Source organism: Legionella donaldsonii, assembly GCF_900452385.1.
Lineage (GTDB): Bacteria > Pseudomonadota > Gammaproteobacteria > Legionellales > Legionellaceae > Tatlockia > Tatlockia donaldsonii.
Map to the genome: position 1 here is coordinate 913,530 of NZ_UGOA01000001.1, position 56,702 is coordinate 970,231.

Sequence of the window (56,702 nt, forward strand, 5' to 3'; positions counted from 1 at the left end):
TGTGTTATGGGGGAAAGAACATCTCCTGGATGATATGGTGCCTTATCAAGGTGGCGGCGAGATGATTAACTACGTTACTCTTGAAGCAACCGAATACGCTGCCCTGCCTCACAAGTTTGAAGCAGGTACTCCCAATATAGCGGGGGTAATTGGCTTAGGTGCTGCTATGGATTATCTATGGTCTTTGGATATGGAGGCCGTTGCCGCTTACGAAGCCCACTTGCTTGATTATGCCACCTTGGCTGTGCAGTCGGTGAAGGGGTTTAATATTATTGGTACAGCGAAACAAAAAGTACCGGTTATTTCTTTTGTCCATGGAAAAATTCATGCGCATGATATTGGCACAATATTAGATAGTGCTGGCATTGCTATTCGTAGTGGCCATCACTGTGCGATGCCATTAATGAGTTTTTTTGATGTGGCTGCAACAAGCCGAATTTCCTTATCTTTCTATAATACGAAGGAAGAAATTGATCGTTGTATTCGAGCCTTGCATAAGGTGAAAGAGGTATTTGCATGAGTATGGAATTGCGGGAGCTTTATCAGGAAATTATTATTGATCATAATCGCAATCCGCGTAATCACCATCCTATGCCTGATGCAACGACCCAAGCGAATGGGTTTAACCCTCTTTGTGGTGATAAATTGACTGTTTATCTGAAACTTGAGGCTGGGATTATCGTTGATGTAAGTTTTGTTGGTTGCGGTTGTGCAATTTCACAGGCCTCTGCCTCGCTAATGACAGAAGCCCTGGTTGGTAAAACAGTTGAAGAAGCGCATCAATTGTTTGAGCGTTTTCATACGATGGTAACCAAAGATGATGATAACCAATTACTCTCTTTAGACAAGCTTGCTGTGCTGGCTGGTGTAAGGGCTTATCCTGCACGGGTTAAATGTGCCACCCTGGCCTGGCATACTCTGGAAGCTGCACTCTCGAAGAGTTCAGAAACTGTTTCTACGGAGTAATTGTCATGTTTGGATTTAAAAAAAAGCAGGATCATGACCTTTTAAAAGAACAGATCATCACAGCGCTTAGAAACGTCTTTGATCCGGAAATACCAGTTAATATTTATGATTTGGGTTTGATTTATGATGTTGCTATTAATGAAGAACAGCATGTTCACATCCAGATGACTTTAACTACGCCTGGTTGTCCGGTAGCACAAACGTTTCCCGGTACTGTTGAACAAGCGGTTAATCAAGTTGAAGGAGTCAGTGATTGCACCGTTGAATTGGTTTGGGACCCGCCGTGGACGCAAGAACGAATGACCGAAGCAGCGCGTCTTGAATTAGGGATTTTTTATTAATGGATAAGGAAGTACTCTGGAAGCCTTCTGCGTCTATAGAATTTTTGCAGCAGCGAGCAAGAATCCTTAGCCAAATTCGTGAGTTTTTCAATCAACGCGGTTATTTGGAAGTCGAGACGCCAATTATGGCGCGTTTCGGTATCACTGATGTTTATTTAGCAAATATCAAAGCAATTTTTCGTGAACAAAGTTATTGCCTGCAAACGTCACCGGAATACCACATGAAGCGTTTATTGGCTGCGGGCAGTGGACCTATTTTTCAATTAGCACGAGTTTTTCGTGACGATGAATTGGGTCGTTGGCATAACCCAGAATTTACCATGCTTGAATGGTATCAATTGGATATTGATCATCATGCTTTGATGGATGAAATGGATGCTTTGTTACAATTGATCTTGAATTGCCAACCCATGTTGAGAAAAACCTATCAACAGGTTTTTCTTGAGCATTGTGATTTTGATCCTCATACAGCAACAATTCCCCAGTTACAAAAGATTGTCCACCGATTTGAACTGGATAACGTGCTCACAGCCAATGAACAAGATCCGGATCAATATTTGTTTTTATTAATGAGTCACGTGGTTGAACCTGCACTGGGCAAAGAACCTTTGCCTGTGGCTGTTTATAATTTCCCACCCTCACAAGCCGCTTTGGCGAAGATCAATCAAGGGGTTGCTGAGCGCTTTGAAATTTACTTTAAAGGCGTTGAACTGGCGAATGGTTTCCATGAACTCACTGATGCCAAGGCTCAGGCATTACGTTTTAAACAGGATCTGGCTATTCGTGCACGGCAAGGTCTATCTCAGCCTCAACCCGATGAATATTTGTTGCAAGCATTGGAACATGGTTTACCACCCTGCAGTGGCGTTGCTCTGGGCATTGATAGACTTCTAGCTTTGGCCTGTAACCAATCAGCGATTGCAAACATCTTGGCTTTTGATTTTAGCCGGGCTTAAGTTTAATTGAGCGTGCTCATTACCTCCGACTTCTCTACCTAAAAACCCTATAACCACTTCCTGGGATTGGCTTAAAACGCTCTTGAAAAACAAGAAAAAGAGAAAAATAATTACGCCTTGGTTGCTCAGAGGGATTTTTTAGCCTTGCGAGGATCCGAATGATCCAGCAAATACTGCAACGATGACGAATTTTGGCTCTAGTCTTGTGATTTCTGGCAATAAAATTAGCCTCGCTAGAACGCGCTGTGTCCGCATTTTTATTCCATAGCGCTTATTTTTATTATTCTGTTTAAGGCCACTTTGTGGCCTTATCTATTGGATACAGCGTTGTAAATCTGGTTTGGTAATTAGCTGAACATCTGAGGTGACCTAGGGTTAAAGAAGGATTTGACCTCCTATACACAATCTTATCCACAGAATTTGTGGATAAGACTTGTGAAGCCCTATACATACCTATTGATATTTTGGATTAGGGCTAAGATTAGCCTTGGTGAAGAGGGCTCTTTCTTTGAAGAGCCCTGGGCTTGAAAACATCTATAGATGTAAAAAAAAGTATCATTTTAGGAGGAGGAATTTTATTGGGTTATAATTTTGTAGCTTTCTTTATCAGAATAATAACTCGTTTTCTCATCGGAGACTTTAATGCCTAACAATACTGGTTCGGACCACTTGGAAATTTTAGTGGATACTGATTGCTCTCACGATGATATTAAATGGCTTAAAAATGCTTTAAACGAATATAATGCAGAAGCATTGCCAGGTAATAATCACCATTTTACGGTGATTAACAGGGATTCTAAAGCTAATATTATTGCTGGCGCTTTTATCTGGACTCATGGCGATACCATGTATTTGGATACGCTCTATGTCGATAAAAAACATAGGAAACAGGGATTTGGCTCACTCATTCTGCATGCGGCTGAATCAAAGGGTCTTGTCCTAAATTGTACGCGATGTATTACCGATACCCTTGGTTTCCAGGCGCAGCCCTTTTATGAAAAATTAGGCTATAAAGTCATTGCCGAAGTACCGGATTATATTCAAGGCCATGCACGTATCTATTTAGAAAAATCCCTGCGGTAAACCTTATACGCACTATTATGGGGCTGGATTTAGTTGGCGCCAAAGTTTATAAACTTCAATTCCCTCCGGATCAGGGTGGTAAGTCATTGGTAAATTGCGCGCTTGCCAGGGTTTGCCAAATTCAGCATAAAAATTATCCAAAGTAAAATATTTCCGATGATCAACATAATAATGGGAATAATCATCGCGTGTAGTAATAAAGGTCACTTTAAGTGGGCTACAATAATACATTGCTGCAAGACACATGGGGCAGGGGTGAGCAAGAATATAAAACTCACAATCAGTCAGATGCTCCGTACCTAACTTTGTACAAGCTTCACGGATAGCAACAATTTCTGCATGGGCAGTCGGATCCTTGGTTTGTGCAACTTGGTTTGTTGCTTGAGCAATGACATGGCCCTGTTGGACTATGAGGCAGGCAAAGGGTCGGCCGCCATGTTTTACATTTTCTTTTGCCAGAGCAATAGTCTGTTTAATAAAATTAGTCATGGTGCTCTCCCGTCCTAGATAGTAGATAGGTAAACAGTCCCTACCCAAATTCCTTCGTTAAAGCGTCAATCAGATGTGGATAGTGAAATTGATAGCCATTTTCCAGTAAACGTTTGGGCATGACTCGTTGTCCTTGGAGCAATAAACAGTCTCCCATTTCACCAAACAGCATACGTATAATAAATGCCGGGATTTTAAATAATAACGGACGATGCATGGCTTTGGCCAGTGTACGAGCAAATTCTGCCTGGCTTACCGGATAGGGTGATGTGAGATTAAAGGCACCGGTTAATTCAGGGTTATCCAATAAGAATAAAAAAGCGTCGACAAGATCCTGGCTATGTACCCAGGAAATGACTTGTCTGCCATCACCTACTATCGAGCCTAAGCCAAAATAAAAACTGGGGGCTAGTTTTTTTAACATACCCTGACCTTTTTTAAGCACAACACCAAAACGGGTAATCGTTGTTTGCATGCCATGCTCAATTGCTGGTTGCAAGGCTTGCTGCCAGCGTAGCCCTATCTCGTTAAGGAAATCCCGCGGGTGGTTAAAATCAAGGATGCTGTTTTCGTCAAAAGCGTCCGGAGCCCCATTCTCCTGCAGGCCATAAATACCGACTGCATTTGCGCAGTAAAATCGAGGTCTTGCCTGTTGCTTGATGGCCCAATCGATCAAAGCAGTACTTGTGTTGACACGCGATTCAATAAGTTGTTTTTTGACTTCTGTAGTCCAGCGGGATGCGCCGATGTTGTAACCACAAAGATTGATGAGTACATCATAGGCCTGGGCATCCAGTTCATGTAGAGTATCCCAAGTACAACTGGTGACCGTGTTGGAAAAGCACTGTTGTAAGGTTGCTCTGTTTCGCCCTAACACAGTAAGATTATGCTCGGCTAATGCTTTTACTAATTCCTGGCCAATAAAGCCAGACGCGCCAGCAATTAAGATCTTCATGAAAAATTACCTTCCTCTTTAAGACTATTAATGACTGCCTCTGATAATGAAGTGAGCTTTAATGTTTCCTTTAAGGTAGCGCGTAAAGCATCAATGCTCAAGCGTTTGGAGGCGAGCATAAACTCTCTTTTCATTGGGCTTGCTAATGCCCAGATTTGTTCCCACGGTTCATAAGGTGCTGCTTCTAATCCAAGTGCTTGTGCAACTTGTTGTTGTAAAGTCCCCAACAGGTCTGGTTTACCATCAGCGATATTATAAATGCCGCTTAACTCAATTTTTTCGGCAAACTGATAAGCAATCTCACTGAGATCATGCACGTAGATATGATTGGTGTAAGGGGCTTCACGAGGCGCAAGAAGCGGTTTTTGAGCCATGGCGGCTTGCAGTGGCAAGCGATTGGGTCCATAAATACCCGCCACACGAAACAGAACGCAAGGAATTTGCTGTTGCTTACAAAAGGTGAGCCATTGCTGTTCGGCATTTAAGCGACGATGTTGTCTGGGATGATCCAAATTGCAGCTTGACTGTTCGTTAACCCAGTTTCCCTGGTGATTACCATAAACACCACTGGAACCAAAATAGATAATCTTGGCAGGTTGTATGGAACTTAGGCTAAGAAAGGTCTGCAGAATGTTATCCTGTTCACCTTCACTGGCGGGTGGAATTAAATAATAAAGGACGGTGTTTTTTTCTTGCCATAGAAAAGGTTTATTAATGTCGTGAGTAATGTGTTGTAAACCTGGCAAATTCATTGATTCGTCAAGATGACGTGATATAGCCGTCACCGTTTGTTGCCGGTTTAATAAATATTGTGCCAAATGATAGCCACAATAACCGTAGCCGATAATCAGGTGGTGCATGAATGCTCCTATAAATTATTCCTAAAGCGGCACAAACTTTGATAGTCGCAATTCTGGCAAACTGAACCGTTATTGGGCCTGGGAGGACAATGGCCTTGGCTGAACTCACCGGCTAAATCATTCAATTGACTTTGCCAGTGTTGGCGATAATCAACCCAGTTTTCGTCTTTTTTTAAAGCTATTATGCCGGGAATAGGATACGTTTCTGCACTTAATCCTTTACAGGTTAACTGACCAGCTTTTAACTCGGCAAACAACAGTGCATTAATTGTTTCATCTAATAAAGCATAGAGTAAGAGTTGAGGCTCCTGTGGGCGATCTTCTTTCCATGGCAGGCTTTGCGGCAAACTACTTTTATAATCGATCACCCATTTTTTATTCTCTGCAACGTTATCTAAACGGTCAACCCGTACATAAAAATCAATTCCAGCCAGATTAATGGTAAACGTTTGTTCTAAAGCATCTACGCTAAATGGTGGTCGTTGCCGTTCCCATGTCAGGCAGGCATGGACTAATCGTTTAAGCCTTACTAGTTCAACGTCCTTTATCAGAGTAGAGAAAGAGGATGGTCTTTGTTTTACCAAAGGTTCTATGGCGGAGGTAATGGCGTTCACGATAAGTTCGTTTAACTGCCCTTCATCAAGAGATAAAAGATTTTCTTGAGTTTGCAACGTTTGCCATAATAGCTCCATGATCTTATGAATTAACTGACCACGCTCCATCGCGTCTGGACCCGTTGACATTTCCGCGGCTGCTCTTACATGGAGACGATGGGCGGCAAAGGCTCTAAACGGGCATTTGGCCTGATTTGCCAAGATAGCAGTTCCGCCACGAATGTTTTCATTGTCGATCAGTGGCAGGTAGTAGGTTTCATTGAAACTTGTTAGATGCGATTGTTGAGCGACTGTTTCAATAAGTGGCGCATAGTAGGTTTCTAAATCGACAAGCAAGGGACTTGGCATATTTGGCTGATCCTTGCTTAAGCGAGAATAGCTAAATACGGTATGTGCGCTACTGTTTTTTAATCTTGCTAAGGTTTTTTGTGCCAATTGCAGTTCACGTAGCGGGTCTGCGTGTGGCATGGAATAAGCACGCTGCAAGGAAATAGGTATAAAGGCTGATAGTCTTGCTTTTTGTGGTAAACATTGATCAGTAAGACCTGTGACCCAAAGGCTTTCAAACAGACAACCTGATGCCTCTAATAAACCAAGAACCTGAATAACCGCTTTTGCTTTTTTGGGTTGAAAGATGGTTGATTTCAATAGTTCGTTTAAAGTCAGGAGAGCCTGCTCTTTGTTCATACTTGGTGTAATTAGTGCCAATTGTTTAAATTCGTCAAATACGATTAAAAAGCGCTGATAACATTGATACGTTGCTGAGTCGAGAGGATATTCACCAGGAAATCCCATTGCTGCGAGCCGTGTCTTAAATGCGTTTGCCCAAGTTTGTGGGGACGCTTGTTCAGGATAGGCCGTTATATTTTCCAGGACTTTAGCAAGTTTAGGCGCGGTATAATGCCAGTCTTTAATCAATGTGCTAGAGGCAATATTGAGTTCTCGTAATGAAGAACTGTCTTCCATACATTGTGCCCTTGCTAACATTTCTGTTTGTGAGTAGGCAAGGTAAGGCGAGTGTAAGAGCAAGCGTGCTTGCTGGGCTGTTATTGTTTTTCCATCGAGATGCAGCCAGCATAAAGCGTGTGCGACTAAAGGGTAATCAGCCAAGGCTTGACCTAAAGACAGGTTGAATTGTTCTACGGGAAACTGCTGTTGTAAAAGACGTTGTAAGCCCTGCGATTGAATTTGTAAATCAGGGACAACGACTGCAATATGCGTTTCTCCTTGGGCTAGGCGTCCTTTTATCCAATGGATAAGTTGTTGCTGTTCATCGTCGTCATTTTGTGCGATACATTGGTAACCGATAGCTGACTGGGGGGCCAAATCGTAATGATAGATTTGACAACCTTGAGCATTAAATAGTTTTTGCAATGCTTTTTGTTGGGGGGTGTAATCATCAAAACAAGCCCAGATTAAGGGTTGCGCATCTAATATGTTCTGTTGCCTACTTAGATAAGTCGCTAATTCGTCTTCTGTTATTGCATCCAGTTTGTCGAGTTCTTGTTGAAGTTGCAGCGCCCATTGCTGAAACTGGCGAGTTTGTGCCGTGTAAGAAAAGGCTGGGTGATGAAAATCGAGTTGCCATAAATGACAACGGGTCCATGCTTCTTCAACGGCGTTTAATAATCCCTCGTTAACAGGTAGTGATGTGTGATTACTAAGTATTTGGCGCCATAAATGACGAAGTTGCTGTGTGGTTAATACGATAGGGTAATTAGTGTGCGGGTTTTTATGCCTTATTTTTTTGAAAGTATCTAATAAAAATGCCCGGTATGGAAAACATCGGGGTTTATCTTGAATGGAAAGAGGGACGGCAGCAAAAAAATCATTTAACAGTTCGGTGCTTAAGCGATTATTAGGAGTAATAACAATAGCCCCTTCTCGCATAAGGGTTAATAACTGTGTTTTATTATTCATCAGATTTAGTGGAATCAGTTTTGCTTTGTTTATTTTCTAGTTGCCGCTTTTCATCCACAGCGAGGAGGCCTGGGAAAAAGTGCTTATTAAAATAAATGGCTACCAAGCCTGTAAGAGGGATGAGCCATAGACCAATCGTTAATGTTAAGGATAATAACACTACACCATACACAACAAAATAGTCTTGCCAGTGGTGGAAACGAGCAAAAAAACTGGGGTTGCTTAAGTAAGAATGAGTCAATACGCCTAAACTACCTAAAATAAGTGATAGGCAGGCTAATAAAATACCAATAAAAAAAGGACGTAACCAGTGGCCTTTTTTTGCTAAAACCTCCCCAAATATCCCTCCAGCAAAAGCACCGGTAATTGCGGCGATCAATAGCGAGGGTAATAGAGGCAGTGACAAACTGTCTTTTAGTGATAATAAGGTGTATTTAGTAAACAGCATAAATAGCACAGCAAAAATAGCAAAGAAAATAGCCCCAGCAAATTTGGGGCTTAATGGATTTTGGTCGTCAGCTTTCAAGGTCATAGCACCCGCCATTTAGTGAGTTATTATTTTATCATTCTTAGTCTGCTTCACTGCTTCTGCTTTTTGTTGTAAAGAGACAGGCGTTGTTTGCCGCTGATTTTTTGAATGTAGTATGTCGTAAACTAAATGTCCACGTAAATACATCGCTGCAAATCCCGCCGCAATAGCCAACCAGAGTCCTGCCAGTATAAAGCTGTATAGTAAGACAAATAAATACATAACAGCCAAATTACTGAAGGTTGAGCCCTCAAAAGAATGGCTATAGGAGCCCCTGAGAAGATAAATGAATCCCAAATCATAAAAAGGCAGAGCCACAATAACCATTAAAAACCCCCATAAAAAAGTTTTACGGCGATAAGGTTGAGGACAATGAACAATACGTTCTCCAAAAAGGGCTCCAAAACAGGCTGCTACAATAACGGCTAGAAGAATCGCCTGAAAAGTTGGTAACAGTCGTTCTAATCCTATCGAATAAAAGAATAAATCAATGATTACAGTCGCGATAACGGCTAACAAAGCGAAATAAACAGCCGAGAGTAAACGGGGATTTGAAATAGTAAGTGCTTCATCTTCATGACTCATGATTGTACTCCTGAATAAAGCGGTTGCTTATTACAACCATGCTGTTAAAGGCATATTTAATTTTCCTTTAAGTTAATTTTAGACCATAATGACGTCCTTTTGATCCTGCTTCAGCCCCCTAATTGAAGACAATTGATCTTTATTGACTGTGCAGAGATACTTGGGAAACACCAAGGATGATTCCACGCCCGAGATCAACAATGAGACGCCTATTTCATTTAACCAAACTCATTAAACGCCTACGGTTTTTATTTCTTTTTTTTGTATTATTGCTTTTTTGTTTTTCTAAAGCATTGGAGTCACAGTTCGAGCTATCAAGAGTGACTGATTTATTTTTTCTGATTCTGATTATCTGTAGTTTGGTATTAATCGGAGAACGGGGGAATAAGCTATTGTTATTGATTCTTGGTATCGCTTGTATTGAGCTATTGCTTATTGTTATTAGTCTATGGTTGGCTCAATCGTGGGTAGGAGTAATCAAGGCATTTTTTGCTACTTGCTATTTTTCTTTGATGACTGCTGGTTGTTTACATTATACCTTGGCGGATAAAACAATTAGTGTAACCACGTTATTTGGTTCTCTATCCGCTTATCTTTTTATTGGACTGGCCTATGCCTATCTTGATCTGTTTGTTTATATGCTGGATCCTGGCGCGTTTTTGGGTTTAGTTGATAGGACTGAGAATACGATGATTTATTATTCTTTTGTAACCCTCACTACGTTGGGATTTGGCGACATCGTTCCTAAAAGTCCAATTGCCCAAACCTTATCCTGGTTTGAGTCATTTACAGGTCAGGCCTATCTTGCTGTCCTTATGGGACAGTTAGTCGGCCGTTACGTGGCAGACCGGTTATTGCATACACAGAATTTCAAAACTAAAATTCAGAATTAAATAAGTGCATCTGAATGGACTTCCCACAAATCCCTAGGTATTAATGGGCACGCCCTGGTCTGAGGATTTTGATAAGTCAGCTGCTTTATCGTTTTCGTGTAATTCAAGCCACATTGCGTTTAATACCGCGAAGGTACAAGCCAAGCCTGTACCCAAAATCCAAGAAAAATACCACATGATTAATAACTCCTAATAGGCTGTTTCGTGATTGGCCTTAATCGTTTCAACGGTTACTTTACCACGCAACACACGGTAAACCCAGGCGGTGTAGATTAAGATAATAGGCAAGAAAATTGCTGTTGCTATCAACATAATAAAAAGGGTTAACTGGCTAGAGGAACTGTCCCAGACAATTAAACTTTGTTCCGGATTAGAGGAAGAGGGCAGAATGAATGGGAACATACTAACCCCGACAGTTGCAATGATGCCAATAATAGAAACAGCACTAAAAATAAAAGCCAGGCGGGCTTTTGCTGCAACTAATATGGCTAAAAGAGCACCGGCAATACCGAGTATCGGTACAAGCAAGGTAACAGGCATGTCCTGAAAATTAGAGAACCAGGCTCCTGCATGGCGAGCAGCGTTTTTATAGAGCGGGTTAGATGGGCCATCGTGCAAGGGTGAGTTAGTTAAAATATAACCATCAATGCCATAGTAAACCCACAAGCCCCCACAGATAAATAGAACGATGGTTAATGCAGCGCAAATCTTCCCTGCAGTTTTTGCGCGTTGCTGGAGATCTCCTTCTGTTTTGACATGAATGAAAAAAGCGCCATGCATTGCAAGCATGGATACAGAAAGTAAACCGCACAATAAAGCAAATGGATTCAGTAAAGCAACGAATGTCCCTGTATAGAAAGGACGTAAACTGTCATCAAAATGAAAAGGTACGCCTTGTAAGACATTACCAACAGCGACTCCAAAGATTAATGAAGGAACAAATCCACCTGTAAACAAGGCCCAATCCCAACAAGAACGCCATCCAGGATGGGACATTTTGGAGCGATACTTAAAGCCTACTGGGCGCAAAATCAGAGCAAGCAAGATAAGTAACATTGCCAGATAAAAGCCTGAGAAAGAAATGGCGTAGAGCATGGGCCATGCTGCAAAGATTGCACCACCACCCAAGATAAACCAAACCTGGTTCCCTTCCCAGGTTGGCGCAATGCTATTAATAAGAATTCGTCTTTCCCAATCATTTCTAGAAAGGCAGGGTAACCACATGGCAACACCGAGGTCAAAGCCGTCCATTATGGCGAAACCAATCAGCAGAACACCTAATAGAACCCACCATATAACACGTAATGTTTCGTAATCTAAGGGCATTATGCTTCTCCAGTTTGATGTTGCATGCCATCGGGGCCGAGACGGATGTATTTCACCATTAAATAGACTTCAACTATGGCGAGGGCGGTGTAGAACAGGATAAAACCCGCGAGTGAAGTTAACAACTGCGATGAATGAAGAGAAGAAGTACCCATAAATGTTGGTAAAATACCTTGTACCACCCAAGGTTGGCGTCCATATTCTGCTACTACCCAACCAAGTTCCGCAGCAATCCATGGTAAAGGCAATGACCAGAACGCGATGTGTAAATACCAGCGTGTCGTGTGAAGTCTGCGTCTAACAATGAGATAGAAACCAACAGCAAATAAGAGAATAAAGAAAATTCCGCAAGCAACCATGATACGGAAGGAGAAAAATAGAGGGATAACGTGTGGTTTCAAATCCTGAGCTGCCTGTGCAATTTGTTCTTCACTGGCGTCAGTAACGGTTTCCGTATATTTCTTAAGTAACAAGCCGTATCCCAGGTAGTTACCATGTTGCTCAAACGCAATTTTTGCTGCTTCATCATTGCGGTTTTTCTGCAAACGGGTTAAAGCGTCATAGGCCAGGATCCCTTCACGAATTTGTTGTTTTCCTTGTTCAATGAGATCGTAAATACCTTCCATTGGTTCATTAAATGAACGGGTAGCAATAATTCCCAATACATAGGGAATCTCAATGGCGTAATCGGTTTTCATCTCTTTTTCGTTTGGAATACCAATAAAGGTTAAACCGGCAGGCGCTTTTTCAGTGTGCCACATTGCTTCTATGGCGGCTAATTTCATTTTTTGGTTTGAGTTTGAGAGATACCCACTTTCATCACCTAACACGACTACTGATAAAGCGGAGGCTAAGCCAAAAGAAACAGCAACCGTCATAGAACGTTTGGCTAATTCTTTGTTGCGGCCGCGCAAGAGAAAATAGGCGCTAACTGCCAGGACAAAGATAGCTCCAGTCACATAACCAGCACTTATGGTATGAACAAATTTTGCTTGCGCAACGGGATTGAACATAACTTCAGCAAAGTCAGTGACTTCCATACGCATCGTTTGATAATCAAATTTTGCACCAACAGGATTTTGCATCCAGCCGTTAGCAATCAAGATCCATAATGCCGATAAATTGGTACCTAGCGCAAGTAACCAGGTACAACACATGTGTTGGAATTTACTTAATCTATCCCAGCCAAAGAAGAATAGACCTACAAAAGTCGCTTCTAAAAAGAAAGCCATCAGTCCTTCAATAGCTAATGGCGCACCAAAGATATCACCAACATAATGTGAGTAGTAAGCCCAATTTGTTCCAAATTGGAATTCCATGGTTAAACCGGTTGCTACCCCCAAGACGAAATTAATGCCAAATAAGATACCCCAATAACGTACCATTTGACGCCAAATCTCTCGGCCAGTCATCACATAAACTGTTTCCATAATGGCTAATAATAAAGACAGGCCCAAAGTTAATGGAACAAAGAGAAAATGGTAAAGTGCAGTAAGGGCGAATTGTAGACGAGAGAGATCAACTATTTCACTACCAGGAATCATCAGCATCACCTCAAAAGTTGGAGGTTTATAAGGCTAAAAAGAAATGTGGCGTTAATTCACGATTTCGTTTTAGCGATAAGTGCCGTATCGGATGGCAAACTAGTGCCCAATAACCATTGCTGTGTATTTTTTGAAGACTTTTCTACATCTTTGAAACAAACCCACCATAGCGCAATGAGTAACAAAAGTTTGACTGAGAGAGTTAGTAAAATGTCACGAGTCAAGGGCTTCATAGCTTGCTGTCCAGTAAAACACGCGCCTATACTTTAACGCAATCTGCATCATTAATAAACCATGAAAGAGGACTATTTGGTGGTTTATCTTGAAAAAAATGGGTGTCATTGATAATTGATTATTCCAAGATCCCTGATCGTCGCAACCACCAACCAAGATGTCCCAATTGCTCGCTACTTACGTTCCGGTATCACTATTTAATGGCATGTCTTTTAAAGAACCAAAAATGAGGATGAGCGCGAGCATAACTACTTCGTTTATTGATGATTTGCTCTATGTCTTATTTTAGTTTGATCGATTTCTTGGTATGCGAACCCAATTAAAGCAGATTAATTAGATAGGTTTAAAAACTTGCTGTGGAAGTGGGCTGAAAGTCTTCTGCCAAAAATTTAAAACTCGCAGTCAGTCTAAAGAATACATTGTAGGTGCACCTACGAATTTAAATAGCTATAAATTAGAAAATTAACGATCGCAGTTAAAACAGCTGCGATAAGGCAAATACTCAGATAGAACCTGGTAAAAGTAGGGGGATAATAAGCCATACGTTTATAAGTTGTCAGATCCTCAATAGATAACAACAAGCTAGAAAGACTAACTATTAACAAACTCCAAATAAAAAAACCAGAAATTAGAGTAAACGTACTGCAAATTGCACCGACGCACCAATAATGTGCAAAGCGCCTTAAAACAAGGGAAATAGCAGTATTATCAAGCTTCATAACTCTCCTTTTATTCCTAGGATTAATAGGGTAATGAGGAATAAGGCAATTGCAATGGTAAATCCCCAACTGAGCAAATAAGCGTACATTGGACCAAAAGAAGGTAAAAATACTCTGGATTGTTTGGCTAGAATCACGTCATTTAGTGCTAAAACAAAGCTCATAATAATTACCGTAGGGAGAATAAAATAAATAAAAATAGGTAGGTAAGTAACACATCCTGCTAGAGTTGTGACAAAAAAATAGCGAAAAAAGCGTTTAATACCGTACCATATATAATTAATTTCGAGCTCTCCATTAAAAAATGATTGATTAGAGCCTAAATAATATAGCTGTTTGTAGGGATAAATAACAATTAATAAAGGGCGTATGAGGTGGTGTTTGCTACCGGATGGTATTCCTTGTTTTATGGAGTCAGGAAAGTGAAAAAGCAATAACATGGTGATAAATCAAAAGAGAAGGAATTGTGTACTCAAGGGCACGCAAGCTTGCAATTATTTTTCGTTCGTTACACAGCTTCCATAAGCGCCGCTACTCCCATGCCACCTGCTGTACAGACAGAGATTAAACCTCGACCACTACCTCGTTGATGCAGTAATTTGGCAAGATTAGCGACAATACGTGCTCCTGTAGCGGCAAAAGGGTGTCCCAAGGCAACACTCCCTCCTTTAATATTCATTTTTGTTTTATCAATGGACCCCAGTGCCTGGTTTTGATTGAGCACTTTCTTACAATATTCATCCGATTCCCAGGCTTTGAGGGTGCAGAGAACCTGGCCGGCAAACGCTTCATGAATTTCATAAAAATCGAAGTCCTGTAAGGTCAACTTATTACGCTTTAATAATTCACTCACGGCCTTGGTTGGAGCCATAAGTAACCCTTCTCCGCCAACAAAATCAACCGCAGCAACCTGAGCATCCACAAAACGAGCAAGCATTGGATGATTAAATTTTTTGGCAATATCCTCGCATAATAAATACACGGCGGCTGAACCATCGGTTAGAGGGGTGCTGTTGCCTGCTGTTAAAGTACCAGCATCGCTTTTATCAAAAGCCGGTTTTAATTTAGCCAGTTTTTCCATGCTTGTATCAGCACGCAAAAAAGTATCTCGCTGTAAGCCCATAAAAGGAAAAACGAGATCATCGTAGAAACCCTCTTCATAGGCTTTGACCGCATTTTGATGGCTAGTGAGGGTTAACTCATCCTGGGCTTGGCGGGTAATTCCCCATTCTTTGACCATTTTCTCGGTATGCTGTCCCATTGATAAACCAGTGCGTGGCTCAACAACAGCAGGAAATTGAGGTTTAAAATCAGCAGGACGAAATGAAGCAATGATTTTTAATTTGGTATTGAAATCCCTGGCATTATGCAAGGCAAGTAATTTTTGGGCAAAAGAGGGTTTAAACATAATGGGCAAATCACTGTTTGAATCGATTCCTGCTGCAATCCCATCATCGATTTGAAAGTTAGCAATTTTGAGTGCAACTTGTAAGGTTGTTTCAAGACTGGTACCGCAGGCACGTTGTAATGTATAAGCGGGAGTATGGGGATCAAGTGAGGTCCCCAGAACACATTCTCGTGCCAGGTTCCAATTGAAGGAGCTGTTCATTATAGCGCCTAGCCCAACATCACCAAGAATTCTATTTTCCAAATGCATTTTCTTGACTAATTCTTGCAGCGAAGCAGTCATTAAGTCTTGGGTTGAAACCTTGCTATAGTGGGTCATCGATTTTACAAAAGGGGTTCGCATTCCTCCCGCGATATAAACTGGCCTTGTTTTCATGGTGAGTTCCTTGCTTCGCTATTAAAGTTAACCCTTAATAAGCATAGCATGGGCGGCGAAGTTACTGTAATCATTGGTTCTGAGTTGAGGTATTTGCTATGAGGGTTGGTTAAAAGAGCCGCTAAGGTCAGTATTGCGCAGCAATATAAATAAAAGGCTGGTGCTTCAGGAATCTGCACGTTGGTTTAACCTGTTGATATCAATCATTTTTAATCACCTTGGCTTCAGCTTCTTTTTTCATCACAATGATCGTAATGCGGCGGTTATTGGGGTTTAAAGGGTTTTTCTTGTCTAGTAAAACCGTGGAGGCATAACCTGTTACCCGCATGACTTTCTCTTCTTGCATACCTGATTTGACCAGCGCACGACGTGCCGTATTAGCGCGTTGTGTTGATAATTCCCAATTACTTTGTTCCAAATCCTCGGGGTTGTGGTAAGGATGGGCGTCTGTATGACCTTGGATCGTTATCTTATTAGGCATGTGTTGCAAGAGTTTTGCTATTTTATCAAGTACGACCAGCATTTCAGGATCAATTTCATCACTCCCCATTCCAAACATCGGTTTATTTTGATTATCAATGAGTTGAATGCGTAATCCTTCAGAAACAACGTCCATTAGAAGGCGTTTTTTCAATTCAGATAGAGAGGGATCGTTATCCATGCTCAACATGATGTCTGTTTTTAATTGCTCAAGTTGTTTCATCTCAGCGCTTTCTTGATTGCTTCCTGCTACTTGGCCATCCTTTTTCTTGAAATTGTCACCTCCACCGTTGATGGTTTCTTTTCTAGCCCCCATGCTATCTCCACCAATGGAGGCTATTCTGAGGGGTTGTTTGAAGTACTCTGATAAGCCATCTTTTTGTGCTTTATTTAAGGAAGCCAGCAACCACATCAATAAGAAAAATGCCATCATGGCAGTTACAAAATCGGCATAGGCAATTTTCCAGGAACCACCATGATGGCCGGAATCGCGCTTTTTTATTTTTTTTATAACGATAAGGTTTTTTTCATTATTATTACCAGCCATAGACTCCTACCTAGCTACTAGTTTTGACTGCTTTAATTTCTTCATTGAGTTCATTAAAGGAAGGTCTTGCATTAGAAAACAGGACCTTGCGGCCAAATTCGGTCGCTATAATGGGTGGATTATTGTGTACACTGGCCAATAACGTTACCTTAATGCAATTGAGCATCAATTGGGTTTCGTTAGCTCGTTGCTCAATGGCGGTTGCTAAAGGACCTATAAAACCGTAACCCAATAAAATACCGAGGAAGGTTCCAACCAAAGCCTGTGCTACCAGCACCCCAAGTTGTGCTGGTGGGAGATTGATTGACTCCATGGTATGCACCACACCTAATACTGCAGCCACGATACCAAAAGCGGGCATACCGTCTCCCAGCTTGGTAATAGCATGTACCGGAATCAATTCTTCCTCATGATTGGTTTCAATTTCACTTTCCATTAGCGATTCCAGTTGAAAAGGCTGCATATTGGCAGTGATAATCAGGCGAAAATAATCGCACATGAATTCAATCAAATGGGGTTTGGCCATTAGACGTGGGAAATTGGTAAAAATTGGACTGTTTGCAGGTTCGTCAACGTCGGATTCCAATGACATAAGACCTTCTTGTCGAGCCTTATTAAGAAGGGCATACAGCAGACCCAAGATATCTCTATACATAACCTTGGCTGATTTTTCGCTACGAAAGGCATTGGGTAATGCTTTGGCGATTGATTTTAAAACACTGGCTTTATTACCAACGATTAAAGACCCGATGGCAGCTCCGGCAATAATTAATAATTCAACAGGTTGCATGATTGCTGCTAAATGCCCGCCAGCCAATGCAAAGCCGCCAAAAACAGACAATAGTATTACCAGATACCCCAGCAAAATTAGCATTTATTTTCCCTAAAAAGCTATCTAATTGATTTTGAAGTATTAATTTTAAGAATTCAACACGTTTTCTCCGAAAGTTGATGAATTATTTTTTATGCGTTCATTTCAGATAATCATGCACTACCCGGCCATAGGGTAGAGTTAGATCAGAGAGAATATGAACGGCATTCACCACTTTTTTCACTGGCAGTTTAGCAATGGGAGCCATGGCATGATGAAACAATTCTAACTGGGCAGGTCCGGTCCATGCTCCTTTAATAATGACATCCGTTAATTCGTATTCAACTAACTCACAAATGCGTATGGTGCCATCAACATGGGGAATTATTTTTAATAAATAACAGGGTGCTACCAGGGATTCAGCAACTTTTTTGCAATCCAGCGTTTCATACTTATAACCCATAGTGGCTGTGGCAATTCGATTGCAACCATAATCAAGCGAGCCAAGGAGGGTTTCTTTTTCAACGGTTAATCGGGGTTGAGCAAGTTTTTTAGGAAAGCCCCAGATTTCACGTCCGCCAACGATAGGAGGAAGATCATCCAAATACATGGCGTGGGTATAACTGCCAGGTTTACCCTTGTAGCGTACGGGAATGACCTGACCTGATTCGGTGTAATCACCGAAACCCGTTGAATCCGGCATGCGGATAACTTCAAATTTTACCAGCGGCTCGACCACTTCTAATGGCGCAGGTACAATTTCACGAAGCAAATCAATATCCGTTTCATAAGTAACAATTAAAAATTCACGGTTAATAAAGCGATATGGACCTGGTGGATAAGAGGGGCTACTAAAGGGCATGGCAAACGCATTTTTTTTCACTTCTGACTCATTCATTCTTAGGCTCCTGTCTTTATTAGTGGCCCGCCGTTCATGATCACCCGCTTTGAAAAAGCAGGTGATCATCTTTTATTGTGCGGTTATTCCATATACCAACCATGACTTACTACTAAAGATTGTCCAGTCAATGCATTGGTACCGAAAGAGGCAAAAAATAAAGCAGTTTGTGCGACGTCATCAATGGTAGTAAATTCACCATCGACAGTATCTTTCAGCATAACTTTTTTGATAACGTCGTCTTCACTAATCTTTAATTCTTTAGCCTGCTCTGGAATTTGCTTATCGACTAAAGGAGTACGTACGAAGCCCGGGCAGATTACGTTAGCTCGCACACCATAAGCCGCCCCTTCTTTGGCGACAACCTTACATAAGCCGAGTAGGCCATGTTTTGCTGTCACATAAGGTGCTTTTAATTTGGATGCTTCCTTAGAATGGACTGAGCCCATGTAGATAATACTCCCACCATTGCCAGAAGCGTACATATGCTTTAAACAGGCTCGGGTAGTAAGAAAGGCACCATCTAAATGAATAGCAAGCATTTTTTTCCAATTGGCGAAAGACAGTTTATCGACTGGATCAATAATCTGGATACCTGCATTACTTACCAAAACATCCACACCACCAAAATGCTTGGCAACTGCATCAACACCTTTTGTTACTTGGTCTTCATCCGTAACATTCATTTCTACTGCCATGGCTTGGTGTTTCATGGATTGAATTTCTTCAACAACTTGTTGTGCTTGATTGAGGTTCAGATCAGCAATGGCTACCTTTGCTCCTTCACGCGCATAGACAAGTGCAATTTCTTTACCAATTCCACTGGCAGCACCGGTTACAATAGCTACTTTATTTTTTAATCGCATGCTTACATTCCCTGTTTTTTATTATTCTTTACCAGTATAGCAACGGGTTTTCCATTTTGCCTTAACACCACGCATAGATTGCACAAGCCTATGATTCAAGACAAAATGGAAGCCAATTAGTAGTAATAATAATGGCCATGTCGATAGTAGTATCTTCGGTCTTGCTCTTGGCCGATTTGATTACCGATTAAGGCTCCTGCACCTGCACCGATCGCAGATCCCCAACCACCACCGACAGCATAACCGATCCCAGCACCTGCTGCGGCTCCTGTGGCAGTTCCTACTTGTGTGCTTGTACAAGAAACCAGTCCTGCTGTTGATAAGCTCAAGAAAAACAACGTACCTATGATATTTCTCATGATGACTATCCTCTTCTAAGTTGATCCCTTCATAGTCATATTAGTACAAAAAGAAATCATTTGCGTAAATATTGTTCATAATGCGGTTGTTAACATGACTTGGATTTTACTTTTGGGTAGAAAACCAGTGACTAATCAGGAAGGCGGAATGAAGTGGTTGATTAGTTCCAGAATAACCAACTTTTCTGGTAACCGCTTTTTGGCTTGAGAAATTATCTATCCCCCAGTAGTATTGGCAAATCGTTTTCAGGAAAAGAGGGCGTTATGTTTCGAGGCAGCATAGTTGCATTAGTTACTCCAATGTCAGAAGACAAAGTGGATGTAGAGCGGTTACGTGAATTGGTTGAATTTCATATTTCAGCAGGTACACATGCAATTGTTGCGGCGGGGACCACGGGTGAATCGGGGACTCTGTCTCATCAAGAAAAATTGTTAGTGATAAAGACAGTTGTTGACCAGGTCAGAGAGCGTATTCCAGTCATTGCCGGTACAGCAATGAATGCTACCCGGGATTGTATAGAGTTGACTGAGATGGCTATGGAGTACGGTGCTCATGCGGCACTTATTATGACACCAGCTTATATCAAACCGACCCAAGAAGGGCTGTATCAGCATTACAGCCATATTGCCAATTCTGTGGCAATACCTATTATATTATATAACGTGCCGAGCCGGACTGCCTGTGATCTGCTACCTGAAACGGTGGTGCGACTCGCCAAAATATCAAATATTGTAGGGATAAAAGAGGCAACAGGGCAGATGACGCGATTACAACAAATACTGCGTAGTTGTGAGGCGAGTATTGATGTTTATAGTGGCGATGATTTGACTGCTGCCCAATGGCTCTTAGCGGGTGCAAAAGGTGTTATTTCAGTGACAGCAAATGTGGCTGCCAGGCATATGGCAAAATTATGCGATGCTGGCTTAGACAATGAGCATGCTGCTTGTTTACGTATCAATGAGCAACTGATGCCGTTACACCAGTTGTTATTTGTGGAGTCAAACCCTATTCCTGTGAAGTGGGCTTTAAGCAGAATGGGGTTAGTGAATGATGAATTACGGTTACCTCTGACTTCCTTGTCAGAAGAGCATCATCACGCTTTAGAGCAAGTACTTCGTACTTTGCAACTTGTTTAAATTGAGGGTGGTTGTTGTGAAAAAAATTGGATTCTTTGTTTTATCAATTATGCTGTTAACGGCTTGTTCGCAATATGCAAGTAATGGTGAGCAATTGTATTTACGCAGTAAAAATGGTACTACAGTAGTAGTGCCGCCCCCTTTAACGGATAGTAATATAAGTCATTTCTATGATTTACCTCCGCAAAACCAAAACGCGCAGGTAAGTATTGCTCCTCCGACGGATCCGGCACTTAGCTCGTAAATTACCTAATTTAAGGTTGGCACTTATGTCAGAATCAGACGAATTAGTTATTATCCAGGAATTGTCAAAGCGATTAGTAGAAGCACAGCGTAACATACGCATTTTGGATAGTATTAAATGGGATGATTCAATTAAGCAGGATTTTTTTCGTAACAAAGCAGAGAAGTTGCCTGCAATTGATAAAGCTTACTACGATAATAAACCGATACCCTTTGATGCGTCAGAGAAGCAGGAAGAATTTCGTTGTATTTTGCGTGATGCACAAAATCAGTTAGGTCAATATTCACCCGTTGTTCGTTTAATTAAACGGCAATGTGAAGAATATTCCAGAGCCGCTCAAATGCTGGCAATGCGGGGGACTCCTGCCTTTTGCGAGTTAGCCATGGAATTGTATGGCAGTCCTAACGATGCTTTCTATTCAGGCGGACCACGCCTTTCCGAATTGGGTACTCTGCTTTTTGATGTATTAACGGCGTTGGATGTGCAATTACAGTCGGAGGCGGATGTTAAACAATATACGCCTAAACAGGCGCAAGATTTATTGCAAAAGCGCTTAAGCTGCTTTTTTGATCAGCATCCCGGCAAAGTGACTGTCATGGTTAGTGATGATATGGTTGCCGATGCCTCTGCGGGAGCTGATAGTATCAAATTAAGTCAACATGCCAAATTCAGTGATCGTGATTTGAAATATCTTGAAGTGCATGAGGGTTGGGTACATGTTGGCACGACTCTAAATGGTGCCATGCAGCCTTATTGTTTTTTCCTCTCCAAAGGCTCACCTTCAAGTAGTGTGATTCAGGAAGGATTAGCGGTTATTACTGAGGTCGTTACTTTTTCCTCCTATCCTGGTCGGGTACGTAAAATAACAAATCGTGTTATTGCTCTTGATAAAGTAAGACAAGGGGCGAATTTTATTGACATCTATCGTTATTTTATTGAATGTGGCTTAACAGCAGACGATAGCTATAATCATGCTGTACGCGTATTCAGGGGCAGTACCCCTGAGGGAGGGCCATTTACCAAAGACTTGTCTTATGCAAAAGGGTTTTTATTAATTTATAATTACATGCGTTTTGCTATCAGTCAGCGTCGAATTGATTCTATCCCGCTTTTATTTACTGGTAAGCTGGTATTGGATGATCTACCTCTCTTAGGTGAATTAAAAGAACGCGGACTTTTAATTCCGCCGGTGTATTTACCACCACCGTTTCGTGATCTTGCTGCACTGAGTGCATGGATGAGTTTTTCTCTATTCCTAAATAAATTTAGTTTGACTGAAATTCAGAAAAATTTTCGTTTTCTTCTTGTTTAAAGTGTGAATAGACATAGCTTGGGTTATTTCACATTTCGTCCCTTTAAGGGATGGTAGAAATGCCCCAGCTCTAATTCAGCAGGAGGATAGGATGGGTTTGTTAATCAACGGTCAATGGCAAGATAGTTGGTACGATACTGCTAAAACAGAGGGTGCCTTCAAAAGAGAGTCAGCACAATTCAGAAATGCAATTAGTCTGGAGTCCGATGCCCGTTTCCCGGCAGAAAAGGGACGTTATCATCTTTATGTATCGCTTGCCTGCCCTTGGGCTCATCGTACTCTTCTTTTTAGACAATTTAAAAAACTGGAAAATTATATTGGTCTGTCTATTGTTCATCCTCACATGCTTGAACAGGGGTGGGAGTTTAAAGCAGAAATGGGGGCCACAGGAGACCACTTATATGGCTTGCGCTATTTATATGAGCTGTATTGCAAAGCAGAGCCTCATTATAGCGGTCGAGTGACTGTACCTGTCTTATGGGACAAAAAAGAAGAGACTATAGTTAGTAATGAATCAGCAGAGATTATTCGTCAATTTAACCAGGTTTTTAATCATTTAACGGGTGATAAACAAGATTTTTATCCCGCTGCCTTACGAGCGGAGATTGATGCGATCAATGACAAGATATACAACGCTGTCAATAATGGTGTCTATAAATGCGGTTTTGCAACCCGCCAAGAAGCTTATGAGCTCGCTTTTTACGAGTTATTCAAGGTGTTGGATGAATTGGATATTCATTTGAGCCGTCATGATTATTTGGTAGGCGGTCAATTAACTGAAGCAGATTGGCGTTTCTTTACTACGTTGATTCGTTTTGATGCAGTTTATTTTAGTCATTTTAAAACCAATCAACGGCGAATCAGTGATTACCCAGCGCTCCAAGCCTATTTACACAAGCTGTATCATTACCCTGGTGTACGAGAAACAGTTAATCTTTTGCATATTAAACAACACTATTATTTCAGTCATAAAACAATTAACCCTTCCCAGATTGTTCCGGTTGGGCCAAAACTTGATTTTGAATAGAATTTTACGTTGATCATCCTGGATTCACTGGATCACTTTTGAACTCGCTGTAGTGAGAGTAGTTCGAGGAGACATGGCGCACAGAACCGCGTGTACACGTCAGTAGATGAGGATTCGAGTACTGTATCGACGAAGGAAGGTGCCCATGCAGTAGCCTTTTGAGAGAAGTCTACCAAGTGAGCTAGCGGGACTAAGGCAATTTATGCTTTAATAAGCCTTATTGTTAATGAAGTTTAAGGGTTCTGCCATGACCTTTGTTGTTACAGAAAGTTGTATTAAGTGTAAATACACTGATTGTGTTGAAGTATGTCCAGTAGATTGTTTTTATGAAGGTCCCAATTTTTTGGTCATTCACCCTGAAGAATGTATCGATTGTGCCTTGTGTGAGCCTGAATGCCCCGTTGATGCCATTGTTTCTGAGGATGATTTAACTGACGATCAAAAACAATTTTTACAACTCAATGCTGAACTTGCTAAAACCTGGCCGAATATCACTTCCAAAAAGGATGCCCCAGATGACGCTAAATCTTGGGAAGGTGTGGAAGGCAAGCTGCAATATTTAGAAAAAGAGTGGACGAAGTAATAAACTCGGCTGACGATGTCAGTAAGCATTGTCAGCGTGTATTGAGCAATAACGGCCGGCTTGCTACAGCCATTCCCGGCTTTGTAGCCCGTGCTCCTCAAGTGATTTTGTCTACTGCGATAGCCAAGGCTATTATGGAGAAATCAACCTTGGTTGCGGAGGCAGGAACAGGGACTGGTAAAACCTTTGCTTATTTAATTCCTTGTTTGCTAAGTGGCAAAAAAGCACTCATTTCTACTGCTACTAAAACGCTTCAAGATCAACTTTTTCATAAAGATCTACCCATGTTGGTACGTGCATTGGGTGTGGCCGTACGAGTACAGAATCTTAAGGGCAGAGCCAATTATCTTTGTCGTTATCGGGTCAATTTACATGCTGAAGAGGGGCGTTTTATTAATCCGCAATGTGCCCATGAGATTTTACATGTACGTGAAAAATTGCCCCAATTGACTGCCGGAGAACGTTCCGAATTACCCGAGATCAGTGAGGATTCACCCGTTTGGCCCTATGTTACTTCAACAACGGAAAATTGCCTTGGCAGTGAATGCGAGCATCACGCAACCTGTTTTTTGGTAAAGGCGCGTAAGCGAGCACTTGAATCGGATGTTGTTGTCATTAATCACCATTTGTTTTTTGCTGATTCTCGCTTAAAAGAAGAGGGGTTTGGTGAACTGTTACCTGGTGTTGATGTGGTTGTATTTGACGAGGCTCATCAGTTAGCAGAAATTGCCATGAATTTTAATGGGGAGCGCTTAGGTACGCGTCAGCTTCGTGATTTGGTAGACGATTTCTTACGTGAATGGCCGGTGCTTGATTTGGCGAATCAGCCATTGAAGAAATTGAGCTTCCAAATGGAGCAGGCTATTGAACAATTGCTGTGCGCTTTGACAGTACGCGAGGAACGTATCGCTTGGGAAGAATTGGAGCGCAATAAAGCATTTAGACAAAGTTGGGAGGCTCTACTTGCTTTGGTTGATGAGTTATTGGATTGTGTATCTAAGGCAACGATTGAAGAGACTCCCGGTCTGGCACGATGTTTAAAACGATTGGAAGATTTCAAGCGGATACTGGGGCGTTTTAGCCAGACTGATAAAGCACAGATCCGTTGGCTGGAACGTTTCAAGCATACCTTGGTTTTTCATGCCACGCCTTTTGATGTCGCCGAAGCGTTCCATAATTTGTTAACCCGGCAACATTGCGCTTATGTGTTTACTTCTGCCACCTTAACAATGGCCTCTTCTTTTGATTGTTTTACCAAACCTTTAGGTTTAACCCAGGCCGAAACCTTGTTACTGCCAAGTCCTTTCGATTATCAACAACAAGCCCTGCTATATTTACCTCGTGAATTGCCTGATCCTAAAGACAATCGTTATTACGATAGTCTGTTAGAGAAGGCTTTACCGGTTATTGATGCTTGTGGTGGGCGGTGTTTTTTCCTGTTTACCAGTCATAGAGCGTTAAAATTAGTTGCTCAACGACTGGCCAATACTTTAAAATATCCCCTGTTGGTACAAGGGGAAGAAGCCAAGCCAATCTTGTTGGCACGGTTTCGCCAGCTCGGTAATGCAGTACTTTTGGGTACAGCGACCTTTTGGGAAGGTGTGGACGTCAAAGGGGAGGCTCTCTCTTGTGTTATCATTGACAAACTGCCTTTTGCCAGCCCGGTTGATCCGGTGATACGTGGTAAAATGGCCTATCTAAAGTCACGTGGTTTATCTGGTTTCGATGAATTATCCTTACCCAATGCTGTTTTAGCCTTGAAACAAGGGATAGGGCGTCTGATTCGGGATAGCAGTGATCGAGGTGTATTAATGATTGCTGATCCACGGTTAACGGGTAGAGACTATGGTCGTTACGTTTTTGCAAGTTTACCTTCACTGCGTAAAACACGCGATGAGCAAACAGTATTAACTTTTATTCATGAATTGGCCTTACAAAATGAATCTATTGTCAATTGACACTTCAACAGAAAAAGCGTCTGTGGCTTTGGCATTCAATGGTGAGATTCGTTGTGAAGAACAGGCGGTACAGCGTCAGCACGCGCAGATGCTCTTACCTATGATTGACCGGTTACTGGCTGACAGTGAACTCTGTTTAAGCCAACTCGATGCAATTGTATATGGACGCGGCCCTGGTAGTTTTACTGGTTTGCGTATTGCCTGCAGTGTGGCCAAAGGATTGGCTTATTCTCACGATTTGCCTTTATTGCCGGTCAGTAGCCTGGCTGCTATAGCCAATGAAGTACGAGTTCAGAATAGGTTAGCAAAGGATGCTGCTATACTGGCCGTTCTTGATGCTCGGATGAATCAGCTTTATTGGGGTTGTTTTGCTGGTGATGCGAACGAGAGCGAAGAGCAGGTTTGTGATGCTGCTGATATTCATGTACCTGGTGAAAAAAAATTCGTTTTAGCTGGTGTTGGTTTTGATGCTTACTTGCGGCAATTACCGGTGTCTTTACATACACGGCTTGTGAATCATTTTACAATCTACCCCCATGCACAAGCAATGATTCGCCTTGCCTTAAGTGGTGAGGTAAAAGCGGTTAGTGCAGCAGAGGCATTGCCTGTTTATGTGCGCAATCAAATAACGCAAGGAGAAACACGTGGATAAACGTTTGTTAGAAATCTTGGTTTGCCCGCTATGTAAAGGAAAGTTGCTGTTAAAAGAAAATGAGTTGATCTGCCGTTTTGACCGTTTAGCGTATCCTATTCGTGATGGGATCCCGGTGATGTTGGAGCAAGAAGCACGTTTGATTCCTTTAGAGGAAAAGGAACGTTTATGAGTATTGATTTTCATGTGATTATTCCTGCACGTTACCAATCTACGCGGTTGCCTGGCAAGTTATTGATGGAATTGGCGGGTTATACAGTAATAGAGCGGGTCTATAGGCAAGCGCTGAAAGCAAATCCTAAATCAGTCATTATAGCGACAGATAATGAGTTGATTGCGGAGCACGCCAGTCATTTTGGTGCGCAAGTATGTATGACTGATCCGGCTCATGAGACAGGTACTGATAGAATTGCTGAGGTAGTGGCACAGGGTCAATTTCTGCCCGAGGACATTATTGTTAATGTTCAGGGCGATGAACCTTTAATAGCGCCAGAGCTTATTTCACAGGTTGCACATAATTTACATCATTCCCCATGCCCTGTGGCAACATTATGTTGGCCAATTGATCATTATGAACAATTAGCGAATTCTAATGTGGTGAAAGTAGTACGTGATTGCCATAATAACGCACTTTATTTCTCTCGAAGTGCGATTCCAGCCCATCGTGATGAACCTGGCAGTATTAAACACGTTTTTCGCCATATTGGGTTGTATGCTTATCGGGCGGCTTTTTTACTTGATTTTGTTACTTGGCCTGTATGCGAGCTGGAAAGCCATGAAGCGTTAGAGCAACTCCGTGTTTTATGGTCTGGGTATAAAATTAGAGTCGATGACGCCTGTTTACAACCGTTACAAGATATAAATACCCAAGAAGATCTGGTGATGGCTCACAAGTGGGTGAAAGAACTAAGTTAGGCTTACACCACAGTAATATTATTAGATTGCTTGCAACACACTACAGAAAGAAAAATGCAAGAACGGTCAGATTTGAGCACAGGTTGCGAGAAATTTTTTTTAAAAATGCGCAGCATAGCTATCTATGTGAGTAGGTTTTAGAAAAATTTCTCGCAAGATCTGCCCAATAGGACCGTTCTTTTTTATCCCATGGTTTGGGGATAAGAGCCAAGTAGAGTCATCATGACCGACATACTGCCAAGATCATCCAGGGCTGCCTTGATATGGGGTTCTGTCTGGTGTCCCTCAAAATCAATAAAAAAGAGATAGCTCCAATTACGATGTCGGTAAGGACGTGATTCAATCAAGGTCATGTTAATATTGTATTTAGCGAAAGGAGCAAGCAGATGAAGAAGACTTCCCGGCTCATGCGGTGTGGAAATAATTAGTGAAGTCTTATCATGACCACTCGGAGTAGGTAATTGTTTACCGAGTATAATAAAGCGAGTGGTGTTGTTTGCGTAGTCTTCAATATGTTGATGTAATTTTTGCAATTGATAAATTTCTGCGGCTTTATCGCTGCAAATAGCTGCCGATTCAGGTTCCTGGGCCGCAAGTTGAGCGGCAAGACCATTACTAGCGACTTCTTTTAGGGTTACCTGGGGATAACGAGTGGCCAGCCAGCGCTGGCATTGAGCTAGCGTTTGTTGATGGGCATAAATAATTTTCAACGGCTTTTCAGAGTCGAGACGGGCAAAATGATGATGAATACGCAGCGATATTTCGCCGCAGATCTGGAGATCACTGGTAATCAGATTATCCAGAGTGATATTAACCATGCCCTCGGTACTGTTCTCAATAGGGACAACACCATAGTTAGCATTACCATTTTCCACTTGCTTAAAGACTTCAGCGATCGATGCTTGAGGTACCATCTTAACGCTTTCGCCAAAATGTTTCTCAACCGCTTGCTGCGAAAAAGTTCCTTCAGGACCAAGGTAAGCAATGGACAATGGTTGTTGTAAGGCAAGACAGGCTGTCATAATATCGCGAAAGATACGGGCGACCTCATGATCTGGCAATAAACTATTATTATTGGCTACGATGGAGCGCAAGATTTGTGCTTCGCGCTCAGGGCGATAATAAACAGGATTCTGTTGCTGTTGCTTAATCTTGGCTACTTCCACAGCCAAGGCCGCACGATCGCGTATTAACTCAAGGATCTGTTGATCAATTTTATCAATTTCTATGCGTATTTGTGCAAGTTTGTCTGTCATGGCTGTAGACCCCCTTAATAAACGTCTCTCATGGCAGCGAGTTTTGAAAGAAGTTCAATGAATACCCTGGAGTCAACTTACAAAGCTGCAGTATAAAATAGCAGCCTTGCCGGGCAAACCCCTTATTTTATATCCAACCTTTTTTTACGCAGATAGAGTAAAAATGCGGGAAAGATCATGATTAGGATACCACTCGCAAATACTAAACGGAAATGACCAGCACCCCCCATATCCATACTGCTTTCAGGAGGTATAAACCCGACCACCAGTGTCATTGCACAACCGATAAGACCCAGAACACAGGTTAAATAATAACCGACTCGCCCGCCAGGAATGACAAAAGGACGAGGCATGTGGGCAAATTTTTTCTTTAAACGCCAAGCACCAATGAACATTAAAACATACATCATGATATAGAGTTCAGTACTTAGGGCGGTAAACAACCAATAAATAGCATTGATCGAAGGAAACAATAAAAAACCGCTGCAGAGGAAGGTAACCAGTACAGCTTGAAGAATTAAGATCCGCGAGGCGATACCATGTTTATTTCTACGATAAAGCCAATGAGGTAAAAAACCATTATCGGCGGCAAGTAACAAACCTTTGGCAGGTGAGATAATCCAGTTCACCATACTACCCAGGCTGCCAAGTAATAATAAGATAACAATGACAGGCATTAGAGCTGTTAGATGGTAGGATTTAAAAAAGTTAGAGAACGCTTGCATCACGCCATCCACCAAGCTTATTTTTTCTTGTGGAAGCACAAAGGCAATAGCCAATGAGCCAAGAATCATAGTTGTCAGGATCAGGGTTACCGAGAAGAGCATGGCACGGGGGAAATTACGCTGAGGATCCCGCACATTACGTACGTGTACGGCTGCTAATTCCATACCGAGAAAAGAGGTCATAATTGCTGTTAAGGACACCCATGACTGACTATCCTTCCAATGCGGAATCAGGTTATGCCAGCTCAAATCAATAGCTATAGGATTACCTTTGAGGAGCCATATAAGAGCAAGGAGTATAATAAACCCCATAGGTAGAATCATACCTACTACAGCACAAAAACTGGCGAAGGCTGCTGAAGCACGTAAACCAGCCAGTCCCAGAATAGTGAGTGACCAGAAAACGACTAAAATGACACCAATTAAATAGTATTTGTTTTGTGCAAGCTCTGGATTAATTAAATAAGCCAGGGTTCCGGCAATAAACGAGAGTATCGTGGGGTACCAGACCATGGTATTGATCCACTGCAGCCAAATGGTAAAAAAAGCGGCAGTTTCACCAAAGGCATGTTTAACCCAACTATAGATTCCACCTTCTTCTTCAGACCAGGTAGATGATAGTTCAGCGGAAACCAAAGCAACCGGAATGAGAAATACCAGGGCTGAAAAGGCAAAAAAGAAAATCAGTGACGAACCAAAAAGCGCAGTTGCTGGCAAATTACGGATACTGTCAATGGCACCTGTAATTAATAAAACGAGTGCCAGTACAGAAATTTTTTCGGAAGACCAGGCTTTCATAGTAGTTGACAGTCCCAAGACACTATTGGCAAAAAGATAAGCATTATAAGTGAATGCAGGAAGTGATGAAAAGCATTTTTTCTGTAAAGTCAGTAGTTCAGTGGAAATTTTAAAAAATCATAAGGTGGTGTATAAAAAACATAACGCACCAGTCAGGGTATTTTTGTTATAGTTATTTGTTTTGATTACTAAAGGAGCAAGGATGTTTGGTTTTTTTAATCGGGAAAATAAGTTACGTGCACTTATGCAAGCGTTGAACACTGCGGCGCTTTTTGTTGCTCTGAATGAGATGGCCAGTGATCCTGAGCATGCATGGGCGTGGGGCTTGGATGCCTTGACTTACTTTGTGAGTATTCTGGCTTTGGTAGAAAAGCCTTCTCCACTTGGCAATGCGGGTTCAATTGCTCTAAATTTTATGTGTTTAGGCGCTGTTTTTAATGACGTTGCATCTGGATGCGGTGTGTTGTCTAATCTCACCAATCTATTTAAAACGGCAGCCCATTCGGGAAACATTGTTATACCGGTTGCAACTGCCGAACGCAAACCCGCTCAAGTACCACAAGCTACTCTGTAATTAAAGATGACCGTGCGCCGTAATCAGGATACGGCGTGCAGAGGCATGATTACGGTGTTCGCAAAGGTAGATTCCCTGCCACTGCCCTAATGCCAGTTGGCCTTTCTGTAAAGGGATGGTCAGACTCACCCCCAGGATTACATTTTTTATATGTGCTGGCATATCATCCTCACCTTCCAGTGTATGACGATAAAGGCTGTTTTTATCGGGTATTGTTTTATTGAAAAAAGATTCCAAATCCAGTGGCACATCCGCGCAGGTATTCTCACTGATAGCGAGTGAGGCGGACGTGTGTTGCAGAAAGAAATGCACCAAACCAGTATGTATGGGGGGCATTGCAAGCAAAGCTTGTTTTATTTCCGTGCTAATAAGGTGGAACCCGCGTGATTTTGGCGTTAGACAACATTCGCTCTGCCAGTATTGTGGTGTCTTGGTGGTATTGTTATCCATGGCGATAACCATCACGGCATGCAGGTGAGTTAGTGGTGGTTCTATGGCGAGTTTCCCATTCTTCCTTAGTATATAAATGCAGACTTAAAGCGTGTAAACCGTTATTAAATTCTTGCGACAATAACCCGTTAACTAAACGATGGCGCGCGATGAGAGTTAATTTAGCAAATTTTTCAGAGACAATGACGAGCTTAAAATGGGTTTCAGCACCTACAGGGACATGATGTTTATGGGACTCATCTTCAACAGTCAGAAAGAAAGGGTTTAATTCTGTAGAGAGTAAGTCAGTGATTCGTTGTTCGCGTGACATAAATTTTTGCCATTAAATGACTCAGGATTGCTAAAGTATACGCATTACATGACCTATTGTCATATTTTGGGTTGCCCGCCAGGCTCTTTGGCAAGGCGTTTATTTTTCCAAAGTGCGGTAGAATGCCAAATATTGACAGTGAGCATTTTGCAACTTAAAAATTTAACTTTCAGAGGCTGAAAAGGTTATAACACATTTTCTTAAGGGTTTCTTAGTGCAAAAAGATGAATTTTCTCAGTCTGCTCATTGAAATATTCTATGATTTCCCCTAAGGTGACACTTTATTTTATTAGCAACGATGGGTTAAGGAGCAGGGTATGAAACAAAAGGGTTTCACTCTTATTGAGTTGATGATCGTCATAGCCATTTTAGGGATTCTCATCTCTCTTGCAGTTCCTGCTTATCAGGATCACCTAATGAAAGCTCGAGTCGTAGAGGGTTTAAATTTAGCTTCTACAGCAAAGAGTGCTGTCGCTGAAACAACCTCGTCTGATCATGCTTTGCCTGCTACTCAGGAAGCAACGGGTTATACGAGTCCTGCCCCCACTCCGAATGTTAAGTCAATTACTATAGGGGCTAAGGGTGTGATTACTATCACTTACACTCCAAAGGCAGGCGACGGCACCATATTACTTGTTCCGACTCTCCAGTCTACTGGTGAGTTAACCTGGACTTGTAATACAGGAACTTTGGCGTCTAAGTACCGTCCAGCGAGTTGCCGCAGTTAACCCGTTTTGAGAAACCAGCAAAGTCTTTACTCTCAACTAACAGGGTTCTCGTTATCCTGTTAGTTGATTAGGAATTTTAGGCGTATTGACTTTGACTGGCCCCTTGTTGTTGCCTAGTATGGAAAAAAAACCCGATCTGCCAGCAGGCTTTGTGTCAGATACTTCACTAACGGTTGTTGCGGGGGAAGGGGTTAACAACCCTGCGATTAGTTCTTGTAAACCATAGGTGAATATTTTTAAGGATTCCAGGGCGTCATTTTGTTGTGCCTGTTCTTTTCTTAAGGCTGTGACTTCCGATTTGAGTGCAGTAATGGCATGTATCGTATGATATTCTGCTTTCTGGAATTTTCCGCGCAAGGTTTGAGTGCTTTCTCGGACCTGCGTATGGACTGATTTTTGGGGATGGGCAGCAGATTTGGATCGGGGTGTAGCCTCCTGGAGTGCTCCAAGAAAGGTTGCGACCTGGCTTTCTGTGGATTCATCTTTACATTCTTTTATTTTACCGCCAATAGATAACTCAAACACCTGATCACTATACATGGTGGCTGTCTTTTTAATTGTATCTGGTTCCCATGCTTGGATCTCTGCTTGATAACGTAGGGTCAAGGAGCGCGCAAATAATTCAGCCATTTTTTTTGCATGATCGGGATTGCGTAATATCTCCAAAATATTTTGCGTTCTTTTATCTTCAAAATGCCCCAACACAGTGCTACCTATTTCCTTCAGCGTAAAAGATGCAATGGTGTCAAGTAAAGAACCGACTACAGGAACACTCCCGAGCAAACTACCAACTACGGAGGAAGATAGCTCGACAGCTTTTTCTCCCAGCCCAGCTTTTTTCTCGACTAATTGGCTAAAAATAGAAATGACACCAATAATTTTTGCCCATAATACGATATAGCTGGTGTTATAAAATAAGCTTGTTTTTTCATCGCTATGAATTTTTTTAAGGTCAACCAGCTTTTGTGTTTTGCCATCCAAATACTCTTGTATCAACTCATCCTGTACTGGGATGTGTGCAGCTAATTCAGCCTGGAGTCGCTCTTGTTCATGACGCAGGATAGCCATGAATTTTATTTCCAGCTCACTGACTAAGTTGGTAAAAACTTCGCCATTTAGCAGTTGATTAAACAAATCCAGAATATCTTTTTGGAGGCGTTGGGTTTTTTCATTGATCTGTTTTTCTATCTCTGCAGAAACCTCCCCTCGCTGCCTTTCTAAACTCTGTTCCAACTCTTGCAGTTTAAGATGCAGATCATTCACTTCTGAGCTGGTACTCATTGAGACGCCACATAATTCCAAGGCTTCTGCATACTGTAGCGTCTCTTCTTGCTCCTTGACGGATACCTCCAATAACTCTACCAGCCCTGAATTTTTACGTTGTAACAGCTTATTATTTTCTTCAAGGGCAGTGACTTTTGTCTGTTGATATTCCCCTCTTATATTAACTAATCGAAGTTGTTCTTCTATTAATTCAATATGTTTTTTTTGCTGGTCTCGTTCTCTATTTAATCGTCTAATTTCTTGTTGCAGTAGAATAATTTCTTGAGTTAGAAATTCATTTTCAGCTCTAACAACGTCCTGTTGTTTGGTAGCGATATCTTGAGAGGTTTCTATGATGGAATCATAAGCAGGTGGTTCGTCATCGGTGGGAAGGTTGGGCAGTTGATTAAACGGCATAAAGCAGACTCCCTTGCTATATACTGAATCTAAAATAATAATTAGCAAAAAGGGAGAAAGCAAATTTATCGATAAAAGCTCAAAGTATAGAGAGCCCATTGATAAAAAATGATTATAGGATTTTTTACCTGGATGCAGTGATCATCCAGGTAAGATGGCAGGTTTTTATCCCTAAAGTTTTTGCGCTACTAACTGATTTTTCAAACGCACATACTCAGGTAAGCCATTTTTATAAGGCGGATAAGCTTCACCCTGAATGAGAGGTGCTAAATAACGGCGGCAAGCCTCAGTAATACTCATCCCATCTGCTCCAATAAATTCTGCCGGCATGGATTTTTCCTGATTGGCTACCTCTGCCAGAGAGACATGATCAATGGACCAGCGATAGGGTGAATCTTGTTCGCGTTTAATAATCGGCATAATGGCATTATGGCCGCTTAAAGCCAATTCAACGGCTGCTTTACCCAGGGCATAGGCTTGCTCAAGGTCGACTTGAGAGGCAATATGACGTGCCGCACGTTGCAGGTAGTCAGCAACTGCCCAATGGTATTTATAACCGAGTTCAGTTTTTACCAGCTGCGCAATCACTGGAGCAACGCCACCTAACTGCGCATGGCCAAAGGCATCCCGTAAACCGGCATCACTTAAAAATTGTCCTTCTTCATTCCGAATACCTTCAGAAACAACAACAACACAATATCCATATTTTTTTACACAATCGTCCACTTTCTTCAGGAAAGCTTGCTGAACAAAAGGGACTTCAGGAAATAGAATAATATGAGGTGGCTCTTGAGCATTTTGGCCTGCCAAACCACTGGCAGCAGCGATCCATCCTGCATGACGACCCATCACTTCAAGAATGAACACTTTCGTTGAAGAGGCTGCCATGGAAGCGACATCAAAACCGGCTTCCATGGTGGAAATTGCCACATATTTTGCAACTGAACCAAAACCGGGGCAAGTATCGGTGAAGGGTAAATCGTTATCCACCGTTTTGGGAATGCCGATACAGGTAATAGGATAGCCCATGCTGCTTCCTAATTTGGATATCTTATGAGCTGTATCTTGCGAGTCACCGCCACCATTGTAAAAGAAATAACCAATATTATGTGCCTTAAAGACATCAATCAAACGTGCATATTCAGCGCCATCATCTTTCAATTTATAACGGCATGAGCCAAAAGCCCCTGACGGTGTATGCATCAGTTTTGCAATGTCTTCAGCGCTTTCCAAAGACGTATCAATCAATTGTTCATTGAGGGCTCCAATAATGCCATTTTGAGCCGCGTAGACTTTCGCTATTTTATCAGAATGAAGGCGTGCTGTTTGAATAACACCACAAGCTGAAGCGTTAATAACCGCTGTCACCCCGCCTGATTGGGCATAAATTGCATTTTTAATCGACATAATTTCTCCGTGATAAACAGTCATTTAGAAGGACTGGCTTGATACAAATTGTCAAATTCATCAATAACTTCATCAATGCTTTGAATAAGTTCTGCAAAGGCTGATTTTAACTCGTCTATTTTTTTCACTTGCTTGGCTTGTTTTTCCAAACGAGTGACTTGTATTTGCAGGTGGGGAACGCCACAAAAGCAGCAAGCGCCATGCAATTTATGAGCGGCATTTTCCAGGCCTTTTACATCTTTATCATGCATGAGTTTAATAAATTCCTGGCGATTTTTTCTTAATTCCTCGACAAAACGGACAAGAAATTCCTCGGCCAGGGCTTTATTACCAGAGACCTTTTGTACACATAGTTGCCAGTCTATCGCGGAAGGTTTTGCCTTTTTTATAATGCGTAATAGATGGTTAAGTAATTGTGTTTCGTCTATTGGTTTTTGCAGACAAAGATCAACCCCTGCCTTTTTTAACTTTTCGTTACTGAGTTCAGTACTGTTCGCACTTATCACAATAATTGGCGTCTGTTTATTTAACATTGATTTGTGACGGATAAGATGTGCCGCATCGAGTCCATTCAGTTTGGGCATTTGCAGATCGAGTAAGATCACATTGTATCGTTTACTTTGACAAGCAGTTACTGCTTCTTCGCCATTATCGACCGTTTCAATACTACTATGCTCCCCTAAGAGCGAATTGAGCAACATGCGATTAACGGGATTATCTTCGGCGATTAAAATATCCGGGCGTGCGACGCGGAGTTGGGAGCGCAATTGATCGAGCTCTTGATTGGCTGTTGAGACTTGAGTAACTTGGTTAATAAGGGATTCAAGGATGTCATGCAATTTTTGAATACTAATGGGTTTGAATAAAAAGGCCCTGGCGCCAAGGGCTTCAGGTTCATGGATGAGCCATTTAGAGACGAGAATACAATCGATAGATTGTTTACGAATTACTTGGGCGACTTGTTTTTCACAACCTTCATTCACATTGATAAACGCTAAAGAACAATCAGTGTGTTCAGTAAACGCCTTTTCAAGCTGATTAAAGGTATTGATGCGCACACACTCAATTCCCCAATAACCCAGGCCATTGCACATCGCTTCCAGATATAAAGGATTATCATCATAACAAAGGACTTTGAGGTGGCCAAACCGGTGGCTTTGATGTTTTTCAACTTCATAAGCAGCCAGTTTTTCCAGTTTGACTCGTACAGAAAAAGTTGAACCTTTATTGGGTTCGCTGGTCAGTGAAATGCGTCCTTGCATGGCCTCAGTGAGTTTCTTGCAGATAACCAAGCCCAAACCTGAACCACCAAAACGACGTGTAATAGTCGTATCTGCCTGGTTAAAGGCATGAAACAACTTGCCTTGATCTTCAGTTGAAATGCCAATGCCGGTATCAGTGACTGATAGGCATAAGGTGTAATCTTTATCGCTTTCCTGCTCAATACAAGTACGAATAAGAACATAGCCATGATCAGTGAATTTGACTGCGTTACTGACTAGATTGGTAATAATTTGCTTCAGCCGCAAAGGATCGCCGAGCACTGTTTTGGGAACATTAATTTCAGTGGCAGGAATGAGATCGATTCCTTTTTTATGCGCATTAGGGGTCGTTAGTGCCAATACCTCATCAATGCAAGCGCGGATATCGAGAGGGATGCAATCTAAATGCAATTTGCCTGCATCCATTTTTGAATAATCCAATATGTCATTAATAATCGCTAATAAATCTTGCGCAGAGGATTTAATTGTTTTGACATAATCTAATTGCAAGCTGTCTAGCTTGCTTTCCAATAGTACATTGGTAAAACCAATGACACCATTCATCGGTGTGCGGATTTCGTGACTCATATTGGCAATAAATTCAGATTTTTGCCGGCTTTTCTCTTCAAATTTCTTTTTTTCTAGCGATAATTGAATATTCTTTTCTTCCAGCAATTCCAGGCTTTGTTGTAAATCTGCCGTGGCCGTTTCAATATGGTGATTCAGTTCGTGGACGTTATTTAAGTACTGTTTTTGCAGATGGGCACAACCTTGCTCAATAATCCCTAGTTCACCGGGACTGGATACTTTTATCTGTGTTTCAAATTCATTGCTGAGTATTTGTTTCATACTGCGGCGTAAACGAGAAATCGGAAGGTAAATTCGTTTTGAGAGAAAATAATGGATCGTCAAGCTGATTAACAAACCCAGCAAAGTAATAAAGATAGTAATGATGTACATCTGATAACGTTTAATCAGTACGGATTGAGTATCAATGTCGATAGACAGCCATCCTAAAATATCGTCTGCTTGAGGGGCGATAGGGTTGCTGGATATTTTAAAAGGGATAGTTGAGTAGAGATTAAATTTAGGAATAGTAACAGGCGCTAAAAAGTTAATAAGGTAGGGTTTTATTTGTTTTCTTTCGATATAGTCGCCAGTAAATTCAGGTGGTCTAAACGGTTTGTGAATAGAATGTTTGCCGCCCCGGTAGGCTAACAATTGACCGTGGGCACCGTAAAAAGCCAATGCTTTAATTTCGGGATTCACTGTGGAAGCATTAATTAAGCCTTGTAAGGTTCTATTATCATTGCGCATCATGGCAAATTGGGCGGCTGGTAAAAGTTGGCGGATATAAGCCTCGCCCAGACGCGACATATGTAATTCCAAATCTTTGTTAAATTGGCCATTGTAAAAGACTGCAAACAGGAGGGCGACCAAAAGGACGGGTATTAGCGTAGTAATTCGTAATTGGTATTTTATACCGAGTCTTTTCATGCAGAGTACCTGTTGTGAATCAAATGATAGACGTTGGGCACAGTGATTTTCCTGTATAAGGCAAAGACATAGAGCGCATTTGTTTATTTTGCGTTGCTGGTAAAGTGGGCTATTATAGCGCGATTGTTTAATTGCTTACAACGGAGCATCTGGATGGTAGTGAGAACCCGCTTTGCCCCAAGTCCTACCGGTTTTTTACATGTCGGTGGTGTACGTACCGCCTTGTTTTCCTGGTTATATGCCAAACGTCATCATGGCGAATTTATATTGCGGATCGAAGATACCGATCAAGAGCGTTCAACGCAGGAGTCTGTGCAAGCAATTCTGGATGGTATGGCGTGGTTAGGATTAGATTATAACGAGGGTCCCTTTTACCAAACGAAACGTTATGCGCGTTACCAGGAGATTGCCCAGCAATTATTGAATGAAGCGAAGGCTTACTGTTGTGTTTGTAGTAAAGAGCGCTTGGAAGCGTTGCGAGAAACGCAGCTCGCTAACAAGGAAAAGCCACGTTATGATGGCCATTGCCGCGATAAAAATTTGCCTGCTACCGGAAGCCATGTATTACGCTTCAAGAATCCTCAAACGGGAATTGTCTCATTTACTGATCAAGTTTATGGCGATATTCATGTCGATAATAATGAGCTGGATGATTTGATTTTGGTACGTTCCGACGGCAATCCAACCTACAATTTTGCTGTAGTAATTGATGATTGGGATATGCAAATTACTCATGTTATTCGTGGTGATGATCACATCAACAATACGCCGCGGCAAATTAATTTGTTTAAGGCTTTAAATGCACCAGTACCTGTGTTTGCGCATTTACCAATGATTCTTGGTGACGATGGCAAACGCTTATCAAAACGGCATGGCGCAGTGAGTGTTTTGCAATTTAAAGAGTTGGGTATTTTACCGCACGCTTTATTAAATTATCTGGTTCGGCTGGGGTGGTCCAATGGTGATCAGGAAATTTTTAGTGTTGCAGAAATGATTGCCAGCTTTGATTTAAAAAACGTCAGCCGCGGTGTATCCAGTTTTAATTACGATAAGCTTTATTGGTTAAACCAACATTACCAAAAGAGTGATTCAGCAGAAACGGTTGCTGAGGCTTTACGTTGGCATTTTATTCAGCAAGGTATCGATTTAAGCCAGGGGCCAAATTTGGTTGATTTAGTCCCTACTCAGGCCGAACGTTGCAAAACCCTGGTAGAAATGTGTGAGAAGAGCCGTTATTTTTACCAGGATACTATCGATTATGATGAGGAAGCAGTAAAGAAGCATCTGCGTCCAGTCGTTTTGGCTCCGCTTGAAGCGCTCTATTTGCGTTTGCAGGAGTTAAAGAATTGGGAGAAAGATGCCTTACAAACCTGCATCAATGACGTGAGTGCCGAATTTGATATTAATTTAGGGAAAATAGCTCAGCCTTTGCGTGTTGCAGTAACTGGCAGCAGCATGTCACCGGCAATTGATATGACCCTTAGTCTATTGGGTAGACAACGCACTTTAACACGCTTGGAACAAGCATTGCAGCGTATTCGCGTACGTGCTTCCAGTGCCGAATAGCGACCTTGTAATTTAAGGAGTGGGGAAGTCTTTCATTGCTTCCTCATTCAGATCAATTACTTGCTTTGTCGGTATTCGAGGCGTTTGAAAATAGGCAATAGTCCACGCTAAAGGTCGCGTTAGACAACAAGCCCCTGCACAAAGTCCAACGAAGAATGAAGCTGGGACAGAGCTTATAAATGCCAATTTAGTTTGATCAGGAATATCATCATTGGCTCTTAGAATAAAATAAATCCCGACATGTAATCCCGTTAAGCCAAGTCCGAATGCCCAACTTAATAATTTGCTGAACCATCCTTGTTGTTGAAGTTCAGAACTGAGTTCCTCTATTTTTTCTTGCCGCTCCTCCAGTTGGAGAAAATAAATTTTTTCACGTTCTGAGACCAATTGATCAATGATTGGCTTGATATGCTGCGTTACGATTTCAGGAGGCAGCTCTTTATTACGTAAGTCAAAGAACAGATGGCGTTGGTTAACGGCTTGCCCGGCTAACGTTTTTAAGCTAGGGACTTGAAACTTGGGAGTCGTTTTGAGGGTACGGCTAGAGGCAGGGGAATCGTGGGGTGAAGATGTTGGATTTGGCATCGTATCTCCTTAGAGTAGTTGACCAGCGATCATTCTCTCGTGGTATCTGTCTATTTTTCAAGGCAGAATGAATTTTTGTGTCATTGAGTGTAATTAATTTCATTAAACGCGGTTCTTCTATCATGTTCTGCTTAAATAATTCTGGCTATACTCATCGCAGAACTTCCTTTTGAGTCCTGTTATGACACAAACTTTAACTGAAGAAATTGACCAATTTAATCAACAAGCATTGAAGCAAGAGTTAACTGCCGCACTCATTATTCATGATCAACTGGTTGCAATGACTCAGGATATAGCTGCGAATTATCATTCTGATCAAACGCAAGAACTGCAAAAGAGAATCCTCGATATTGCTGGGCAAAGTCTTAAAGGCATGTTGCACGCTGATTCCGCTGATGCATTTACTATGCATCAGAACAGGTTAAGCCGTTTGCTGACAACTATAAAAGAGAAATTGGCTTTGGAGGGAGATTTTGACCAGGCTTTGGAAGATTACCGTTTCTTTCATTATATCCATCGAGCCCTGCGTAATGTCTCGTTAAAAACTGGCAAAGACTTTCTAGGTGATTTGCCACGTTGGTTCAAGAGCCACCCCTATTACAACCATTGGCAGGAGAAATTAGTCCAGTTAACAGCGCAGGAGAAAGCAGCTGCTTTTGAGTCCTATAAAAAGGGATTGATTGAAGAATTATTCATTAAAGAGTCTTATCAAGATTTAGCAAACATTGCTTCTTTGGCATTAATTGAAAAGAATAGTCGTTTGCTCTCCGAGCTGCGCTTGTCTTATTTGGATGGCGCAAACCATCGAAAAAAACTTTTTACTGATCTGGGATGGATGGGTTTAGGGGTTTTATTGGTTGCGGCGGCAACTGTTTTAGGTCTTGCCTTCCCCTTGTTAGTAGTACCTGGTTTTGTAGTAGGTGCGGCTGTTCTAGGTTACGGAGTGATAGATTTTTCCAAGGAGAGCGCCAATCTTTACTCTGAAATTTACAATAGACCACTAGGTGATCGTGAGATATCAGCTGAAACGCTAGTTGAATTAAGGCATCTGGAGAACCAGATTGATGGATTTGAGGTGGAGCCGTTTATTGCAAATCAGGACTTATTGGCCGAGCAATGGTCAACAGAAAAAAAATGGATGAAAGGGGCTGGTTACGCGGCTTCTTTTGCAGGTTTTGCGCTTGCTTTTGCTGGCTTAGCTTTTCTGATTCCTGGAGTAGGGGTTCCAATAGCTGCTGTTCTAATTGTAACAGTCTTGGCTGCTGTTATTACTGCAGTCGCTGCTTTACTTATAGGCGTAAAAATTATGCGGGAGCGGCAAGAATTACAAAAGCGTCGGGAAGAGGTCGACAAACAAACCGAGAGTGATGATCGATTACTCGCGGAGGTGGACTTGGGGATGTTGAAACCTTCCGAGTCGTTGCGGAACAGTTTTACTGTTGTATTTGAAAAAGAGCAGGAAGCGAATAGACGAGAAGTCAAAAAACTGGCGCTTACACCTAAGCAACGAAGGGAGGCTTTTTTTCATGAAAATGAGGATGAAAGTGAGGGTATAAAAGAGACTGAGAATGGACATAATCAACAGATAGATAAAGGTGATTCAAGCGAAGAAGGTGGCGCTAAATCACCAGGTAAAAATTGAAATTAAACATTGTATAATATCTTTGTTTTAACTAAAAAAAACAATGAATTTTCTTTTTAAAAATTACCAATAAAAATCATAGTATTTTCTTGTTGATATTTTAAAATATTTTTGTTTTATTATATCGAAATATGGGTAATTAATCCTTTGAAATTGCATGACAATTTTTATATTTTTTTTGACTTCCACACGGGCAAGGTTCATTGCGGGATATTTTTTGATTTAAAGTGGATTTTCCTGTTTTTGGTGGCAGGCTGTCGGTATAAAACCAAGAGCTATTATGACGTTGAAATTGACTCAATTCATGAATAGTTTTAACGGAATTTTTTTCCATATATCTCGCAATAAACTCTACAAAACCGGTGTTTTCGTCCTTCGGATCTAGATAGCTGGTAATAACTTGCAGCCCCAACCATTTTACTCGTTTTGCCCACAGGGCTGTCTCCTGGTCATTAAAACCCACTAAGGGTTTACCCAGCATCGTTTTTCTTAGGTAGTCAACCCTGGCCTGGCTATACGCAGTATAACGAGATCGCATTAATGCTTCCGGTGTTTTAGCTATTTCCTGTTTCTCCAGGTAGGAACCGCAACAAGCCAGGTAATCAGTTGGTAAACCGCAGGGACATTGATTCATCTCGTTAACTCCAGTGATTATTGATTAGTACTCATGCAAAAATCCGATCGTTTCGTTAAATTTTGATTTTAATTCGGTGAGCCAGTGAGGCTAAACTCCCGCATTAAAATCAAAATTTGCCTCGACCGGGACGTTTCTCGTAAAGTCCAGTTGGTAAGAGGTCTGTTCACAGTGAATTATATCGTGAGTATAATCGCCGTCACCAAGTTATTATCTATGACTTCTTTAGAAACTCGACTGCCTTGGAGTATCGTTTGGTCGATCCAGTGCTCGAATCCTCATGTACTGGTGTGTACACTGCGGTTCTGCGCGCGGTTTCTCCTCGCTTTTCTCTCATTGCAGCGAGTTTCGAAAGAAGTCTATTAAGTAGATTATGCTCGTTGTAGTTTTACTAAAGGAATAAACAAACATGATTACCTTATACCAATTTCCTGGAATGTGGGGTTTGCCTAATGCAAGCCCTTTTTGTTTGAAAATTGAAACTTATTTGCGTATGGCAGAAATTCCTTACGAAATTAGGTTTGTTAGGGATCCACGAAAAAGTCCGAAGGGGAAGTTGCCTTTTGTTAAAATTGACCAAAAATTAATTCCGGATAGTGAGATAATTATTGATTATCTTAAGGGAAAATTTGGCGATGTATTGGATAAAAATTTAAATACTGAGCAAAAGGCATTATCAGCTCTTCTGGATGATGTATTTTCTGAACGATTATATTGGATCATGCTTTATATGCGTTGGCAAGTTGATGCTGTATGGCCTCTTTTGCGAGATACTTTTTTTGGGGACTTATCGTTTTTTAAAAAATTTTTTTTACCAGGAATGATACGAAAAAATATGCAGAGAGCCTTGTATTTTCAAGGTACTGGTCGACACAGTTATGATGAAGTATTACAGATGGGATATAAAACATTGGATGCAATAGCATCTGTTCTCGGTGAAAAGAAATATTTTCATGGTACAGAGATCACGAGTATTGATGCAACAGCCTTTGGTTTTTTAGCGAATATTGCTTGGTTTCCTTATGACTGTAATTTAAAAACACATTTACATAAACATAAAAATATCCTCTTTTTCTGCGATAAAATGTGGTCTACTTTTTATCCTGAAATATCTAAACCCTTTATGATCACTAATTTTTAGTACGAAATTAATTAATATCACCTCTGGTTAAGTCCCGTGTTGCTTGATGCTGTAAAACAGCATCAAGTATCGAAGCCACTCATTGAGATCCTATTTATAATTTATTATCAGAATTGAGTTAATAATACGCGCTGTGTAAATTTATTTGCTTTCATGAAATAAACCGCGATCAGAAGCAGGATTAACCTGTCTTTGCAAGCATAATTTTATTTGTTAATATCTACTCCGTTTAATAACATTTGGGGTGATTAAATGCCAATTATCAATGGCACTCGCGTGCAAAAGAAAGAAAAAATAAAAGCTGAAATCAGCAGTGAAACTTTTGAGATGATCAATGCATATTGTGCTTGGGCCAATATTGACGATATCAGTTTTTTTATTGAAGAAGCAGCTAGTTTTGTTTTTGCGAAAGATCGTGACTGGAAACAGCACCGAAAGTCAGTTAAAAAGCGTGCTGAAGCCACCCAGGCTTAATTTATCTTTAGTGAAGGTGTCAGTTTTATGACGCCTTTATTCAGTTGCACTTCTCGTCTGTATCGGTAAGTCATTCGTGGAAGTAATGGAAGTTTGTGGAAACAGTAGGGGGTTTCCAGCAGTAAGCATCAATGTAATTCACTCAAAATGTCGCTTCTGCTTCAGATAGTACGATTTACAGCAATTTATCAAAAATTGCTTGACAGCTTTAAGGTGCCTCATTAAACTGCGATTCTTATTTTGGGGCTATAGCTCAGCTGGGAGAGCGCTTGCATGGCATGCAAGAGGTCGGCGGTTCGATCCCGCCTAGCTCCACCATCATCAACGTTGGTTGATGATGAGAAAAGTTCTAAGGTCCCCATCGTCTAGAGGCCTAGGACACTGCCCTTTCACGGCGGTAACAGGGGTTCGAATCCCCTTGGGGACGCCAATTTTGGCTTGAGTAGTTTGTTTAGTAATGTGTTAAGTTCCGGGTCCCCATCGTCTAGAGGCCTAGGACACTGCCCTTTCACGGCGGTAACAGGGGTTCGAATCCCCTTGGGGACGCCATTCTGGCTAGTCAATTCTTAAATTTAATTCTATTTTTTCTCTCAGAGATAACTTTTCTTCTACTGATGCTTATCCTGTGTTCCTGTATGTTACAAAATGTAAATAGGGGACTCGCAAAAGCCAGCTAATTCAGCTATATACTATAACAGGAATGATTCTGCATAAGGTTTCTGCTATGGACATGAGAAAACAAGTTTTATCACTTTCCTTGCTTAGTCTGCTATCCACTCCAATTTTCGCTGATACCCAGGAAGGGGAAGCAGCTTTTAATCAGCAACGCTATGAAAAAGCATTCCTTCTTCTCTCTGATGAAGCGGCAAAAGGGGATGCTAAAGCCCAATATTTGCTGGGTAAAATGTATTATAACGGCCAGGGTGTTGCTTTTAATGCGGAAAAAGCGGAGCAATTATTACTTTCTTCTGCAAATCAAGGGAATGTCGACGCCCAAGTCTTGTTAGCGGGTTTTTATTGGCATCAGAATACCCCTGAAGGATTTCGCAAGTCACTGGGCTGGTATCAAAAAGCGGCTGATCAAAATAATGCAGATGCACAATATGCGTTAGGGTATATGTATCAATATGCTAATGGGGTGCCGCAAAATGACGAGATGGCCATGTCATGGTACAAAAAATCAGCTGCACAAGGAAATTCTGATGCCGCCTTAGCAGTGGGTTTTATGTATGATTCTGGTGCCGGGGTAGAAAAAGATTTTGCTGAGGCGGCGAAATGGTACGAAAAATCTGCAGACTTAGGTAATACCAGTGCGTTATATAACCTTGGTTTATTATATAAGTTTGGTGATGGTGTACCTAAGGATGAAAGTAAGGCCTTCCAATATTTTCAAAAAGCTGCTGAGCAGGGGCATGCCAAATCGCAATTAGAAGTAGGGTATTTCTATGATACCGGTAAAGGTGGCCAAACGGCTGATTTACAAAAGGCGGCCCTGTGGTATCAAAAAAGTGCCGATCAGGGTAATCCCAATGCTCAGTTTAATATAGGTGATATGTATTTATATGGTGATGGGGTCACTAAGAATATCGATCAGGCAGTTTCATGGATACGTAAATCTGCGGAGCAAGGTTTTGGAAAAGCACAATATAAGCTAGGTGTTTTTTACCGTGATGGAATTGGTGTTAGCACTGATCCAGTCGAGTCCTATGCCTGGTTCACTGCGGCTGTCGGAAACGGTTTTAATGATGCCCAAAAAAATCAGGATGAACTTGAGAAAACACTCAGTGAGGACCAACTCAAGAAAGCCAAGGAGCTAGGAAAAAAATATACAGAGCGATATCAGAAAAAATCCCAGTAAGCGAACAATAATGTGTCTTTAAGCGAGTAAGACTATGAAAGAAAAGCACTACGCCTACAAAATAACGAGCCAATCCTCTGGGCTGCTTTGCACACATTCGGAAATTGAAGAAGAGAAGATGCTGGATTTATTGCAAGAGATTCAGCGGAACGACTCAGAGGGGATTTATTGGATTTTTAAACAATTGGGCGATCAGCCTAAGGAACCGCTTTGTGTTATTGATTGCCTGCATCAGCGAATTTATTACCATTATTCTGGTGATGTCGAGGAGTTGGCCAGTACAATTAAAAAATTGAGCAAATAACATTCCTTTGGCATCGCTAAAGGAATGTTATTCTGTAAAAAGAGACCGTCTTGTTGAACGAGTTCCAGAAGATAGTTTATAGTCGTTCAAAAATAGTACGGGTATTGAAGCCAAATAATCGTTCATGCATGCGATAAGCATATTCGTCAGTCATATTAGCAATATAATCACAAACTACTCTGAATGCAGTTATTTCATCGTCTGTTTGATGAAATAATGCACGATTTTTATTATCAAGCAAGCTGGCAGGATTAGAGCTAATGGCTTCAAATAGTCTTAGCACTACTGTTTGACCACCGTATTCAAAGGTACGGGCTTCCTGAGAATCAATGACATGACGATAAATACATCCCATCAAGTAATTGAGTAAGGAGGCAGCTTGAGGTAATAAACAAATATTATGCTTTAACAAATTATTTTCAAAATCATCATTCGTTATGGTGATTTGTGTCGCAGTAATAAAATAATTAACCATTTCACCAATGGCTTGTTTCCGTTTATCAAGTTCCTGGTTAAATAGAAAATCAAGTAATTGTTCAGCGTTTTGGCTAAGTTGGGTTGCAGCGAGAAGTTGGCGGAAATCGGTATTATCCAGTTGTTCTCGGTTTATCAAACGTAAATGAATGGCGTCTTCCAGATCATGCACACCATAAGCGATATCATCAGCAATATCCATAATAGAACAGTCGAAACTATGATAAGCAGGTTTCCCATGCTGTTGTTTTTGAGGTGCTTTCTGCAGAGATTGAAACAGGGTTTTATCCTGTTCACTGAAGGGTGATAGAAGCCAATCAATTTCTGGTTGCTCACAATCGAAGTAAGCTTTGGGTGGCAGCCAATCATTGATGCGAATAGTTTTATGGAGTGATTCGACTACTTTGGGCATCTCTGTTGCTACTACTTTTGAACGACTAACTGGATATTTGAGTATGCCAAGCAAGGCTCTGCGAGTTAAATCAAGTCCATAGATGCCATAACTGTTTTCTACTTTCGTTAATAAACGTAAGGTCTGTCCATTCCCTTCAAATCCTCCATGCATACGCATCATATAATTTAAAGCAACTTCTCCACCATGGCCGAACGGAGGATGACCAATGTCATGCAGTAAACAAATGACTGAAATCAAATCATCATTAGGAAGTAAACCGGGTAATATCGATTGCTGGTGGTTGGCAGATAAATTACGTACGATACTGCGGCCAATAGAGGCTACTTCGAGAGAGTGTGTTAAACGCGTACGATGAAAATCACCTTCATCAGTACCTAATATTTGTGTTTTTCGTTGCAAACGTCGGAAGGCAGGGCAATGAATCACCCTGGTACGATCGCGTTCGTAGGGATCGCGGTGATCCTGGTTGCCACGCTGATGGGTTTGTCCTGAACGCCTGTGAGTCCACATATTGCTATATCAAATTGTCAAAAATAATAAACCCCATACTGTATGCGATAGCATCAACTGAAACAACACAAGAGGCTAAAGTTTTTTGAAATTCGGCAGATAACAAGAGTCAAAGGGGAAAAGAAGCTTATCTATCCCGATAAAAATAAGGCTTACTTTGCTGTGAAGGCTGCAAAATAAGTGATAAAAGGGGGAAGCGCTATGAATAAAAAAATACGTTTGGTGGCTCTAGGCCTTTGTGCTACCACATTAACTGCTTGTAGTAACTATCAACAAAGCAGCTATTACACCACTTACCAACCCTATGTGTATACAGATACCTATTATCGCCAGGGTTACAATGGGGGCGTAGATTATGGTTATCAATCGCCAACGGGTGGACAAGTGACTGTACCTGACTCCTATTATGTTGGGGCTTATCATTCACCTACTTCCCATAAAGACGTGGATAGAAATTGGGTGAATAGCCAAAATCCACAAGGATATACCATTGAGGTTGCTGAAGGTGAGCGGCCTGCCCAGGTAGCCGGCAAACTCTATAAATTACCTAAGAATGACCGAAGGGCACAAATTAAATACAACAAAAATGGCAAAACCTACTACAAGGGTGTATACGGCAGTTACAATAATTACGAGGATGCCCAAAAAGCATTAAATAATTTACCAGACGACGTAAAACAAAGTGCTGGCGTTAAAAGTTGGAGTAAAGTACAAGCTAATGAAGATTATTAGAGGATGTTAACCGTTTCTACCTGGGCACTTTATGGATTGTTTTCCATGCGGCAAGGTGAAACCCTGGCTACAAGAGGTTGTTGGAAAAAAATTTAGCGTGATTGATCAAGATACTGGCCTCAGGGGCGAGGGATGTTTATTTTGCTGAAATAACAATCTGTAATTTCACTACACCCGGCGTAGGGGTTCGTTCCGCACTAAACTGTTTAAGGACAATGGCATAACTATTATTGAGAGTCCACAACCAGGATAAAAAGTAGTTAAAGGGAACCAGTTCATACGATAATTGAATGTCCCCTGCGCTAGTTTGTTGCAGTTGATAGGGAAAAAAGCGTAAAGACCCAGTACCTAACTGATTGCCAATTAGGGTTAGTAGTTTGGCATTACTAATAGACTGCTGTACTTTCTGTTTTTTAGGTTGTTGACGAACTTGTTGCATCCAGGTCAGTGTCTGTTGTTTTTCAGATAATTGTGCGGTTTTGTTACTAACAGCTGTTGTTAGAGGGGAATAAAGCAATAGATAAAACAAATAGAACAAGGCAAACAGGGAGCCAATACCAACCATCCAGCGTTCACGTTCATTCAGGTTATTCCAGAAATTTCTCATAGATTTAACTCCAGGATACCAACAACCTGCTCATTGGTAGTGGCGGCTTGAGTTTGCTTAACCTTTACCTTCTTTTGTTGTAACCGAGTTTGTAAATCTTCCAGCTCAGCAAAATTTTTGGTTGCCAATGTGACCAAAAGTGTTTGATTTTGGAATCGAAGTTGTTCAAAAGTGATATTGTTGCTATTAAAGGTACTGGCTAGTTTGTCTAATAATACCCAAAAAGTGGCATCCATATTACCGTGATTTGCTTTGAGCAATTGATTGATACGAAATCGTGGACTAATTACCTGTTGTGCTTGTGGGAAAAATTCATGATAGATAGTGGCTATTTTTGTATCGATCTGAGCGAGATCCTTATTAAGAAAATACAGTTTCACTGCATTCACAGCAAGGATACTTAAAAGCCAAACGGTACTCATCGCTATGGCTGCCTGGTACCAACGTTTGGTTTTACCAGGAGTACTGCTATGTTGTAATTCACCTTGGCAAAGATTAATTGATTTACTGTTTTGTAAGCGCTTTGCCAACCAGCAATACCAACTGTCTTCTGTTTCTTTAATGGATGTAGCTAGTTCCTTCATTAATGATTCATTACTGTCTTTGAACCGGTAAAAACTGGTTTCAAGCTGTGATTTACAATAAAGGGCTGCCAGTTCAGGACTTAATGCGCCTTGAAAGTGAGCATCATTTACCAGGATATTTGTGGGGGTAACAGCGGCTTCATTTTGTTGTAGTCCAAACCAATCAAGGGTCAAGCTATCAAAGCGTATACCCTGATTGTCAAAGGTGTTAATTAATTCGGTAAGAAAGCGTTTATCGCCAACGACCACGAGATAATGGCCAGCCTGATAATGAGCTCGGTCAAAAGCAAAATGCAAGGAGTCAACATTTTGGGCAAGTTTATCTTCAAGAGCGAAAGGAATGGCAGCGCGGGCTTTTCTATCCGCAAGCCAGGGTAATTCGACTTGATGCAGGGTGAAGAAATCTGTTGGAGCAATAACGATTGTCTGTGCATTCTGCTGTAGTATCTTTATATCCGTAAAAGAGCGTTGTGCGAGAGGGGCTTCAACTTGGCCCTGTTGTCCAAGGCTCAGGCTAAGGCAGCTATCATCATTCAGGTGTTGGGTGAATAAAAAGCATGTGGCCACACGTCATCCTTGATTAACAATCGAGCTTCATAGTGTTTTCTCGCTAACATTCATGACTGTTCGCGATCCAAGATTCCAGATCGAAATTCGGTACAATGATTCCCGCGAGCGAATCGCGGGATCACCTAATTAAGAGCTTACACGTAAGCGTATTTTTTGCCAACGGCTGCAGCCGCCCATTGGCTTTTTAACTGCTGTGACAATAAATAAACAGCCATTGCGTATTGTGGACTGGTATTGTAACGGGTTATCACGTAGAAATTGGGATAAGCCAGCCAAAATTCTTGCCCAGTTTGTGTGGTTAACTCAATCAAGCCGACTCTCGCCGGTGTGTTTACTGAAGCGGTTAACGGTTTGATTCCTGCAGCAATTAATTGATTAAGACGATAGACAGCCGTTTTATAATTCGTATTGATTTTCTTGTAACGAGCACCCTCGACTACAGCGGGTTGAGCAACACCTTGATTGATTTTCCAGCCATGTTTATGGAAATAGTTAGCCACACTGGCAATCACTGCGGCATCATCGTTCATTAAATCTTTTTTAGGATTGCCGGTAAAATTAGCTGCATAGTAACGATAACTGCTAGGCATAAATTGTGGTTTGCCCATTGCGCCAGCATAAGAACCTAAATATTGGGTTGGAGAGACATGGTGTTCACGACAGAGTAATAAATACTCACCAAGTTCTTTGCTAAAAAATTGAGAACGTTTGGGATAATTAAAAGCCAAGGTCGATAGGGCATCAATAACGCGATAATTTCCCTGATGTTTACCATAAAGTGTTTCTATACCGATAATAGCAACAATAACATTTGCAGGAACACCATATTTTTTTTCAGCTTTTTCCAGAGATACACGGTTAGCTTTCCAAAATTCCATACCACCTTGTACGCGTTGTGGCGTTAAGAATAATTGCTTATAAACATCCCAGGTCTTTTTCTCATAAGGTTTTTCCATCGATTCAATGATTTGCGGCTGCAGCTGGACATCGCTCATTATCTGGGTCAGTTCTTTCTTGTTAAAACCATGCTGCTTAACCATTTTATTGATAAATTGCTGCACGTCCTTACGTTGTACAAACGCTGGATCTGCTTGTACAGCATAACTGCTAAACAGTGTTAAGAAGGCAAAGCAGAGCATGATTAATCGTCGCATTGGTTATCCTTTAAATTGGAATCAAATCGACTAATTTTAGGGTAAAAATGAAGCAACAGCAATTTCTTTTACAATTTGATCCAGCTTGGAGAGAGGCGGCGAAATAGGAGGAATATTGTAAAAAAGTTCTTTGGTATTTCATTTCATCCCTGATGGGCTGTAATTTCTGCTGCAAATGACCCAAGTAGTCTTCTTTCGAAGGCGAATCGATTGGCGCATCACTTGTCGATACGGTGCTTGAATGCGTCTGTACTGGAGCCTGTACACTGCGGTTCTACGCGCTGTTTTTCCTGGCTCTGATCGCAATGAAGAGCGCCTCGGAAGAAGTCTATTGAGATGACTACTTTCTGGACGCTGATAATTAAGCTAGAATAGCGCAATTTATTAGTAGGTTTTTTCAGTTGAGTGATCTAACGCGAATTCGCAATTTTTCTATTATTGCCCATATTGATCATGGCAAGTCGACCCTTGCTGATCGATTCATCCAACTCTGTGGTGGTTTATCTGACCGGGAAATGGCAGAGCAGGTGCTTGATTCCATGGATATCGAGCGCGAGCGTGGTATTACCATCAAGGCACAGAGTGTATCACTAAATTATACAGCTCAAGACGGTAAAACGTATTTACTCAATTTTATTGATACGCCAGGCCATGTTGACTTTAGTTACGAAGTGTCTCGTTCACTGGCTGCTTGTGAAGGAGCGATTCTTGTCGTTGATGCAGCACAGGGTGTAGAGGCGCAAACGGTTGCTGTTTGTTACACAGCCATTGATCAATCGCTGGAGATCCTGCCCGTTCTCAATAAAATCGATTTACCGCAAGCTGAACCGGAGCGGGTCATTGCAGAAATCGAAGATATTATTGGCCTTGAGGCCCATGGCGCAATTCGTGTCAGTGCTAAAAGTGGCCTTGGTGTTGAAGATGTACTCGAAGCCCTGGTTGCCCGTATTCCCCCACCGCAAGGTGATATTGAAGCACCGTTGCAAGCGTTGATCATTGATTCATGGTTTGACAGCTATCTTGGCGTCGTTTCCTTAGTACGTATAGCCAATGGCTCAATGCGTAAAGGGGACAAGATGCGAGTCATGTCAACTGGCAGAACCTACGAAGTGGATCAGGTGGGTATTTTTACCCCCAAACGCACCAAATTGGAGGTATTGCAGGCAGGAGAGGTTGGTTATGTGGTTGCCGGTATTAAAGAGATTCAGGGAGCACCGGTAGGGGATACGTTAACCTTGGAAAAAAATCAGGCGTTGAAACCTTTACCGGGTTTTCAACGAGTTAAGCCTCAGGTTTATGCCGGCCTTTTTCCAATCAGTGCAGATGATTTTGAAGCCTTTCGCGAAGCGTTAGCGAAATTAAGCCTTAATGATGCTTCGCTCTTTTATGAACCTGAGTCTTCAGAAGCCTTGGGCTTTGGTTTTCGCTGTGGTTTTCTGGGGATGCTGCATATGGAAATTGTGCAGGAAAGACTCGAGCGCGAATATAATCTTGATTTGATTTCGACCGCGCCGACAGTCGTTTACCAGGTGATTACGACCAAAGGCGAAACGGTCATGATTGATAATCCCTCGCAATTACCACCGTCACAACAAATAAAGCAAATGTTCGAACCGATTGTGCGGGCAAGTATTTTGGTTCCCCAAGATTATCTGGGGCAAATCATCAGTCTTTGTGTTGAGCGTCGTGGCGTACAAATCAATATGACATACAGTGGTCGCCAAGTCTCGGTGGTTTATGATTTGCCAATGAGTGAAGTGGTCTCCGATTTCTTTGATCGTTTGAAATCAGTGAGTCGTGGTTATGCCTCTTTGGATTATAATTTTATACGCTTCGAGGAAGCAGATTTGGTGAAAATGGATGTTTTGATTAATAACGAGCGTGTTGATGCCTTGGCTGTTATTGTCCATCGCGATGCTGCTTATCATCGTGGCAAAGCCTTGGCTGATAAAATGCGTGAACTGATTCCGCGCCAGATGTTCGATGTTGCTATTCAGGCTGCACTAGGGAATCACATTATTGCCAGACAAACAGTAAAAGCGTTACGTAAGAATGTAACAGCAAAATGTTATGGCGGCGACGTAAGTCGTAAGCGTAAACTGCTTGAAAAGCAAAAGGCCGGTAAAAAACGGATGAAGCAGGTGGGGCATGTGGAAATCCCACAAGAAGCTTTTATGGCAGTTTTTCAAACTGATCGAAAAAAGTAAATCAGGAAATACTAGGGTCTGGTAATCATTCATAGGAACAAGCATGAATTTCGCTCTGTTATTAGTCGTTCTTTCTTTGTTAAGTGGAAGTGTTTATTTACTGGATGTTTTGTTCTGGGCTAAGAAACGTAAGCCTGAACAGAAGCCTGGACGTATTATTGAATACTCACGTTCTTTTTTTCCAGTATTCTTTATTGTCCTTTTATTGAGATCCTTTCTGGTGGAACCTTTTCGTATCCCTTCCGGATCTTTGGAACCGACGTTATTGGTAGGTGATTTTCTTGCAGTCAATAAATTTGCTTATGGTATTCGCTTGCCAGTCTGGGAAAAGAAAGTAATTCCTATTGCGAATCCCAAATCGGGTGAAATCGCTGTTTTTCGTTGGCCACCTGATCCGAGCTATGACTATATCAAGCGAGTCATTGGCGTCGCGGGGGATAAGGTAAGTTATCATAACAAGGTTTTGACGATAAACGGGAAAGAAATGAAACAAACTTTTGTTGAATACACGGTCGATGAAAGTTCGGGTAAGGCCGTTGCTAAGTATCGAGAGAATCTGAATGGCATAGAACATGATATTTTTGTGCGGCCTGATGTTCCTGCGGAAGATTTTGATGTGGAGGTCCCTGCCGGGCAGTATTTCATGATGGGTGATAATCGTGATGACAGTGCTGACAGCCGTTTTTGGGGATTTGTAGAAGACAGCTATTTGCGCGGTAAAGCGTTTCTGGTATGGATGAGCTGGGATAGTAAAACGTCGAGGATACGTTGGTCAAAGATAGGTCGTTTAATCAATTAATCGCCTATACTAAACGTGAGTTCTAATGAGTAACGGGGTAGATATTGGTACAGGGTGATTTGCAACGTCTAAGCAGACGATTAGGTTATGAGTTTAAAACACTTGCCTTGTTAAAGCAGGCTCTAACACACTGTAGTGCTGGCAGCGAAAATAACGAACGTTTTGAGTTTCTTGGGGATTCCATCTTAAGTTTTGTTATTGCCAATGCTTTGTTTGAAATGTTTCCTGAACAAAGTGAAGGGCAACTAAGTCGTTTGCGTGCTTTTTTGGTTAAGGGAGAAATGCTGGCAGAAATTGCAACAGAAATTGAGCTAGGGGATTATTTGTACTTAGGGCAGGGCGAATTGAAAAGTGGTGGTTTTCGTCGGGCATCCATTTTAGCTGATGCTCTGGAAGCAATCATTGCGGCTGTTTTTCTCGATGGTGGTATTCAGGCCAGTCAACAACTTATTCTTAGCTTGTATCAGTCGCGCCTGGATGATGAGGGCCTGCACGATAATTTAAAAGATGCTAAAACCCAGTTACAGGAATATTTGCAAGCTGAAAAACGGCCTTTGCCAGAATATAACCTGACCAAAATCGAAGGTGAAGAGCATGAGCAGGTTTTTCATGTCAGTTGTAAGGTGAATGGTTTTAGAACAGTAACGTCGGGGCAGGGACCGAATCGCCGTAAAGCTGAACAGCATGCAGCAACATTACTGCTGCAATTATTAAAAAAACCGTCTTCATAGGCTCAAAGAAGTGAATCGAGTTCAAAACTCGAGCGTTGATTTAAATCTTTACCATGTTGGCTTAGAAACAATTCAGCTGAATGTCTACCTTGTTCGCGCAACATGCATAGAAAAGGCCATTCAGCATTAAGTTTTGAGGAATAGCCGAGGTGAACCATGTCTTCACTGGCAATGCGATGAATCCGCATTTTTGCCCAGCGCGTGCCCTCACACTGTCCCAAGTCTGCAACCTGCCTTAATATTGCAATCATACGTAATTCTTTCATCAAGCTAGCATTGAAAGCCACTTCATTCAGCCGATTAAGAATCTCTCGTGCACTTTTAGGTGTTCCAGGGCGTTCAACTGGATTGATCTGTATTAAAATGGTATCGCTGGATTCACATTCCTTTACGAGCGGGGTGATTGTGGGATTACCTGTATAACCGCCATCCCAATAGGCTTCACCTTCTATCTCGACTGCTTGGAATAAGGTTGGCAGGCAGGCTGAGGCCAGTAAAACATCCGGTGTTATTTCTTTATTTCTAAATACCTTACCTTGACCGGTTCTCACATTCGTTGCTGTTACGAATAATTTTATAGGCGATTTAGCGAGTCGTTTAAAGTCAATGCTCTCATTCAAAATAGCACGCAGGGGATTAAACATCATGGGATTAAGGTCATAAGGAGAATAAAGACGAGATGCAAAATCAAAAGCAAGAAATAAAGGTGAGTTATCCAGTGTCCATCTCCCTGCAAGGATATCCCAGATGCCACGTTGAAAAGGACTATAAGCGGCAGCTTGAGAAACTCGCAGCCAAAATTCTTCAAGCGCTTTTTTCCCACCCTCAGGACCACCTTCGAGGTAGCCACTCGCTAATACGGCAGCGTTCATAGAGCCGGCCGAGGTTCCCGAAATGCCCTCAATAAGCAGGCTTGGCTCCTCCAATAACCTATCGATAACTCCCCAGGTGTAAGCGCCATGTGCGCCGCCTCCTTGTAACGCCAGGTCAATTAATACCGGGTTTCGCGAAGAAAGAATGTTTTTTGTTTTCGCTGGCATGAACTCTTATCCATAAGAGATATCGATATAAAAATCTTAGCACAGCTTTCATGCTGATTCTTTCATTATGGCTGTAAGAAATGTACGCCTCGAGTAAAAGCGTCATGGTGGTCTAAACTGTCGTTTTCTTCGATGATTTTAGAGCACTGCTCGTTAAAAACCAGGGCATAGAAATTGTCTGTCGTTCTATCACGTATAGTTACTATGAGAAGAAGCAAGAACAGAAGAATAGAATTATGATGAGGGTAAAGGGACGCTTCGGAAGCTGTTTTAACCGTTTGGTACCTTGCTTCGCCAGGTGTTATCCCTCTGCCAGCAATCCCATCCCCACATTTATGAAAAATTCCTGCTACACTACCGGGAACCCAATTGGTTTTTCCATCCAAAGTGACTTGCGTACCC

Annotated in this window: 60 protein-coding genes and 3 tRNA genes (2 of these 63 cut by a window edge); 30 read left to right on the plus strand and 33 right to left on the minus strand. The window is 41.6% G+C overall.

The annotated features are described in order from the left end of the window. The 5 genes from DYC89_RS04270 to DYC89_RS04290 all read left to right on the plus strand — a co-directional run. Positions 1–520 carry the final stretch of a cysteine desulfurase gene (locus tag DYC89_RS04270; protein WP_115220651.1) on the plus strand. It extends 725 nt beyond the left edge of the window, so the window shows 520 of its 1,245 coding nt (coding positions 726–1,245); its start codon lies off the left edge, out of view; it ends in the stop codon at positions 518–520. Next, the gene (sufU, locus tag DYC89_RS04275) at positions 517–966 is read left to right on the plus strand and encodes a Fe-S cluster assembly sulfur transfer protein SufU (protein WP_058446533.1); all 450 of its coding nucleotides are present in this window, start codon (positions 517–519) and stop codon (positions 964–966) included. Before DYC89_RS04270 ends, sufU begins: the two co-directional genes overlap by 4 nt. Positions 967–971: 5 nt before the next feature. After that, a complete protein-coding gene (locus tag DYC89_RS04280; protein ID WP_115220652.1) occupies positions 972–1,307 on the plus strand; it encodes an SUF system Fe-S cluster assembly protein in 336 nt (111 codons plus the stop codon). Beyond that, entirely contained in the window at positions 1,307–2,263 is a 957-nt protein-coding gene (gene epmA / locus DYC89_RS04285) for an elongation factor P--(R)-beta-lysine ligase (RefSeq protein ID WP_115220653.1), read from the plus strand. Before DYC89_RS04280 ends, epmA begins: the two co-directional genes overlap by 1 nt. Positions 2,264–2,905: 642 nt before the next feature. Continuing rightward, on the plus strand, positions 2,906–3,346 hold the full coding sequence (locus DYC89_RS04290; RefSeq protein WP_115220654.1) for a GNAT family N-acetyltransferase: 441 nt from the start codon (positions 2,906–2,908) through the stop codon (positions 3,344–3,346). A 15-nt stretch (positions 3,347–3,361) separates the two neighbouring features. Here the strand turns inward: DYC89_RS04290 and DYC89_RS04295 are convergent, their stop codons facing one another. From DYC89_RS04295 to DYC89_RS04320, 6 genes are read right to left on the minus strand one after another with little or no spacing between them, the layout of a single operon-like run. After that, positions 3,362–3,835: a nucleoside deaminase gene (locus DYC89_RS04295; protein WP_115220655.1), complete on the minus strand. Its 474-nt coding sequence runs from the start codon at positions 3,833–3,835 to the stop codon at positions 3,362–3,364. A gap of 40 nt (positions 3,836–3,875) precedes the next feature. After that, positions 3,876–4,790, minus strand: a complete 915-nt coding sequence (locus DYC89_RS04300) for a TIGR01777 family oxidoreductase (protein WP_115220656.1) — start codon at positions 4,788–4,790, stop codon at positions 3,876–3,878. Next, positions 4,787–5,650 carry an SDR family oxidoreductase gene (locus DYC89_RS04305; protein ID WP_115220657.1) on the minus strand — a complete coding sequence of 288 codons (864 nt, stop codon included), beginning with the start codon at positions 5,648–5,650 and terminating at the stop codon, positions 4,787–4,789. Before DYC89_RS04305 ends, DYC89_RS04300 begins: the two co-directional genes overlap by 4 nt. Positions 5,651–5,658: 8 nt before the next feature. Further along, positions 5,659–8,184, minus strand: a complete 2,526-nt coding sequence (locus DYC89_RS04310; protein WP_115220658.1) for a PD-(D/E)XK nuclease family protein — start codon at positions 8,182–8,184, stop codon at positions 5,659–5,661. Further along, positions 8,177–8,716, minus strand: a complete 540-nt coding sequence (locus DYC89_RS04315) for a hypothetical protein (protein ID WP_147285472.1) — start codon at positions 8,714–8,716, stop codon at positions 8,177–8,179. Before DYC89_RS04315 ends, DYC89_RS04310 begins: the two co-directional genes overlap by 8 nt. Before the next feature lie 12 nt (positions 8,717–8,728). Beyond that, a complete protein-coding gene (locus DYC89_RS04320) occupies positions 8,729–9,298 on the minus strand; it encodes a hypothetical protein (protein WP_115220660.1) in 570 nt (189 codons plus the stop codon). A 200-nt stretch (positions 9,299–9,498) separates the two neighbouring features. Between DYC89_RS04320 and DYC89_RS04325 the strand changes: the two genes are divergently transcribed. Further along, positions 9,499–10,191: a potassium channel family protein gene (locus tag DYC89_RS04325; protein WP_181879318.1), complete on the plus strand. Its 693-nt coding sequence runs from the start codon at positions 9,499–9,501 to the stop codon at positions 10,189–10,191. 33 nt (positions 10,192–10,224) lie between these two features. On the opposite strand, the gene cydX is transcribed toward DYC89_RS04325, so the two are convergent. The 12 genes from cydX to DYC89_RS04380 form a co-directional block, all read right to left on the minus strand. After that, positions 10,225–10,371, minus strand: a complete 147-nt coding sequence (gene cydX / locus DYC89_RS04330) for a cytochrome bd-I oxidase subunit CydX (RefSeq protein ID WP_220271786.1) — start codon at positions 10,369–10,371, stop codon at positions 10,225–10,227. A 9-nt stretch (positions 10,372–10,380) separates the two neighbouring features. Then, the gene (cydB, locus tag DYC89_RS04335) at positions 10,381–11,517 is read right to left on the minus strand and encodes a cytochrome d ubiquinol oxidase subunit II (RefSeq protein WP_115220663.1); all 1,137 of its coding nucleotides are present in this window, start codon (positions 11,515–11,517) and stop codon (positions 10,381–10,383) included. Further along, positions 11,517–13,061 (minus strand): cytochrome ubiquinol oxidase subunit I, encoded by a 1,545-nt coding sequence (locus DYC89_RS04340; protein ID WP_115220664.1) that lies wholly within the window; start codon positions 13,059–13,061, stop codon positions 11,517–11,519. The genes cydB and DYC89_RS04340 overlap by 1 nt, the downstream gene beginning before the upstream one ends. A gap of 56 nt (positions 13,062–13,117) precedes the next feature. Then, on the minus strand, positions 13,118–13,294 hold the full coding sequence (gene cydP, locus DYC89_RS16465; protein ID WP_181879319.1) for a cytochrome oxidase putative small subunit CydP: 177 nt from the start codon (positions 13,292–13,294) through the stop codon (positions 13,118–13,120). A gap of 432 nt (positions 13,295–13,726) precedes the next feature. Next, the gene (locus DYC89_RS04345) at positions 13,727–14,014 is read right to left on the minus strand and encodes a hypothetical protein (protein WP_115220665.1); all 288 of its coding nucleotides are present in this window, start codon (positions 14,012–14,014) and stop codon (positions 13,727–13,729) included. Continuing rightward, positions 14,011–14,178: a hypothetical protein gene (locus DYC89_RS16470; RefSeq protein ID WP_181879320.1), complete on the minus strand. Its 168-nt coding sequence runs from the start codon at positions 14,176–14,178 to the stop codon at positions 14,011–14,013. The genes DYC89_RS04345 and DYC89_RS16470 overlap by 4 nt, the downstream gene beginning before the upstream one ends. Before the next feature lie 344 nt (positions 14,179–14,522). After that, positions 14,523–15,797 (minus strand): acetyl-CoA C-acetyltransferase, encoded by a 1,275-nt coding sequence (locus tag DYC89_RS04355; protein WP_115220667.1) that lies wholly within the window; start codon positions 15,795–15,797, stop codon positions 14,523–14,525. A gap of 199 nt (positions 15,798–15,996) precedes the next feature. Further along, on the minus strand, positions 15,997–16,824 hold the full coding sequence (gene motB, locus DYC89_RS04360; RefSeq protein ID WP_058446504.1) for a flagellar motor protein MotB: 828 nt from the start codon (positions 16,822–16,824) through the stop codon (positions 15,997–15,999). Between the two features lie 10 nt (positions 16,825–16,834). Beyond that, positions 16,835–17,698 carry a flagellar motor stator protein MotA gene (gene motA, locus DYC89_RS04365; RefSeq protein ID WP_115220668.1) on the minus strand — a complete coding sequence of 288 codons (864 nt, stop codon included), beginning with the start codon at positions 17,696–17,698 and terminating at the stop codon, positions 16,835–16,837. Positions 17,699–17,795: 97 nt separating this feature from the next. Next, complete coding sequence (locus DYC89_RS04370) at positions 17,796–18,533, minus strand: acetoacetate decarboxylase (protein WP_115220669.1); 738 nt, start codon at positions 18,531–18,533, stop codon at positions 17,796–17,798. Positions 18,534–18,616: 83 nt separating this feature from the next. Next, complete coding sequence (locus tag DYC89_RS04375) at positions 18,617–19,399, minus strand: 3-hydroxybutyrate dehydrogenase (RefSeq protein WP_115220670.1); 783 nt, start codon at positions 19,397–19,399, stop codon at positions 18,617–18,619. Between the two features lie 116 nt (positions 19,400–19,515). Further along, positions 19,516–19,758, minus strand: a complete 243-nt coding sequence (locus tag DYC89_RS04380) for a glycine zipper domain-containing protein (RefSeq protein WP_058446496.1) — start codon at positions 19,756–19,758, stop codon at positions 19,516–19,518. A gap of 264 nt (positions 19,759–20,022) precedes the next feature. Here DYC89_RS04380 and dapA point away from each other — a divergent pair, with 264 nt between their 5' ends. The 9 genes from dapA (at position 20,023) to kdsB (ending at position 27,586) form a co-directional block, all read left to right on the plus strand. After that, on the plus strand, positions 20,023–20,895 hold the full coding sequence (gene dapA, locus DYC89_RS04385) for a 4-hydroxy-tetrahydrodipicolinate synthase (RefSeq protein ID WP_115220671.1): 873 nt from the start codon (positions 20,023–20,025) through the stop codon (positions 20,893–20,895). Between the two features lie 16 nt (positions 20,896–20,911). After that, positions 20,912–21,139, plus strand: a complete 228-nt coding sequence (locus DYC89_RS04390; RefSeq protein ID WP_058446492.1) for a hypothetical protein — start codon at positions 20,912–20,914, stop codon at positions 21,137–21,139. A 25-nt stretch (positions 21,140–21,164) separates the two neighbouring features. Continuing rightward, the gene (locus DYC89_RS04395) at positions 21,165–22,451 is read left to right on the plus strand and encodes a flavohemoglobin expression-modulating QEGLA motif protein (RefSeq protein ID WP_115220672.1); all 1,287 of its coding nucleotides are present in this window, start codon (positions 21,165–21,167) and stop codon (positions 22,449–22,451) included. Positions 22,452–22,542: 91 nt separating this feature from the next. Continuing rightward, a complete protein-coding gene (locus DYC89_RS04400; RefSeq protein ID WP_115220673.1) occupies positions 22,543–23,478 on the plus strand; it encodes a glutathione S-transferase family protein in 936 nt (311 codons plus the stop codon). A 247-nt stretch (positions 23,479–23,725) separates the two neighbouring features. After that, positions 23,726–24,061: a ferredoxin FdxA gene (gene fdxA, locus DYC89_RS04405; RefSeq protein WP_115222655.1), complete on the plus strand. Its 336-nt coding sequence runs from the start codon at positions 23,726–23,728 to the stop codon at positions 24,059–24,061. Beyond that, the gene (locus tag DYC89_RS04410; RefSeq protein ID WP_342767870.1) at positions 24,049–26,019 is read left to right on the plus strand and encodes an ATP-dependent DNA helicase; all 1,971 of its coding nucleotides are present in this window, start codon (positions 24,049–24,051) and stop codon (positions 26,017–26,019) included. The genes fdxA and DYC89_RS04410 overlap by 13 nt, the downstream gene beginning before the upstream one ends. Continuing rightward, complete coding sequence (gene tsaB / locus DYC89_RS04415) at positions 26,000–26,671, plus strand: tRNA (adenosine(37)-N6)-threonylcarbamoyltransferase complex dimerization subunit type 1 TsaB (RefSeq protein WP_115222654.1); 672 nt, start codon at positions 26,000–26,002, stop codon at positions 26,669–26,671. The genes DYC89_RS04410 and tsaB overlap by 20 nt, the downstream gene beginning before the upstream one ends. Continuing rightward, complete coding sequence (locus DYC89_RS04420) at positions 26,664–26,843, plus strand: Trm112 family protein (RefSeq protein WP_115220675.1); 180 nt, start codon at positions 26,664–26,666, stop codon at positions 26,841–26,843. The genes tsaB and DYC89_RS04420 overlap by 8 nt, the downstream gene beginning before the upstream one ends. Further along, positions 26,840–27,586, plus strand: a complete 747-nt coding sequence (gene kdsB, locus DYC89_RS04425) for a 3-deoxy-manno-octulosonate cytidylyltransferase (protein WP_115220676.1) — start codon at positions 26,840–26,842, stop codon at positions 27,584–27,586. Before DYC89_RS04420 ends, kdsB begins: the two co-directional genes overlap by 4 nt. A 182-nt stretch (positions 27,587–27,768) precedes the next feature. Here kdsB and pheA read toward each other — a convergent pair whose 3' ends face one another. Further along, on the minus strand, positions 27,769–28,842 hold the full coding sequence (pheA, locus tag DYC89_RS04430; protein WP_115220677.1) for a prephenate dehydratase: 1,074 nt from the start codon (positions 28,840–28,842) through the stop codon (positions 27,769–27,771). Positions 28,843–28,964: 122 nt separating this feature from the next. Then, a complete protein-coding gene (locus DYC89_RS04435; protein ID WP_115220678.1) occupies positions 28,965–30,365 on the minus strand; it encodes an amino acid permease in 1,401 nt (466 codons plus the stop codon). A gap of 202 nt (positions 30,366–30,567) precedes the next feature. Here DYC89_RS04435 and DYC89_RS04440 point away from each other — a divergent pair, with 202 nt between their 5' ends. Further along, a complete protein-coding gene (locus tag DYC89_RS04440; RefSeq protein WP_115220679.1) occupies positions 30,568–30,939 on the plus strand; it encodes a hypothetical protein in 372 nt (123 codons plus the stop codon). Here DYC89_RS04440 and DYC89_RS04445 read toward each other — a convergent pair whose 3' ends face one another. Beyond that, complete coding sequence (locus DYC89_RS04445) at positions 30,940–31,389, minus strand: secondary thiamine-phosphate synthase enzyme YjbQ (RefSeq protein WP_115220680.1); 450 nt, start codon at positions 31,387–31,389, stop codon at positions 30,940–30,942. Continuing rightward, positions 31,382–31,699: a BolA family protein gene (locus DYC89_RS04450; RefSeq protein ID WP_115220681.1), complete on the minus strand. Its 318-nt coding sequence runs from the start codon at positions 31,697–31,699 to the stop codon at positions 31,382–31,384. Before DYC89_RS04450 ends, DYC89_RS04445 begins: the two co-directional genes overlap by 8 nt. Before the next feature lie 317 nt (positions 31,700–32,016). Between DYC89_RS04450 and DYC89_RS04455 the strand changes: the two genes are divergently transcribed. Beyond that, a complete protein-coding gene (locus tag DYC89_RS04455) occupies positions 32,017–32,427 on the plus strand; it encodes a pilin (protein ID WP_115220682.1) in 411 nt (136 codons plus the stop codon). Positions 32,428–32,478: 51 nt separating this feature from the next. Here the strand turns inward: DYC89_RS04455 and DYC89_RS04460 are convergent, their stop codons facing one another. The 3 genes from DYC89_RS04460 to letS all read right to left on the minus strand — a co-directional run bounded on the left by DYC89_RS04460 (position 32,479) and on the right by letS (position 38,273). Beyond that, positions 32,479–34,107, minus strand: a complete 1,629-nt coding sequence (locus tag DYC89_RS04460; RefSeq protein ID WP_115220683.1) for a hypothetical protein — start codon at positions 34,105–34,107, stop codon at positions 32,479–32,481. A 171-nt stretch (positions 34,108–34,278) separates the two neighbouring features. Next, positions 34,279–35,514, minus strand: coding sequence for a 6-phosphofructokinase (locus DYC89_RS04465; RefSeq protein WP_115220684.1), 1,236 nt, complete (start codon positions 35,512–35,514; stop codon positions 34,279–34,281). 20 nt (positions 35,515–35,534) lie between these two features. Continuing rightward, positions 35,535–38,273 carry a two-component system sensor histidine kinase LetS gene (gene letS / locus DYC89_RS04470; RefSeq protein WP_115220685.1) on the minus strand — a complete coding sequence of 913 codons (2,739 nt, stop codon included), beginning with the start codon at positions 38,271–38,273 and terminating at the stop codon, positions 35,535–35,537. A gap of 153 nt (positions 38,274–38,426) precedes the next feature. Here letS and gltX point away from each other — a divergent pair, with 153 nt between their 5' ends. After that, positions 38,427–39,839, plus strand: coding sequence for a glutamate--tRNA ligase (gene gltX / locus DYC89_RS04475; protein WP_115220686.1), 1,413 nt, complete (start codon positions 38,427–38,429; stop codon positions 39,837–39,839). Between the two features lie 12 nt (positions 39,840–39,851). Here gltX and DYC89_RS04480 read toward each other — a convergent pair whose 3' ends face one another. Further along, positions 39,852–40,424, minus strand: a complete 573-nt coding sequence (locus tag DYC89_RS04480) for a hypothetical protein (protein ID WP_115220687.1) — start codon at positions 40,422–40,424, stop codon at positions 39,852–39,854. 181 nt (positions 40,425–40,605) lie between these two features. On the opposite strand from DYC89_RS04480, the gene DYC89_RS04485 reads away from it, so the two are divergent. Beyond that, positions 40,606–42,066, plus strand: coding sequence for a phage holin family protein (locus DYC89_RS04485; protein ID WP_115220688.1), 1,461 nt, complete (start codon positions 40,606–40,608; stop codon positions 42,064–42,066). Positions 42,067–42,205: 139 nt separating this feature from the next. Here DYC89_RS04485 and DYC89_RS04490 read toward each other — a convergent pair whose 3' ends face one another. Then, positions 42,206–42,700, minus strand: coding sequence for a YchJ family protein (locus DYC89_RS04490; protein ID WP_115220689.1), 495 nt, complete (start codon positions 42,698–42,700; stop codon positions 42,206–42,208). A 445-nt stretch (positions 42,701–43,145) separates the two neighbouring features. Between DYC89_RS04490 and DYC89_RS04500 the strand changes: the two genes are divergently transcribed. From DYC89_RS04500 to DYC89_RS04530, 7 genes are all read left to right on the plus strand, one after another. After that, on the plus strand, positions 43,146–43,841 hold the full coding sequence (locus tag DYC89_RS04500; protein WP_181879321.1) for a glutathione S-transferase family protein: 696 nt from the start codon (positions 43,146–43,148) through the stop codon (positions 43,839–43,841). Between the two features lie 252 nt (positions 43,842–44,093). Beyond that, entirely contained in the window at positions 44,094–44,315 is a 222-nt protein-coding gene (locus DYC89_RS04505) for a hypothetical protein (RefSeq protein WP_115220692.1), read from the plus strand. Positions 44,316–44,557: 242 nt separating this feature from the next. Continuing rightward, positions 44,558–44,633: transfer RNA gene (locus DYC89_RS04510), tRNA-Ala, on the plus strand. Positions 44,634–44,669: 36 nt separating this feature from the next. Next, positions 44,670–44,745: transfer RNA gene (locus DYC89_RS04515), tRNA-Glu, on the plus strand. Between the two features lie 43 nt (positions 44,746–44,788). Beyond that, positions 44,789–44,864 (plus strand) — tRNA-Glu (locus DYC89_RS04520). Between the two features lie 175 nt (positions 44,865–45,039). Further along, complete coding sequence (locus DYC89_RS04525; protein ID WP_115220693.1) at positions 45,040–46,173, plus strand: tetratricopeptide repeat protein; 1,134 nt, start codon at positions 45,040–45,042, stop codon at positions 46,171–46,173. Between the two features lie 34 nt (positions 46,174–46,207). Continuing rightward, positions 46,208–46,477, plus strand: a complete 270-nt coding sequence (locus DYC89_RS04530) for a hypothetical protein (RefSeq protein ID WP_115220694.1) — start codon at positions 46,208–46,210, stop codon at positions 46,475–46,477. Between the two features lie 76 nt (positions 46,478–46,553). On the opposite strand, the gene DYC89_RS04535 is transcribed toward DYC89_RS04530, so the two are convergent. Then, positions 46,554–47,876 (minus strand): anti-phage deoxyguanosine triphosphatase, encoded by a 1,323-nt coding sequence (locus DYC89_RS04535; RefSeq protein ID WP_115220695.1) that lies wholly within the window; start codon positions 47,874–47,876, stop codon positions 46,554–46,556. A gap of 201 nt (positions 47,877–48,077) precedes the next feature. Here DYC89_RS04535 and DYC89_RS04540 point away from each other — a divergent pair, with 201 nt between their 5' ends. Continuing rightward, a complete protein-coding gene (locus DYC89_RS04540) occupies positions 48,078–48,608 on the plus strand; it encodes an SPOR domain-containing protein (protein ID WP_115220696.1) in 531 nt (176 codons plus the stop codon). A gap of 136 nt (positions 48,609–48,744) precedes the next feature. Here DYC89_RS04540 and gspM read toward each other — a convergent pair whose 3' ends face one another. From gspM to mltB, 3 genes are all read right to left on the minus strand, one after another. Continuing rightward, positions 48,745–49,215 (minus strand): type II secretion system protein GspM, encoded by a 471-nt coding sequence (gene gspM, locus DYC89_RS04545; RefSeq protein WP_115220697.1) that lies wholly within the window; start codon positions 49,213–49,215, stop codon positions 48,745–48,747. After that, complete coding sequence (gene gspL / locus DYC89_RS04550) at positions 49,212–50,366, minus strand: type II secretion system protein GspL (protein ID WP_115220698.1); 1,155 nt, start codon at positions 50,364–50,366, stop codon at positions 49,212–49,214. The genes gspM and gspL overlap by 4 nt, the downstream gene beginning before the upstream one ends. Positions 50,367–50,503: 137 nt before the next feature. Next, the gene (gene mltB, locus DYC89_RS04555) at positions 50,504–51,523 is read right to left on the minus strand and encodes a lytic murein transglycosylase B (RefSeq protein ID WP_115220699.1); all 1,020 of its coding nucleotides are present in this window, start codon (positions 51,521–51,523) and stop codon (positions 50,504–50,506) included. Between the two features lie 401 nt (positions 51,524–51,924). On the opposite strand from mltB, the gene lepA reads away from it, so the two are divergent. From lepA to rnc, 3 genes are read left to right on the plus strand one after another with little or no spacing between them, the layout of a single operon-like run. Then, positions 51,925–53,730, plus strand: coding sequence for a translation elongation factor 4 (gene lepA / locus DYC89_RS04560; RefSeq protein WP_115220700.1), 1,806 nt, complete (start codon positions 51,925–51,927; stop codon positions 53,728–53,730). A 43-nt stretch (positions 53,731–53,773) separates the two neighbouring features. After that, on the plus strand, positions 53,774–54,529 hold the full coding sequence (lepB, locus tag DYC89_RS04565) for a signal peptidase I (protein WP_115220701.1): 756 nt from the start codon (positions 53,774–53,776) through the stop codon (positions 54,527–54,529). A gap of 41 nt (positions 54,530–54,570) precedes the next feature. Next, positions 54,571–55,260, plus strand: a complete 690-nt coding sequence (rnc, locus tag DYC89_RS04570; RefSeq protein WP_115220702.1) for a ribonuclease III — start codon at positions 54,571–54,573, stop codon at positions 55,258–55,260. Positions 55,261–55,262: 2 nt separating this feature from the next. Here the strand turns inward: rnc and DYC89_RS04575 are convergent, their stop codons facing one another. Then, positions 55,263–56,300, minus strand: a complete 1,038-nt coding sequence (locus DYC89_RS04575) for a patatin-like phospholipase family protein (RefSeq protein WP_115220703.1) — start codon at positions 56,298–56,300, stop codon at positions 55,263–55,265. Between the two features lie 65 nt (positions 56,301–56,365). Continuing rightward, positions 56,366–56,702, minus strand: the final stretch of a protein-coding gene (locus DYC89_RS04580) for a hypothetical protein (RefSeq protein ID WP_115220704.1). 1,145 nt of this gene lie beyond the right edge of the window; 337 of the gene's 1,482 nt are visible here — the last part of the coding sequence; its start codon lies off the right edge, out of view; the stop codon is at positions 56,366–56,368.

What these genes read in the sequence shown, in the direction of transcription:
- sufU (WP_058446533.1), top strand. Translation starts at nt 517, where the DNA reads ATGAGTATGGAATTGCGGGAGCTTTATCAGGAAATTATTATTGATCAT.
- DYC89_RS04280 (WP_115220652.1), top strand. Translation starts at nt 972, where the DNA reads ATGTTTGGATTTAAAAAAAAGCAGGATCATGACCTTTTAAAAGAACAG.
- epmA (WP_115220653.1), top strand. Translation starts at nt 1,307, where the DNA reads ATGGATAAGGAAGTACTCTGGAAGCCTTCTGCGTCTATAGAATTTTTG.
- DYC89_RS04290 (WP_115220654.1), top strand. Translation starts at nt 2,906, where the DNA reads ATGCCTAACAATACTGGTTCGGACCACTTGGAAATTTTAGTGGATACT.
- DYC89_RS04295 (WP_115220655.1), bottom strand. Translation starts at nt 3,835, where the DNA reads ATGACTAATTTTATTAAACAGACTATTGCTCTGGCAAAAGAAAATGTA.
- DYC89_RS04300 (WP_115220656.1), bottom strand. Translation starts at nt 4,790, where the DNA reads ATGAAGATCTTAATTGCTGGCGCGTCTGGCTTTATTGGCCAGGAATTA.
- DYC89_RS04305 (WP_115220657.1), bottom strand. Translation starts at nt 5,650, where the DNA reads ATGCACCACCTGATTATCGGCTACGGTTATTGTGGCTATCATTTGGCA.
- DYC89_RS04310 (WP_115220658.1), bottom strand. Translation starts at nt 8,184, where the DNA reads ATGAATAATAAAACACAGTTATTAACCCTTATGCGAGAAGGGGCTATT.
- DYC89_RS04315 (WP_147285472.1), bottom strand. Translation starts at nt 8,716, where the DNA reads ATGACCTTGAAAGCTGACGACCAAAATCCATTAAGCCCCAAATTTGCT.
- DYC89_RS04320 (WP_115220660.1), bottom strand. Translation starts at nt 9,298, where the DNA reads ATGAGTCATGAAGATGAAGCACTTACTATTTCAAATCCCCGTTTACTC.
- DYC89_RS04325 (WP_181879318.1), top strand. Translation starts at nt 9,499, where the DNA reads ATGAGACGCCTATTTCATTTAACCAAACTCATTAAACGCCTACGGTTT.
- cydB (WP_115220663.1), bottom strand. Translation starts at nt 11,517, where the DNA reads ATGCCCTTAGATTACGAAACATTACGTGTTATATGGTGGGTTCTATTA.
- DYC89_RS04340 (WP_115220664.1), bottom strand. Translation starts at nt 13,061, where the DNA reads ATGATTCCTGGTAGTGAAATAGTTGATCTCTCTCGTCTACAATTCGCC.
- cydP (WP_181879319.1), bottom strand. Translation starts at nt 13,294, where the DNA reads ATGAAGCCCTTGACTCGTGACATTTTACTAACTCTCTCAGTCAAACTT.
- DYC89_RS04345 (WP_115220665.1), bottom strand. Translation starts at nt 14,014, where the DNA reads ATGAAGCTTGATAATACTGCTATTTCCCTTGTTTTAAGGCGCTTTGCA.
- DYC89_RS16470 (WP_181879320.1), bottom strand. Translation starts at nt 14,178, where the DNA reads ATGAGCTTTGTTTTAGCACTAAATGACGTGATTCTAGCCAAACAATCC.
- DYC89_RS04355 (WP_115220667.1), bottom strand. Translation starts at nt 15,797, where the DNA reads ATGAAAACAAGGCCAGTTTATATCGCGGGAGGAATGCGAACCCCTTTT.
- motB (WP_058446504.1), bottom strand. Translation starts at nt 16,824, where the DNA reads ATGGCTGGTAATAATAATGAAAAAAACCTTATCGTTATAAAAAAAATA.
- motA (WP_115220668.1), bottom strand. Translation starts at nt 17,698, where the DNA reads ATGCTAATTTTGCTGGGGTATCTGGTAATACTATTGTCTGTTTTTGGC.
- DYC89_RS04370 (WP_115220669.1), bottom strand. Translation starts at nt 18,533, where the DNA reads ATGAATGAGTCAGAAGTGAAAAAAAATGCGTTTGCCATGCCCTTTAGT.
- DYC89_RS04375 (WP_115220670.1), bottom strand. Translation starts at nt 19,399, where the DNA reads ATGCGATTAAAAAATAAAGTAGCTATTGTAACCGGTGCTGCCAGTGGA.
- DYC89_RS04380 (WP_058446496.1), bottom strand. Translation starts at nt 19,758, where the DNA reads ATGAGAAATATCATAGGTACGTTGTTTTTCTTGAGCTTATCAACAGCA.
- dapA (WP_115220671.1), top strand. Translation starts at nt 20,023, where the DNA reads ATGTTTCGAGGCAGCATAGTTGCATTAGTTACTCCAATGTCAGAAGAC.
- DYC89_RS04395 (WP_115220672.1), top strand. Translation starts at nt 21,165, where the DNA reads ATGTCAGAATCAGACGAATTAGTTATTATCCAGGAATTGTCAAAGCGA.
- DYC89_RS04400 (WP_115220673.1), top strand. Translation starts at nt 22,543, where the DNA reads ATGGGTTTGTTAATCAACGGTCAATGGCAAGATAGTTGGTACGATACT.
- fdxA (WP_115222655.1), top strand. Translation starts at nt 23,726, where the DNA reads ATGACCTTTGTTGTTACAGAAAGTTGTATTAAGTGTAAATACACTGAT.
- tsaB (WP_115222654.1), top strand. Translation starts at nt 26,000, where the DNA reads ATGAATCTATTGTCAATTGACACTTCAACAGAAAAAGCGTCTGTGGCT.
- kdsB (WP_115220676.1), top strand. Translation starts at nt 26,840, where the DNA reads ATGAGTATTGATTTTCATGTGATTATTCCTGCACGTTACCAATCTACG.
- pheA (WP_115220677.1), bottom strand. Translation starts at nt 28,842, where the DNA reads ATGACAGACAAACTTGCACAAATACGCATAGAAATTGATAAAATTGAT.
- DYC89_RS04435 (WP_115220678.1), bottom strand. Translation starts at nt 30,365, where the DNA reads ATGAAAGCCTGGTCTTCCGAAAAAATTTCTGTACTGGCACTCGTTTTA.
- DYC89_RS04440 (WP_115220679.1), top strand. Translation starts at nt 30,568, where the DNA reads ATGTTTGGTTTTTTTAATCGGGAAAATAAGTTACGTGCACTTATGCAA.
- DYC89_RS04445 (WP_115220680.1), bottom strand. Translation starts at nt 31,389, where the DNA reads ATGGATAACAATACCACCAAGACACCACAATACTGGCAGAGCGAATGT.
- DYC89_RS04450 (WP_115220681.1), bottom strand. Translation starts at nt 31,699, where the DNA reads ATGTCACGCGAACAACGAATCACTGACTTACTCTCTACAGAATTAAAC.
- DYC89_RS04455 (WP_115220682.1), top strand. Translation starts at nt 32,017, where the DNA reads ATGAAACAAAAGGGTTTCACTCTTATTGAGTTGATGATCGTCATAGCC.
- DYC89_RS04460 (WP_115220683.1), bottom strand. Translation starts at nt 34,107, where the DNA reads ATGCCGTTTAATCAACTGCCCAACCTTCCCACCGATGACGAACCACCT.
- DYC89_RS04465 (WP_115220684.1), bottom strand. Translation starts at nt 35,514, where the DNA reads ATGTCGATTAAAAATGCAATTTATGCCCAATCAGGCGGGGTGACAGCG.
- letS (WP_115220685.1), bottom strand. Translation starts at nt 38,273, where the DNA reads ATGAAAAGACTCGGTATAAAATACCAATTACGAATTACTACGCTAATA.
- gltX (WP_115220686.1), top strand. Translation starts at nt 38,427, where the DNA reads ATGGTAGTGAGAACCCGCTTTGCCCCAAGTCCTACCGGTTTTTTACAT.
- DYC89_RS04480 (WP_115220687.1), bottom strand. Translation starts at nt 40,424, where the DNA reads ATGCCAAATCCAACATCTTCACCCCACGATTCCCCTGCCTCTAGCCGT.
- DYC89_RS04485 (WP_115220688.1), top strand. Translation starts at nt 40,606, where the DNA reads ATGACACAAACTTTAACTGAAGAAATTGACCAATTTAATCAACAAGCA.
- DYC89_RS04490 (WP_115220689.1), bottom strand. Translation starts at nt 42,700, where the DNA reads ATGAATCAATGTCCCTGCGGTTTACCAACTGATTACCTGGCTTGTTGC.
- DYC89_RS04505 (WP_115220692.1), top strand. Translation starts at nt 44,094, where the DNA reads ATGCCAATTATCAATGGCACTCGCGTGCAAAAGAAAGAAAAAATAAAA.
- DYC89_RS04525 (WP_115220693.1), top strand. Translation starts at nt 45,040, where the DNA reads ATGGACATGAGAAAACAAGTTTTATCACTTTCCTTGCTTAGTCTGCTA.
- DYC89_RS04530 (WP_115220694.1), top strand. Translation starts at nt 46,208, where the DNA reads ATGAAAGAAAAGCACTACGCCTACAAAATAACGAGCCAATCCTCTGGG.
- DYC89_RS04535 (WP_115220695.1), bottom strand. Translation starts at nt 47,876, where the DNA reads ATGTGGACTCACAGGCGTTCAGGACAAACCCATCAGCGTGGCAACCAG.
- DYC89_RS04540 (WP_115220696.1), top strand. Translation starts at nt 48,078, where the DNA reads ATGAATAAAAAAATACGTTTGGTGGCTCTAGGCCTTTGTGCTACCACA.
- gspM (WP_115220697.1), bottom strand. Translation starts at nt 49,215, where the DNA reads ATGAGAAATTTCTGGAATAACCTGAATGAACGTGAACGCTGGATGGTT.
- mltB (WP_115220699.1), bottom strand. Translation starts at nt 51,523, where the DNA reads ATGCGACGATTAATCATGCTCTGCTTTGCCTTCTTAACACTGTTTAGC.
- lepB (WP_115220701.1), top strand. Translation starts at nt 53,774, where the DNA reads ATGAATTTCGCTCTGTTATTAGTCGTTCTTTCTTTGTTAAGTGGAAGT.
- DYC89_RS04575 (WP_115220703.1), bottom strand. Translation starts at nt 56,300, where the DNA reads ATGCCAGCGAAAACAAAAAACATTCTTTCTTCGCGAAACCCGGTATTA.